The organism is Kitasatospora sp. NPDC090091 (assembly GCF_044747365.1).
GTDB lineage: Bacteria > Actinomycetota > Actinomycetes > Streptomycetales > Streptomycetaceae > Kitasatospora.
The window spans coordinates 54121-110774 of sequence record NZ_JBIVDY010000017.1 but is presented as its reverse complement, the minus strand read 5'-3'; the positions used below and the strand labels follow the sequence as shown (position 1 = coordinate 110774).

Genomic DNA, 56654 nt, shown 5'->3' with positions numbered 1-56654 from the left:
CAGGATCGGCCAGAGGAACGCGTCGTAGTGGCGGGCGATCGACCAGTGGTTCGGGTTGCTGGAGAGCACCCGCTCGGCCAGCAGCGGCACGGCGCAGAGCACCGTCGCCGAGCGGAGCGGGAGGGCGAACAGGGTGCCGAAGATCCAGAGCAGCAGCAGCGGCTTCAGCGGGGCGTCGACCAGGGTGGAGACGAGGACGGTCGGGTTCCGGAGGATGTGGGCGAGGGCGTCGCCGCCGTCCGAGCCGAGCGACTGGTAGTTCCAGTAGTAGCCCGGCGCACCGCCCATCGCCGGGATCAGCAGGCCGATCGCGAGGGCCGAGGCGAGCGGCCCGCCGAGCAGCAGGCCGAGGCCCCAGCGGACGGCCCGCCGGCGCCGGCCCGGGTCGCCGTCCCGGCGGCCCCGCAGGATCAGCACCAGCCCGTACGCGCCGACCGCCAGCCCCAGGTCCTCCTTGGTGCAGCAGAGCAGCAGCCCGGCCAGCGCCGCCGTGCCGTAGCGGCGGGCCATGCCGCGCTCCAGCATCAGCAGGGTGAGCGGGACGGCGAAGGCCACCTCGTGGAACCCGCCGCGCGAGGCCACCAGCAGCGGCCAGCCCAGCCCGTACGCGAGCCCCGCCAGGTCGGCGGCGCGGCGGGCGGTGCGCGGCTCGGCGCCGGCGAAGCAGCGGGCCGCGACCCGGCGGATCAGCGGCACGCCGGCCGCGAAGCAGAGCGCCTGCCCGACGAGCAGGGAGCGCGGGTCGTCCCAGAGCCAGTAGAGCGGAGCCATCAGCGCGATCACCGGGGAGAAGTGGTCGCCGAGGAGCGAGAAGTCGGCCGGGAACTCGTGGTGGAAGCTCTTCAGGGAGGAGACCGGCAGGCCGAAGTGCGCGTAGCCGCGCACGCCCTGGTCGAAGATGCCGAGGTCGAAGCCGCCGAGCTGGAGGGCGGTCCACTGCTGGAAGGCGATGCCGAGGCAGACCGCGAAGCAGAGCAGGGTGAGGGCGGCGGTGCGGGCGCGCGGGGAGAGCCGCAGGGGCGCGGCGGGCGCGGCCGGGGTGCCGGCGGTGTCCGTGGTGTCCGCGGGGGCGGGGGTGTCCTCCCCGGCGTCCGTGGTGTCCGGGGCGCCGGGGGAGCCCGTCGGGTCCTCGATGTCCGGGTACGGCGTCACGTCGTGCCGGGACATGCCTGCTCTCCTCAAGTGGTTCGGTCGATCGGGTCGCTCCGGTGCCCCGATCCCGTGCGGACCCGGACGGCACCGGCCGACCACACTAACCGACTGCCGCGACCGGCCCTCCGGTTCCCGCGGGCGACCGGCCCGGCTCGGGTCCGGCTCCGGCCGGGCGGCCGTCTCGGTACGCTCTACCAGGCACCATCGCGTCGTACGGAGGACAGGAACACAGTGACCGCGCCCGAGCCCACGCCCGTCAGCCTGGTGTCCGACTGCGGGAGCTGCTTCGGGCTCTGCTGCGTCGCGCTGCCGTTCGCCGCCGGAGCCGACTTCGCCGTCGACAAGTCGGCCGGAACCCCCTGCCGCAACCTGCAGACCGACTTCACCTGCGGCATCCACGCCCGGCTGCGCGACAGCGGCTTCCAGGGCTGCACGGTGTACGACTGCTTCGGCGCCGGCCAGCGGGTGTCCCAGGTCACCTACGGCGGCCGGAGCTGGCGCGAGGAGCCGCCGGGCACGTCCCGGATGTTCGAGGTGTTCCCGGTGGTCCGGCAGCTGCACGAACTGCTCCGGTACCTCACCGAGGCGCTCTCGCTCGCGCCCGCCCGCCCGGTCCACGCCGAGCTGCGCCGCGCGCTGGCCGAGACCGACCGGCTCGCCGCCGGTACCCCGGAGGAGATCCTCGCGGTGGACGTGCCCGCGCACCGGCAGGCCGTCGCCGAGCTGCTGCTGAAGGCGAGCGAGCTGGTCCGGGCCGGCGTCCCGCGCCGCCGCGAGCACCGGGGCGCCGACCTGTTCGGCGCCCGGCTGCGCGGCGCGGACCTGCGCGGGGCCAATCTGCGCGGCGCCCTGCTGGTCGCGGCCGACCTCGCCGGCGCGGACCTGCGGCTCGCCGACCTGATCGGCGCCGATCTCCGGGACGCGAACGTGGCCGGGGCCGACCTGACCGACGCGCTCTTCCTCACCCAGGCACAGCTCAACGCTGCCCGCGGCGATGCGACCACGCACCTGCCGGCGGGCCTGACCCGCCCCGCGCACTGGCCGGAGACGGCCCCGGCCGGCCCGGCGGCGGGCGGGGGCAAGGGTGCGGGCGGCGGTACGGGCACGGGCCGGTCCGGTGGCCGGCGTTCCGGCGGCGGCACCCAGGCCGGGCGCTCCGCCGGCCGTTCCGGCAGTGGTGCGTCCGGTGGCGGCGCTTCCGGCAGTGGTGCGTCCGGTGGCGGCCGCCAGGCCGGCCGTGGGTCGAGCGGTTCCGCGAGCGGCCGCGGGCAGGGCCGGGACGGACGCGGCGGGGGCCGGCCGGGCAGGCCCGGCCGGGGCTGACCCGGCTCCCGGCGGGAGCCTGCCGCGCAGGAAGTCGGCCCGGCCGACTTCCTGCGCAGACACGCCCTAGGCCGCGAGCAGGCGGGCGTGCAGTCGGCCGATCAGCTCCTCGTCGATCCCGAGGGCGTCGGTGACGTAGGCGCGGACCGATCCGTGGGCGGCCGCCAGGTCGGCGAGCGTGAGCCGGATCACCTGCTCGGGCGCCCGGCCGAACGACGGCCAGCGCAGCGCCCGCCCCGGGTTGGCGGCGTGCCAGTCGGCGACCAGGCGTGCGGTGACCAGTTCGGTGAGCGCGAAGTCGGCGGCGATGTCGTCGTCGGCGACCCCGAGCAGGGTGAGCACCAGGGCGGCGATCAGCCCGGTGCGGTCCTTGCCCGAGGCGCAGTGGAACACCACCGGCCGGTCGGCCGCGGCGATCAGCTCCAGGACCTGCCGGATCTCCGCGGTGCCGTCCGCGGCCACTTCGGCGAACCGGTCCGCGAGGTAGCGCCAGGGGTCGACGTCCGGGTCGATCTCCGCCTGGTCGTACGGCCGGTGCTCGATGGACAGATTGTGGTAGGCCACGCCCTCCAGCTCGGGGATCCGGCCACGGCGGGCGATCTCCCAGGGGTAGCGCAGGTCGATCACGGTCCCGATGCCGAGCGCCCGGAACCGCTCCAGGTCGGCGGGCGTGGCGAGCTTGCCGAGCGAGTCCGACCGGTACAGCAGGCCCCAGCGGACCGCCCGCTCGCCGGCGCCCGGGTAGCCGCCCAGGTCGCGGAAGTTGAACGGTCCGTCGAAGATCAGATGGCGTGTCATGTTCGCACCCTAGAGCCTGCGTTCGATTGCCGGGCCGGGAGCGGGAAGTCGGACCGGCCGACTTCCTGCTCCGGCCGACTTCCCGCTGCGGGGGCTCAGCGCTGCTCGGGTGCGCCCACGACGGCCCCCAGCAGGCCCGGGAAGGCCTCGTCGAACTCCTCCGCGCGCAGCGCGTTCATCCGGGAAGTGCCCACGTAGTACTGCCGGATCAGCCCGGCCTCGCGCAGCACGTGGAAGTGGTGGGTGGCGGTGGACTTGCTGACCGGCAGGTCGATCGCGCCGCAGGCGAGGTCCTGGTGCGCGGCGTGCAGTTCACGGACGATCAGCCGGCGGACCGGGTCCACCAGGGCCTCCATGGCCTGCTGGAGTCCGACCGTCCGGACGTCGGGGTGCGGCGGCACGCGGTCCCGGCCGCTCCGTCGCGGCGGTGCCGCCGTCGGGTTCGTCTTCGCCGCCACGGGTGTTGCCGTTCCTGATGTCGCCGCCATCGTCCCGTCGTCCTCCCTGAGTGCCGTCTTCCCGCGGCCATCGTACGGCGCGGGCCGAAGTATGGCGATGGTCAAAGTATGCCTGGCGTCGAAGTTTGACAGCATCCGTACTTTGAGGTTGAGTCGGATCTGTCGGCGCCGTCGCCCGCGCCGACCTCATCGGTGGGGAAAGGAAGTTGAGCGATGGTCAGGACGGTGCGGTTCCACGAGTCGGGCGGGCCCGAGGTGTTGCGGCTGGAGGAGGCCGAGATCGGCTCGCCCGGCCCGGGCGAGCTGCTGATCCGGGTCGACGCGATCGGCCTCAACCGGGCCGAGGTGCTCTTCCGCAGCGGCCGGTACATCGAACCGGTACGGGAGTTCCCGGCGCGGCTCGGCGCCGAGGCCGCGGGGGTGGTCGAGGCGATCGGCGAGGGTGTCACGGGGTTCGCCGTCGGTGACGCGGTCAGCGTGGTGCCGGCCTTCTCGATGAACGACTACGCCGTCTACGCCGAGCGCGCGATCGTCCCCGCGCGGGCCGTCCTGCGCCGGCCCGACGGGCTCGACGCCGTCGGCGGCGCCGCGGTCTGGATGCCGTACGTGACCGCGTACGGAGCGCTGGTGGACGCCGGCCGGCTGCGCGCCGGGGACGCCGTGGTGGTCACGGCCGCGTCCAGCAGCGTGGGCCTGGCGGCGATCCGGATCGCCAACCGGGTCGGCGCGGTGCCGATCGCGACGACTCGTACGGCGGCCAAGCGGGACGCGCTGTTGAAGGCCGGTGCGGCCGAGGTGGTGGTCACGGCGGAGGAGGACGTCGCCGGGCGGGTGGCGGCCCTGACCGGCGGGCGCGGCGCGGAGTTCGTCTTCGACGCGGTCTCCGGCCCGGGGGTTTCGGAGCTGCTGGGCGCGCTGGCCCCGGGCGGCACGCTCTTCGTCTACGGCGAGCTGAGCGGGCGGGAGGGGTTGCTGCCGCCGCTGGCCCTGCTGGCCGGGCGCAGCATCCGCGGCTACACGCTGCACGAGGTCACCCGCGACCGCGAGGGCCTGGCCCGGGCGGAGGCGTTCGTCGCCTCGGGCCTGCGGAGCGGGGCGTTCGCGCCCGTCGTGGACAGGGTGTTCGGGCTGGCGGAGATCGCCGAGGCCCACCGGTACATGGAGGCGGGCGAGCAGGTCGGCAAGATCGTGGTCACCGTGGACCACTGACGCCCGGCGACGCTCCCGGCGGGCTGCCCGTACGGCGGGCGGCCCGCCGGTGGCGGCGCTCAGACGCTCCGGTCGGCCAGCACCTCGCGGATCACGTGGCGCGCGTTGGCGGCGAGCGCCGGGTTGGTCGAGCGGTAGTAGGGGAGTTGGATGAGCGCGATGGACAGCGCCCAGGCGCGTCCGCGCTCCCAAGCGGCGTCGTCGGCGGCGAGGGCGGCCCGGAAGGCCGGGCGGGCCCCGGCCGGGAGCAGGTTCCACGCGGCGATCAGGTCCACGGTCGGGTCGCCGATCCCCATCGCGCCGAAGTCCAGGACGGCGCTGAGCCGTTGGCCGACGAGCAGCAGGTTGCCGGGGGAGAGCTCGCCGTGCATCCAGGAAGGTCCGCCGGGGTGCTCCGGGAGGCGGAGTGCCTTCTCCCACAGCGCCGTTGCCGCCGCGGTGTCGATCGTCCCGTGCAGCCGGCCGATCGCTGCCCGGGTGGGCGCGTCCCGCGCGGCCAGCGGCACCCCGCGCGCGGCCGGCGGGCCGTCGCCGGGGTCGACGGCGCGCAGGGCGTTGACGAACCCGGCCAGGTCGTGGGCGAGTTGGAGCGGCGCGGCGAGCGCGCCGGCGACCGGGTTGGCGCCGTCGAGCCAGCGCAGCACCGACCACTCCCACGGATAGCCGGCGGTCGGCCGCCCGGCCGCCAGCGGCACGGGTATGGGCCGCGGCAGGCGCGGCGCGAGCCGTGGCAGCCAGTGCCGTTCGCGTTCGACGCCCGCCGAGGCCCACGCCACCCGGGGCAGCCGGACGGCGAGTTCGGTGCCGAGCCGGAACATCGCGTGGTCCGCCCCGGGGGCGGCGACCGGGGAGAGCGGCAGGCTCCGCCACTGCGGGAACTGGGTGGCCACCAGCCGTCGCACCAGGGCCGCGTCGATGTCCGGTTCGTCGTCATGCATCCTGACGGCAGCGCACATGCCCGGCACTGTACCGCCGGAATCGCGCCGATCGGCTGGATTTCGAACACTGGGATGGGGGCCATGGCGGCCAAGTGGGACCGTTGGGTCATGTGGGGGGCGCTCGGTGGTGCGGGGGCGCTGATGGTCGCCGCCGTCACGGGCCGGGTGAACCGCCGGTCGGGCGGGCTCCTGGTCCTGCGGGAGTGGCTGGACCGGCCGTTGCTGTTCGGGACGCTCGTCCTGGCCCTGTTCTTCGTGGCGCTGGTCTCCTCGCGCGGGAAGGTCTGGGCGCGCAGCGCGCTCGGCGCCGTGGTGGTGGCGCTGGCGATGGGCACGGTGCCGCTCTGGTTCCTGTCCACGGTGGTCTTCTCCGACGACCACCGGACGACGCGCAACGAGGCGGCCCCCGGCCGGCCGGACCGCAGGCTGGTGGTGGAGCAGGACACGGCGGGCTTCGGCCCCGACCCGCTCTACTGGGTCTACCTCGACGAGGGCACCGGTCTCGGCACCCGTCGGTGGAAGGTCGCCTACGTCAACGGTGACGCCAACGGCATCAAGGAGCTCGGCTGGGCCGGCCCGGACCGGCTCCGCCTGGTGACGGAACAGGCGGACCTCGTGATCCGGATCGCCGGGAACGGCAGGCCGGACCGCACGGTCGAGGACGGGTACTGAACCGAGCGCCGCGCCACGCCCGGCCGCGACGGGGCGGGGGCGTCGTCGGCACCTGCCAGAATGCCGGGGTAGGGGAACAGCAACTCTGGAGAAGGTGACCGGCTTCGTGACCACGCCAGTCGAACAGGTGGCCCAGCAGGCGCAGCAGGCGATCGAGCGGAAGATCGCCGAGGAGCTGGACGTCCGCACGGGCCAGGTGAAGGCGGCCGTCGAGCTGCTGGACGGCGGCGCGACCGTGCCGTTCGTGGCCCGCTACCGCAAGGAGGTCACCGGCTCGCTCGACGACGCGCAGCTGCGCACCCTGGAGGAGCGGCTGCGCTACCTGCGCGAGTTGGAGGAGCGCCGCACCGCCGTCCTGGAGTCGATCGGGGCGCAGGGCAAGCTGGACGACGCGCTGCGGCAGCAGATCCTCGCGGCCGACTCCAAGGCCCGGCTGGAGGACATCTACCTCCCGTACAAGCCGAAGCGGCGCACCAAGGCGCAGATCGCCCGCGAGGCCGGCCTGGAGCCGCTGGCCGACACCCTGCTCGCCGACCCGGCGCAGGACCCGGCCGCGCTGGCCGCCGGCTACCTCAACGAGGCGGTGGCCGACCAGGCCGCCGCACTGGAGGGCGCGCGGGCCATCCTGGTCGAGCGCTTCGGCGAGGACGCGGACCTGGTCGGTTCGCTGCGCGAGCGGATGTGGACGCGTGGCCGGCTGGTCGCCACCGTCCGTGACGGCAAGGAGCAGGACGGCGCCAAGTTCGCCGACTACTTCGACTTCGCCGAGCCGTACACCAAGCTCCCCTCGCACCGGATCCTGGCGATGCTGCGCGGCGAGAAGGAGGAGGTGCTCGACCTCGACCTCTCCCCGTACGACGGTGAGGAGGCCGGCGACCTCCCCGGGGAGAACGACTACGAGCAGCGGATCGCCGCCCGGTTCGGCATCGCCGACCACGGCCGCCCGGCCGACAAGTGGCTCGGCGACACCGTCCGCTGGGCCTGGCGCACCCGCGTCCTGGTCCGGCTCGGCATCGACCTGCGCGGCCGGCTGCGCCAGGAGGCCGAGGAGGAGGCTGTGCGCGTCTTCGCCGCCAACCTGCGCGACCTGCTGCTCGCCGCGCCCGCCGGCACCCGCGCCACCATGGGCCTCGACCCGGGCTTCCGCACCGGCGTGAAGGTCGCCGTCGTCGACGCCACCGGCAAGGTGGTGGCACACGACACGATCTACCCGCACCAGCCCGCCAACAAGTGGGACGCCGCGCTGGCCACCCTGGCTGCGCTGGCGAAGCGGCACGCCGTCGACCTGGTCGCGATCGGCAACGGCACCGCCTCCCGCGAGACGGACAAGCTGGCCGAGGACCTCATCAAGCGCCACCCGGAGCTGAAGCTCACCAAGGCGATGGTCAGCGAGGCCGGCGCCTCCGTCTACTCGGCCTCCGCGTTCGCCTCGCAGGAGCTGCCCGACCTGGACGTGTCGATCCGCGGCGCGGTCTCGATCGCCCGCCGGCTGCAGGACCCGCTGGCCGAGCTGGTCAAGATCGACCCCAAGTCGATCGGCGTCGGCCAGTACCAGCACGACCTGAGCGAGGTGAAGCTCTCCCGCTCGCTCGACGCGGTGGTCGAGGACTGCGTGAACGCGGTCGGCGTGGACGTCAACACCGCCTCCGCGCCGCTGCTCACCCGGGTCTCCGGCATCACCGGGACGCTGGCCGACAACATCGTCGCGCACCGCGACGCCAACGGCCCGTTCCGCACCCGCAAGGAGCTCAAGGGCGTCGCCCGGCTCGGTCCGAAGGCCTTCGAGCAGTGCGCGGGCTTCCTGCGCATCCCGGACGGGGACGACCCGCTGGACGCCTCCAGCGTGCACCCGGAGGCGTACCCGGTGGTGCGCCGGATCCTCGCCGGCACCGGCGGGGAGCTGCGGCAGCTGATCGGCAACAGCAGCGCGCTGCGGGCCCTGAAGCCCGGGGACTTCGCCGACGACACCTTCGGCATCCCGACCGTCACCGACATCCTCGGCGAGCTGGACAAGCCGGGCCGTGACCCGCGCCCGGCGTTCCGCACCGCGACCTTCAAGGAGGGCGTCGACAAGATCGGCGACCTGGAGGTGGGCATGGTGCTGGAGGGTGTGGTCACCAACGTCGCGGCCTTCGGGGCCTTCGTCGACGTGGGCGTCCACCAGGACGGCCTGGTGCACGTCTCGGCGCTGTCGAAGAACTTCGTCAAGGACCCGCGCGAGGTGGTCAAGCCCGGCGACATCGTCACCGTGCGGGTGACGCAGGTGGACGTGCCGCGCAAGCGGATCGGGCTGACGCTGCGGCTGGACGACGAGGTCGGGCGCCCGGGCGGCGGCCGTGACCGCTCCGGCGAGCGCTCCGGTGAGCGCGGGGGCGACCGGGGCGGGCGGCAGGCGCGCCCGCCGCGGCAGGACCGGCGCGGCGCGGGCGGCGGCTCGGGCTCGGGCTCGGGCGGCCAGGCCGCGCCGGCCAACAGCGCCATGGCGGACGCCCTGCGCCGGGCCGGCCTGGCCGGCGGCGGTGCGGGCTCCGGCTCCGAGGGCGGCCGCCGCTCCGGTCGGCGCTGACCGCCGAAGCGGCGCGGCGAGTTTGCCGCCGACCGCCTGACGCGCCGGGCCGGTGGACGTGCTGTCCACCGGCCCGCCGCCGCCCCGGCCCGGGCGCGGGTCAGACCAGGAGCTTGTCCTTGGCCTTCTGGTACTCCTCCTCGCTGATGGCGCCGCTGGCCTTGAGGTCGGCCAGCTTGGCCAGGTCCTCGACGTGGCTGCCCCCACCGCGAGCGGCACCGCCGCCGCCTCCCGCAGCGGTGGCACCCCCGGCCTGCCCGGGTGTCTCGGCGGCCGCGTCGCGGATGTAGGCCTTGAAGGCGTCCTCGTTGCGCCGGGCCTGCGCGACGTCCCGCTCGCCCATCGATTTGCCGCGTGCGATGACGTAGACGAGCACACCGATCAGCGGGATCAGGATCACCAGGATCAGCCAGCCCGCCTTGCCCCAGCCGCTGAGGTCGTGGCTGCGGAAGATGTCCGTGATGATCTTGAACAGCAGGAAGAACCAGAGGATCCAGAGGAACAGCTCCAGCATCGTCCAGAAGATGTTCAGCAGCGGGTAGTTGTCCATGACGCTCCTGTCGGTGCGGACTCGAATTCAAACCGAGTTCAAACGAGTCTTATCACCGCAAATCGGACAATGCGCTCTGCTGTTCGGCCATCCCAGTGATCTTCGGCAGTGCCGGGAATACCGCGCCGGCCCGCCGGGAGGGTTGCGCGGCCGGCCCGCCGCCCGCCGGGCTCAGCCCGCCGCGGCCCGCTGCCGCAGCTCGACCGCCAGCCCGATCAGCTCGCCCCACCACGCGTCGCGGCCGCCCACCAGCAGGCGCTGCGCCTCGGCCGGCTCGACCGCCCGCACCTCGACCACCTGCTCGCCGTCGTCCGGGTTGGTCGGGGCGGACTCCACGGCCACCTCCGCCCAGCCCCAGAGCCAGGCCTTCTCGGGGTGCGGCTGCCACGGCCGGTAAGGCTCCGGCAGGTCGGTGACGCAGCGGTGTGCACCCAGCCAGGCCGGCTCGCCGAGCAGCCGGGCGCCGGCCTCCTCGCGCAGCTCCCGGACCAGGCAGGACTCGATCGACTCGCCGTGCTCCCGGGTGCCGCCCGGCAGGAACCAGTGGTCGCGCTCGTCCCGGCAGAGCACGACGCGCCCCTCGGAGAACCCCACCAGGTGGATGTTGGTGATCAGCTCGTCCGGTGGCAGTGCGAGCGAGAAACGCGCGTCGTAGCGGCCCCAGGACCAGTACTGCGGCGCGTGCAACGCGGGGAACCGCGCGGCCAGTTCGGCCGCTCTGGCGGGGGTGTCCGGTCGGTCGGTGGTGTCGGTCATTCCGTGATCGTAGTCCCGGCCGGGTGGCGCGCGGGGGCGGGCGGTCCGGCGAGGGTGAGGCCGCCGCCGTCGTGGCTGCGCAGGCGGTGCGGGATCGCGGCCGGCAGCGGGGCGCCGACCCAACTGCCCAGCGAGATCTCGGCGGTGATGCCAGGTCCGAAGCCGGCGATCAGGCCCCGGGCGCCGTCGGCGGCCGAGCCCTCCTCGAACAGCCGGGCCAGCGCGTCGAAGACCACCGCACTGGCGATGTTGCCGCGCTCGGTGAGGGTGGCCCGGCTGAACCGGAATGCGGCCGGCTCCAGCTCCAGGAAGCGGCAGAGGTCGTCCAGGATGCGCGGACCGCCCGCGTGGACGATGTAGAAGCCGAGCCCGGAGGCGCTCCAGCCGTGCTCGGCGGCCAGCCTGTGCAGGGCGGGGGCGAGCATCTCCATGGTGCCGGGCACGCGCTTGTCGAGCTGGAAGTGGAAACCGGTGTCCTTGACGCCGTAGGAGATCCAGTCCTCGGTGTCCGGCACCAGGTGCGAGCCGTTGCGTTCGATCCGCACGCCGGTACCGCCGCGGCCGCGCACCACGGCGGCGGCGACCGCGTCCCCGAACAGGCCGTTGGAGAGCAGCGAGCCGACGCCGAGGTCGGTCGGCTGGTAGCAGAGCGAGCAGAACTCGCAGGCCACGATCAGCACGTTGGCGCCGGGGTAGGCGCGGCAGAAGTCGTGTGCCCGGTTGACGGCGGCGCCGCCGGCCGCGCAGCCGAGCTGGGCGATCGGCACCTGGCGGGTGTCGGGGCGGAAGCCCATGGTGTTGATCAGCCACGCCGTCAGCGAGGGCATCATGAAGCCGGTGCAGGAGACGTAGACGATCAGGTCGATCTCCCGGGCGGACAGCTCCGCGTACCCGAGGGCGCGCTCGACCACCTCGGGGACGCGGCGCTTGGCCTCCCGCTCGTAGACCGTGTTGCGGGTGGTGAAGCCGGGATGCCGCAGCGTCTCGTCGATCGGCTGGACCAGGTGCCGGGTGCGCACCCCGGTGTTCTCGATCAGCCGCAGTGCCAGGGGGAGTTGCGGGTGGTCCGCGTGCAGGGTGCGGGCCAGGTCGAGGGTCTGGTCGAGGGTGATGACGTGTTCGGGTACGGCGACGGCGGGTCGGCAGAGTGTTGCCATGGGTGGAGGTCTCCCCTGGTGGCCCGCGCCGGTGGGTGGGCGGCGCGGGCGGTGGCCTACGGGTGCGTCGGGCGGGCGCCGGGACGGCGCGGCGGGGAGGCCGTCACCAGGCGACCGGCAGGGTCCGCGGGTAGCGCCAGATCGAGCCCGTCCGCCAGTCCAGCTCCGCCGGCGGCACGGCGAGCCGCAGCCCGGGGAAGCGGCGCAGCAGCGTGCCGATGGCGACCTGGAGCTCCATCCGGGCCAGATGGGCGCCGGCGCAGTGGTGGGTGCCGTAGCCGAAGGTCATGTGGGTGGCCGTGCCGCGGTCGAGGTCCAGCTCGTCGGGCCGCTCGAACACCGCCGGATCGCGGTTGGCGGCCAGGTAGGAGACGTGCACGGCCTCGCCGGCCCGGATCGACACCCCGCCCAGCTCGACGTCCTCGGTGGCGACCCGGGCGATGCCGACGCCCTGCCGGAAGGGGATGAAGCGGAGCAGCTCCTCGATCGCGCGCGGTAGTTCCTCGGGCCTGGCCCGGAGCTTCGCCAGCTGCTCGGGGTGGGTGAGCAGGGTGTAGGCGATGTTGCCGATCTGGTAGGTGCTGGTGTCGTGGCCGGTGACCAGCAGCACCATGGCCATGACGGCGAGCTCCTGGTCGTCCAGCAGCTCCTCCTCGTCCCGGGCGGTGGCGAGGGCGCTGATCAGGTCGTCCCCGGGGTCGCGGCGCCGGGCGGCGGTCAGCTCGGTGAAGTAGGCGCGCAGGGCGGCCTTGGCGCGCACCTGGCCGTCGCCGCTGCCGGGGCCCATCGCCATCATCGCGACGGCGTGGCCGCGGAGTTCGGCGCGGTCCTCCGCGGGGATGTCGAGCAGCTCGCAGATGGTGGTCATCGGGAGCCGGCCGGAGAGGTGGTGCACCAGGTCGGCCGGGGCGCCGTGCTCCTCCATGGCGTCCAGGTACGCGTCGACGGTGCGCTGCGTCCGCGGGCGCAGCTGCTCGACCTGCCGGTTGGTGAACCCCTTGGCCACGAGTCGGCGCAGCCGGTTGTGGGCGGGCGGGTCCATCAGGTTGATCGCCTCGGCCTGGGCGATCGGCGCGGGCGTCATCCGGGGCAGGTCGCGGCCGATGCCGGCGGCCCGGCTGAACCGCCGGTCGGTGGTGACGACGCGGACGTCCTCGTACCGGGTGGCCAGCCAGGCCTCGCCCTCGCCGTGCGGCAGCCGGATCCTGGCGATCCGCTCCTCGGTCAGCAGCCGCTTGAGGAGGGGGTCGAACTCCAGGCCTTCGGTGTGGTCGAAGGGGCAGTCCCACACGGGGGCGGAGGTAGTCACGGGCTGATCCAAGTGGCCGGAGTCGGGTGCCGCCCGGACTTGGTTCGTACGGGCGCGGACGAGGCGATGTTCCCCCGCCGGGCGGCGGAAATCCCGATCGTGGGGATACTTCGCTCGATCGAGCGAGATAGCTGATTGTCTGCCGATATGCCCTGTGCCGGTCGGGAGTTGGAGTCCGGTCGGGCGGTGGGTTCGGCGCCGGGGTCGGGACGTGGCCGGGGCCGGGCCGGTGCGGGCCGCCGGCCTCCGCGCGCCGGCCGCGGAGCGGTCAGAACCGGCGGGCGTTCGAGCGCGTCCGTCCTGGCGTGATCAAAGCTGTCCTCGGCACGATGCCGATGTTCTGGCCCGGGCTGCTCTGCTCGCTGGTGCCGGCCGCGCTGCTGAACCGGGTGGTCGGGCGGTGGCTGCGTGCGCACTGGGCGGTGGCGTTCGTCCTGCTGCTCGCCCTCGGCGGGCTGGTGACGCTGACCCTGCTGCCCGACGCGTGGGGACCGTTCTGGGCCTACTCCCGCCGGGCCGCGCGTCACTGCGAGCTGACCGGCTTCGGCCTCCGGCCGCTGCGCGAGTTCACCACGGTCAACCCCACCAGCCTGGACGTGGCGCTCTTCGTCCCGATCGGCCTCGCGGCGGCGCTCGCCGGCACTCGGGCCCGGGCCGCCGCCGTCCTGCTGGGCGCGACGGCGCTGCCGTTCGCGGTCGAGGCCGTCCAGTACGCGCTGCCCGGCATCGGCCACGCCTGCACCGCGCAGGACGTGCTGGACAGCCTGCTCGGCCTCGCCCTCGGTGCGGGGGCCGGCCTGCTGGCGGGCCCGGTCGCCCGGGCCGGGGTGCGCTCGCTGCGGGCGGGGGAATTCCCGCCGCACCCATAGGGCCGCTCTATGAGGTCATAGGGCCACCGCCCCTACTGCCTCCCACCGGGCCGGGATTTGCTTCAACCGTCCGCAGCCCCACGCCACCCCGGAGGAGCGCTCCACCATGTCCCGCCCGATCCGTGTGGCGATCGTCGGCGCCGGCCCCGCCGGCATCTACGCCGCAGACGCCCTGCTGAAGTCCGACGCCGCCGAGGCCCCCGGGGTCTCCATCGACCTCTTCGAGCGGATGCCCGCCCCCTTCGGGCTGATCCGCTACGGCGTGGCGCCCGACCACCCGCGGATCAAGGGCATCGTCACCGCGCTGCACCAGGTCCTGGACAAGCCGCAGGTCCGCCTCTTCGGCAACGTCGACCACCCGGGCGACCTCACCCTGGACGACCTGCACCGGTTCTACGACGCCGTCGTGTTCGCCACCGGTGCCACGGCCGACCGGGCGCTGGACCTGCCCGGCATCGGGCTGGACGGCTCCCACGGCGCCGCGGACTTCGTCTCCTGGTACGACGGGCACCCCGACGTCGCCCGGAGCTGGCCGCTGGAGGCGGAGAAGGTCGCGGTGCTGGGCGTGGGCAACGTCGCCCTGGACGTGGCCCGCATCCTGGCCAAGACCGCCGACGAGCTGCTGTCCACCGAGATCCCGCCCAACGTCCACGCCGGCCTGGCCCGCAACCGGGCCCGCGAGGTGCACGTCTTCGGCCGCCGCGGCCCCGCCCAGGCCAAGTTCAGCCCGATGGAGTTGCGCGAGCTCGACCACTCCCCGACCATCGAGGTCGTCGTCTCCCCCGAGGACATCGAGTACGACGCGGGCTCGATCGCCGAGCGCCGGGCCGCCAAGCACGTCGACATGGTCGCCGCCACCCTGGAGAACTGGGCGATCCGCGACGTGGGCGACCGCCCGCACCGGATCCACCTGCACTTCTTCGAGTCCCCGGTCGAGGTGCTCGGCGAGGACGGCCGGGTGGTCGGGCTGCGCACCGAGCGCACCGAGCTCGACGGCACCGGGAACGTCCGGGGGACGGGCCGCTTCACCGACTGGGACGTGCAGGCCGTCTACCGGGCCGTGGGCTACTACTCCGACGAACTGCCCAAGCTGCCCTTCGACCCGGTCTCCGGCACCGTCCCCAACGAGGCCGGCCGCGTGCTCGCCGCCGACGGCTCGCACCAGAGCGCCACCTACGTCACGGGCTGGATCAAGCGCGGCCCGGTCGGCCTCATCGGCCACACCAAGGGCGACGCCAACGAGACCGTGGCCTGCCTGCTCGCCGACCACGCCGGCGGCCGCCTGCCGGGCGCCGTCGACCCCGACCCCGGGACGGTCGTCGCCCACCTGCGCGAGCAGGGCGTCCGTTACACCACCTGGGAGGGCTGGCACCGGCTCGACGGGCACGAGCGGGCGCTCGGCGCGGCGGAGGGCCGCGAGCGGGTCAAGGTGGTGGAGCGCGAGGAGATGCTCCGGCGGAGCGGGGCCTGAGCGGGGCCTGAGCGGCGTCCGGGCGGGGCCCGAGGGGCGTCCGGGCGGCGCCCGAGCCCGCGCAGTGCGGCCTGACGCGGCGACAAGTGCCTGCCACGGCTCCGTTCGCGGCGGCCCGGTGATGGTCTGACGACGATTCCGTGACCTTGATCCCACCCGCGATCGGGTCGGGACCGATAGCGTCTGCTCCAGGGCGCGTGGGGCGCGGATGTCGCGTCGGGCGTCGAGGGGAGCGTGGACATGCAGCCGCTGGCAGCGGACGATCCGCGGCAGGTGGGCGAGTACCGGTTGCTGCGGCAGCTCGGCGCGGGCGGGATGGGCCGGGTCTATCTGGGGCGGACCCAGGGCGGGCGCACGGTGGCCGTCAAGGTGGTCCGCCCCGACCTGGCCGGGGACACCGAATTCCGGGCCCGGTTCCGGCAGGAGGTCGCGGCGGCCAGACGGGTCGGCGGGGCCTGGACGGCACCGGTCCTGGACGCCGACACCGAGAGCGGGCACCCCTGGGTGGCCACCGGCTACGTGGCCGGGCCCGCGCTCGCCGCCGCCGTGCAGGAGTTCGGGCCGCTGCCCGAGCCGGCCGTGCGGACCCTGGGGGTCGGCCTGGCCGAGGCGCTCGCCCATGTGCACGGGCTCGGACTGGTGCACCGGGACGTCAAGCCGTCGAACGTGCTGCTGACCCTGGACGGACCGCGGCTGATCGACTTCGGCATCGCCCGCGCCCTGGACGCCACCACCGCGCTCACCCAGTCCGGTTTCGTGGTCGGCTCGCCCGGCTTCATGTCCCCCGAGCAGGCCCACGGCCGGCCTGCGGGACCGCCCGGCGACGTGTTCTCGCTCGGCGCCGTGCTCGCGTACGCGGCGACGGGCACGATGCCGTTCGGCTCCCGGGTGAGCGCGGCGGTCCTGCTCTACCGGGTGCTGCACGAGGAGCCGGACCTCTCCGGGCTGGAGGGCCCGCTGCTCTCCGTCGTCCGGGACTGCCTGGCCAAGGACCCGGCCGCCCGGCCCACGCCGGACCGGCTGCGGGAGCTGCTGGACGGTGACGGCTCGGCCTCGGCCCGGCTGGGGCGCGGGGACTGGCTGCCGCGCGCGCTGGCGGCGGCGGTCGGGCGCAGCGCCGTGCAGTTGCTGGACCTGGAGGGGGAGGCGGCGGAGGGCGAGGGTGCCGCTGCGGCGGCTCCGACGGCGGCGACCAGGCCGGTTGCGCCGCCCCCGGCGATGCCGCCGGGCTTCGGCCCGTCGCCGGGAGGAGGGCCGTACGAGCAGACGTCGACGCCGACCCCGCACCCGACGACTCCGTTCCCGACCACCCCGTTCGCGACCCCACCGCCGTTCCCGACCCCGACCTCGACCCCGACGCCGTTCCCGACCGCACCGCCGTCGGCTCCGGCCACGGCGCCGGCCCACGCGGTGCACCCGCCGCCGCGGCGCGGCCGGGGGTTCGGCGTGGTGGCGGCCGTGCTGGCCGGTGTGCTGCTGTCCGGCGGTGGATTCCTGCTGTTCCAGGAGCTGCAGGACAAGGACCGGCAGACCGGCGGTTCCGCCGCCGCGTCGGACCCGGCGCGCCCCGTCCCGGGGGCGGGTGCCTCCGGCCCGGCGTCCGCCCCGGCGCCGGGCAGGTCGGCAACCGAAGGCCCGGCCTCGGACAGCCCCGAGCCGACCGACGACGAGTCCGAGCCCGGCGGGTCCGCGGTCTATCCGGGGTCGGGCAGCGTCCCCGCGAAGTTCCTCGGGACGTGGGTCGGCGAGCGCAAGACGGCCAACGGGGACGTCACCACGGTCACCCTCACCATCGACCAGTCGGCGCCGAGCGAACCGAAGAGCAGGATGCGCACGGAGACGGCCAACGCCGGCACCTGGTGCGAGGCCCTCTGGACGCTCAGCACCGCCGAGGAGAGCAAGGCCACCTACACGTCCATGGTGACCAAGGCCTCGGGCGGCGACAAGTGCAAGCTCGGCGACATCAACTACAGCGTGGTCATGATGCTGCCGGACGGCACCCTCCGCTACAGCATGGACCTGCTCAAGCAGGACCAGTTCATGGTGCTGCGGAAGAAGGCCTGAGTCCGGTGTCCAGCCGCTGAGCGGGCGGGCCCCGGACGCGGTCCGGGGCCCGCCCGCTCCTCTGTCCGCCCGCCCGGTCAGCCGCCGAAGTTGAGCGCGTAGAGCGAGCGCACCAGGTCCGCGGTGACGAAGTCCATCGGGACGGTGCCCAGCACCGGCCGGGCGGACCGGTCCAGGCGGTCGAGGTAGCCGCGCAGCTTGGGGGTGATCGCGTCGGCGGCCTGGCGCGGCCAGAGCCCCCAGCCGGAGCTGGAGGTGAAGGTGAGGAAGAGCCGCTGCGGATCGGTGGCGGCGCGGGCGGCGTCCAGGTGTGCGGAAACCTCCGGCCACTTGCGGGAGTTGAGCTCGAATACGGTGCCGATGTCGTAGTCGTCCTCGATGTCGGTGTGGGAACCGCCCCATCTCAGGCCGGGCAGGCCGGAGTTGTCGGCGAGCAGGACCACCCGGCCGCGGACCTCGCCGAGCCGGGGGACTTCGCCGCCGGTCCAGAACAGGCCGGGCCAGCGCTGCTGGTAGCCGGCGAAGAGTGCGCCGAACTCCGCGTCGGAGACGGTCGAGTACTCCTGTCTGACCCGCATCGCCAGGGTTTCGCCGGGGTGGCCGGCGAGGAAGGCCAGGCACTGGTTGAGCACGTCGCCGAAGAAGATCTTCTGGAAGACCGGCCCGTGGTGGATCGCCAGCACCCCGTCGATCGCCCGGCAGCGGATGTCGAGGAAGCGCACTCCCGCGGCCAACTGGTCGGGGAGTGCGAGGTTCTGGGTCTGCGTCAGGGGTCCGCCGTAGAGCGAGCAGGTGTCGTGGGTGCCCGGGAGGGTGAGCCGGGCGAGGGAGGCCTGCGGGTCGACCGCGGCCAGCCAGTCGCTCCCGGCCGGGACGGTGGCGGCCGCGGCGGGGCGGGCGGTCAGGCCTGCACCGGCGGCGGCGAGGGCGCCCAGCAGGGCGGCGCGGGTGAAGGTGCGGCGGCTCATCGTTGCTGCGGGCGTGGTCAAAGGCACGGCGTGGTACCCCCGTTGGGCGTGGGCGGACGGGAGGGGCGAGTGGCATGCTCATTGTCGGCACGCCGTGCGGGTTTGCCCAGGGGTGCGGCGGGGTGCGGATGGCGGCGGTTGCCCGGCTCTGCGGTTCGGCATTTCCGCGGGGCCGTGGATTCGGGCGCTTCAGAGTGGCGTCGGCCGGTAGGCGATCCAGAGCGTGATGGGGGTCTTGAGGCCGACCGACCGCCCCTTCACCGGGTCGGTGCGGGTGGCCAGGCCGGCGGCCGTGCTGGTGGACGGCTCGGTGGAGACCGTGATGTTGGTGAAGTGGTGGTCCCTGAGGGCCTGTTCGGCCTGGGCCTGGGTCTTGCCGGCGACATCGGGGACCGTCGCCCTGCCGTCCGAGATGTGGAGGAACACCTTGCTGCCGGGAGCCACCTTGGCGCCCGCCTTGGGCTCCGTGCTGATGATCTGGAGCTCCGGGACGCCGTTGCTCTCCACGTAGTCCCCGTCGACGGCGAGCCCGAGCGCCAGCAGCTTCTGCGCGGCGGCCTCCTGGTCGAGGCCGACCAGATTGGGCACGGCGACCGTCGTCGCCGCCGGGCTGGTGGCCGGCGACGTGGTCGGGCGCGTGCGCGTCGGGGACGGCGCGGGCTTGGTGGAGCCGGTCGTGGGCCGGACCGTGCTGGGCTCCGCGGTCGGGGACGGTGCTGCGGACGCGGTGGGGGCGGGCCTGCCGCTGCTGTCGCCGTCGCTGCGGCGGCCGAGGCCGAGCAGGACGGCGGCCAGGACGGCCAGGACCAGGAGGACGATCAGCACGACGGCCAGCGGCCCGCAGCCGCCGGACCGGCGGGCCGGCCGGGTCGGCTGGTGGGCGGGGGACCAGCCGGGGGGCTGGTGCGGGCCGGGCCGGGGCCGGCCGCCGCCGGCACCCGGGCGGGCGGACGAACCGGGCCCGTCCGACCCGCCGGAGCCGTCCGGGCGGTCCTGCCGGTTGCCGCGGTCGCCGTCGGGCGCGCCGTCGAGGTCGAGATCGAGGTCGATGCGGCCCGGGACGTCCACCGCGAAGGCGGCGCAGGCGGCGCCCAGCCCGCCCGAGGTGGCGACCACCCGCAGCGCGACCCCGAAGCGCTCGCTCCGGGCCCCCTGCACCTGGCCGGCCAGGTCGGCGCCGGGCACGCCGAAGAGCGAGGCGATGTCGAGCCCTGCGCCGATCCGGTCGAACGGGAGGGTGTGGCGCAGCTCGACCTGCCGGGTCTGCCCGGGCGCCAGCGGCGCCGCGACCGCGGACCGGTCGTAGTCCAGCCGTCCCTCGACCGGCTCGACCGGTTCGACGTGGTAGCCGGTGCTCACGGTGCCGGCGTTGCGGACGACCAGGTGCACCGCGACCGTCCGGCCCGCCTCGCCGAGCCGCCGGGCAGGCTCGCACCAGGCCTGCACGGCCGCGCCCAGGCCTGCCCGCAGGTCGGTCCCGCACCGCTCGCCGGGGCAGTAGACGCCGAGCCGCTCGACGCCGTCGGTACGGGTGCCGCACAGGCGGCAGAAGAGCGGCATGACCTTCCCCCTTCGACCCCGGCCCACCCCCTGGGCCCGGTTCCCTCCCCCGGGTACCCGGCCGCCGCCGCACGGAACCGCAGGGGCCGGAACCGCGACCGGCCCGTGACCGATCGACTGCACTCTCGTCATCATCGCGGCCAACTGGGGTGTGTGTTAAGCCAGTTGTGCGGCGATTCGACCGGACGTCCGGCCCGCGGCACCTGCTCCGGGTGGCACGGATCCGGGCTGATCCACGGGGCGGGCCCCGGCCCGGGCGACCCGCGGGGGACACGGCATCTCTCCAGAAGCCTCACCGCGAGGTGTGGAATCCCCACAGGTGTGCTGCCTAGGCTCCGCATGCGCACGACGGCGTGCGCGGCGCCGGCGGCGAAGGACGACGACCGGCGAGGGCCGGCGAGGGCCCGGCACTCCGGCAGTACGGGAAGATCACATGGACTACTGCGCACCCTGCCGCCGCCACCTCAACGGCGCGCTGGCCTGCCCCGGCTGCGGGGCTCTCGCGACCGGACCGGACCAGGCGGTGCCCCCGGCCCCGGAGGGCCGCGTGGCGGGCGCGCGCCGGGCGCCCGCCGAGCCGCGGCCGGTGCCCCCGGCCTCCGAGCGGTCCGGCGGGCGGCCCGTCGCCCGGCGCGGCGGACGGCGGGCCGCCCGCCGTCCGGGGCGGCTGGTGGTCTCCGTGGTGGGCCTGGCCGTGGTGGGACTCGGGGCGGCGGCCCTGGCCGCCAACGGCTCGGAGGCGGTGCCGTCCGAGCCGGGTGCCGGCCACCCGGCCACCGTGCAGCCGCAGCGCGGCCCGGCCCTGGGGTCGACCACGCCCACCGGCGTGCCGAGCCCGAGCGCGACCTCGGCCGCCCCGGCCACCCAGCGGCCCAGCGCCCGCCCGACCACCGCGTCCCGATCGGCCTCGGCCTCGGCCTCGGCGTCCGCCGCCGCCACGTCCAAGGGCGGCGCTGCACCGGCCGGGCCGGAGACCACCCAGGCGCCGGAGCCGGGCGCCCAGGGCTCGGCGCCGCCCTCCCGGCCCGTGCCGAGCACGACCCCGGCCACCACCCCGCCTTCCCCGACCACCCCGGCCCCCAAGCCCACGCCCACCTGCACGCAGTTCCTGTTCTGGTGCTCCTAGGGCGGGGAGGCGGCCGTCACCAGGCTGCCTCCCGGTAGTCCTTGAGGAAGACCCCGGAGACCGGCGCGCCGGCCTCGCCGCGGACGATCGGGTCGTAGACGCGGGCCGCGCCGTCGACGATGTCGAGCGGGGTGCGGAAACCGGCGGCCGCCAGACGGGCCTTCTTGGGGGCCGGGTTCTCGTCGGTGATCCAGCCGGTGTCGACCGCGCACATGTGCACGCCCCGGGCAGCGAGTTCCGCGGCGCTGGTGCGGGTGAGCATGTTGAGCGCGGCCTTGGCCATGTTGGTGTGCGGGTGGCCGCCGGTCTTGTTGCGGACGGCGAACCGGCCCTCCACCGCGGTGACGTTGACGATGTACCGGCGCGGGTGCGGCGAGGCGAGCAGCAGCGGGAGCAGCCGGTCGCAGAGCAGCGCGGGCGCGACGGCGTTGACCAGCTGGGTCTCCAGCACCTCGCTGGGGTCGAGCTCTCCCAGCCGGGCGGACCAGGAGTTCTCGGGCGCGAGGTCGGGCAGCAGCCCGGCCTCGTCGACGGGCCCGGTCCCGGTCGTCAACGGGGCCGGTGGCGCGGCGAGTTCGGTGACCGGCCAGGCCGGGGCGAGCGCGGGCATCGGCCGGAACCCGGGTGCGTGCACCACGGCGGCGGCGTCGCCGGCGGGCAGTGCGGCCTGCTCGCCCGCGGCCAGCCGGGCGTAGGACTCGGGCGGGCGGCGCAGGGTCTGCGCCGCGTTGTTGACCAGGATGTCCAGCGTCCGTCCGTCGGCGCGGAGCCGCTCGGTGAGGCCGAGCACCTGGCGCGGGTCGCGCAGGTCGATGCCGACCACGGTGAGGCGGTCCCACCAGCCGGCGGAGCCCGGCGCGGCGCGGAACCGGCGGACGGTGTCGTGCGGGAACCGGCTGGTGACGATCAGCTCGGCGCCGTCGCGCAGCATCATCAGGGCGAGCTGGAAGCCGATCTTCACCCGGCCGCCGGTGAGCAGCGCGCGGCGGCCGCGGAGGTCGGTGGCCAGGGCGCGGCGGGCGGTGTTGTCGGCCGCGCAGGCGGGGCAGAGCATGTGGTAGAACGCGTCCACCCGGTGGTAGGGCCGCTTGCAGACGTAGCAGCGGCGGCCCAGTCGGAGCTCGCCGAGGGGCGCGGGGCCGCGCTCGTGGAGCGGGGCGTCCTCGCGCCGGTTGTGGGCACCGGTGGCGGTGGCGGCGAGCAGTTCGGCGTCGGCCTGCCGGGCCTCGTCGACGGCGCCCTGGCGGCGGCGCTTGCGGCTCTCGCGGACGTAGGAGTGCAGCTGTCGTTCGGCGTGCTGCCGGACCGCGCTGTCGGCGGGCAGGGCGCGCAGGCGGCCGAGGGTGCGGCCGAACGCGGCCAGCTCCTCGGTGGTGACCTCGTCCTCCCCGGCGGTGCCCTCGTGCGTCGTGTCCGAGTCCGTGCTCGGGTCCGTCCGGACCGTCATGTCCGCCCCCTCGTGCGCTGCTGCGGTGGTCCCGACCGGAGGCGGACCGCTGCGCGAGCGCCCGGGCCCTGTCCGGGGCGGCGCGCGGTCGCTCCGCCACGGGACCGTGGCCTGCCGGGGGCCGCTGTCTGCGCGCGCCCGGGGCAGTGGGCAGGACTGTACCGGCCGCGCCGGAGCAGTGAGATCACATTATTGACGGGGTGGACCCCGGACGGAGAGGGCGGCGACCGGCCGCCGGGCGTCCGCCTGGTCGTAGACCTTGTGGTCGTCGTTCTCGCCGATCATCGGGGTGACGCCGACCATGGTTCCGGGCCCGACGCCCTCGCCGGACCGGTGGCGGGCGACGGCCGGCGGCAGTGGCCCGAAGGGGTTCCGGCGGAGCGGACTTGACCTTGAGTGCACTCGAAGGTGGAGGGTGGATCTTGTTGATCGACTGCGCGGACCAAGGCGCCGGTCGCACCTTCCCTGCGCCTTCCGCGCGTTCCGCCACACGAACGGAGAACCGCCATGCGTACCACCACTTTCGGCAGCCACGGCCCCGAGGTCGGCGCCATCGGTCTCGGCTGCATGGGGATGACCTGGGCCTACGACCCCGGCAACCGTGACGACGAGGCCTCGGTGCGGGTGATCCGGCAGGCGCTGGACCTCGGCGTCACCCTGATCGACACCGCCGACATCTACGGCCCGTACGACAACGAGGAGGTCGTCGGCGCGGCGCTGGCCGGTCCGTACCGGGAGCGGGCGTTCCTGGCCACCAAGGTCGGCCTGGTGCCGGGCACCGAGGGCAAGCGGGCGGACAACGACGGCCGGCCGGAGCACGTCCGGCGCGCGATCGACGAGAGCCTGCGCCGCCTCGGCACCGACCACGTGGACCTCTACCAGCTGCACCGGGTGGACCCGGAGGTGCCGATCGAGGAGACCTGGGGCGCGCTCGCCGAGGCCGTCCGGGCCGGCAAGGCGCGCCGGATCGGGCTCTCCGAGGTGACGGTCGAGCAGATCGAGCGGGCGCAGGCGGTGCACCCGGTGGCCTCGGTCCAGAACGAACTGTCGCTCTGGACCCGGGACTCGCTGGCCGAGGTGCTGCCGTACACCGAGGCGCAGGGGATCGCCTTCCTGCCGTTCTCGCCGCTCGGCCGGGGCTTCCTGACCGGTGGCATCTCCTCGTTCGACGAGCTGCCCGAGGACGACTTCCGGCGGTCGCTGCCGCGCTTCCAGCAGGACGCGCTCAGGGCCAACCTGGCGCTGGTGGCGAAGGTGAAGGGGGTCGCCGCCCGGGTCGGGGCGACGCCCGCGCAGGTGGCGCTGGCCTGGGTGCTGGCCCAGGGCCGGTACGTCCTGCCGATCCCGGGCACCAGGACGCCGCGCTACCTGGTCGACAACGCGGCCGCGGTGGACGTGGTGCTGTCGGCGGCCGACCTGGCCGAGCTGGACGCGCTGCCGGCCCCGACCGGCGACCGGTACTGACTGGCGACCGGTACTGAGCGGCGGACGTCCGGTGCGGGGCGGGCACCACGCGGCGCGGGGGGCGGTGCGGGTCGGCACCGGCGGGCTGCCGCTGCCGACCCGCACCCCGCTCAGCGCTCCTTGACCCAGATCTGCTGGCGCCCGGTCTCGCCCGGCGCCCGCACGGCCGCGTCGGCGGTCCGGTCGAGCCGGAAGCCGAGCTTGCGCGGCACCGCGGCGCTGGCGCCGTTGGCCTGGTCGCAGTGGATCTCCACCCGTTCGATGCCGGGCAGGGCGAGGGCGGCCGCGGTCAGCGCCTCGGCGGCGGTGGTCGCGATGCCCCGGCCGACGTGCTCGGCGCTCACCCAGTAGCCGATCTCCAGCGCGCCGGGCCCGATCCGGCCGTGCAGGCCGAAGGAGCCGATCACGCTGCCGGGCCGGGAGTCCAGGCCGACCAGGTAGATGAAGTCGGTGCCGGCGTCCCAGGCGGCCGAGCCGGCCCGCGCCAGCTCCGCGGTCTGGGCCGGGCTGGGCGCCGCGGCGGCCCACTCCAGCCAGGGGCGCAGGTGCTCCAGGTTGGCCCGGACGGCGGCGTTGAGCGCGGCCGCGTGCGTGACCGAGCGCCGGTGCAGGGAGATGCCCCCGGCCAGCTGCAGCAGCTCCGGCGGACGGCCGGGGGAGGCCTCGCCCGGTCTGCGCGTCCGCGCCGGGGGACCGCCGGCGCCGGTCCGGGCGGCGCGGCCGGGGACGTTCTCGCAGGACCGTGGCGTGGGTTGGCTCATGGCGGCGATTATCGTCGTGGTCCGGTCAAGCGACCACCGGCGAACCGCCGGAGCGCGGGCGCCGCCCCGGGGCGCGTCAGAGGCGAACCAGCACGTCGTCGAGCGCCTTGCGCCGTAGATCGGGGACGCGCGCGCCGTCCGCCGGGTAGCCGACCGGGATGACGTAGGCGGCCCGTTCCTCGGCCGGCCGGTCGCACACCTCGTTGAGGAACTTCATCGGGCTCGGCGTGTGGGTCAGCGTCGCCAGCCCGGCCTGGTGCAGCGAGGCGAGCAGCAGGCCGACCGCGATGCCGACCGACTCCTTGGTGTAGTACGGGCGCGGCGACTCCGGGCCCTTGTGCACCTCGAAGACGACGATCACCGCGGGCGCGTCCTCCAGGAAGGGCTTCTGCCAGTCGGTGCCGATCGGCGCCAGCGCCGCCAGCCACTCCTCGGACGCCCGGTGCGCGTAGAACTCGCGCTCCTCCGCCTCGGCGGCCTCGCGCAGCCGCCGCTTGCGCGCCGGGTCGGTGATCACCACGAACCGCCAGGGCTGGACGTGCGCGCCGCTGGGCGCGGTGCCGGCGGTGCGCACCGCCCACTCCAGCACGCCGTCCGGGATCGGCGCGGTCGAGTAGTCGCGGACGGTCCGGCGCTGCGCCATCACGTCGTGGAAGGACCTGCTGCGGGCCTCCGCCTCGTGGGCGGGCACCGTCATCGGGCGGTGCGGGACGCTCGGGTACGAGGTGCCGGCCGCCGCTGTGCTGTCAACCATGGCCGACAGCACAGCACATGACGGGCGGTCCGGGAAGAGGTCGAGACCAATTCCGGACCGCCCGGCGGCCGGGCAGCGCCCGCCGCGGTGGTTCAGCTCTCGTGGACGCGCCCGTCCCGGACCTCGATCCGCCGGTTCACCGCCACCGTGTCCAGCATCCGCCGGTCGTGCGTGACCAGCAGCAGCGTGCCGGTGTACGAGGAGAGCGCGGACTCCAACTGCTCGATGGCGGGCAGGTCCAGGTGGTTGGTGGGCTCGTCCAGCACCAGCAGGTTCACCCCGCGGGCCTGGAGCAGCGCCAGCGCCGCCCGGGTGCGCTCGCCGGGCGAGAGGGTGGCGGCCGGGCGCAGCACGTGCGCCGCCTTCAGCCCGAACTTGGCCAGCAGGGTGCGCACCTCCTCCGGCGTGAACTCCGGGACCGCGGCGGCGAAGGCGTCCGCCAGCGGCTCGCCGCCGAGGAAGAGGCCCCGTGCCTGGTCGACCTCGCCGACCACCACGCCGGAGCCCAGCACGGCGCTGCCGGCGTCCAGTTCGAGCCGCCCGAGCAGCGCGGCCAGCAGGGTGGACTTGCCCGCGCCGTTGCCGCCGGTGATGGCGACCCGGTCGGCCCAGTCGATCTGCAGGTCCACCGGGCCGAAGGCGAAGTCCCCGCGCCGGGCGGCAGCCCCGCGCAGGGTCGCGACCACGGCGCCGGAGCGCGGTGCGGTGGCGATCTCCATCCGCAGCTCCCACTCCTTGCGGGGCTCCTCGACCACGTCCAGCCGCTCGATCATCCGCTGGGTCTGCCGGGCCTTGGAGGCCTGCTTCTCGGTGGACTCGGCGCGCATCGCGCGCCCGATCTTGTCGTTGTCGCTCGACTTGCGGCGGGCGTTGCGCACGCCGTGCTCCATCCAGCCGCGCTGCATCCGGGCCCGGGCCTCCAGCGAGGCCTTGGTGTCGGCGTACTCCTCGTAGTCCTCGCGGGCGTGCCGGCGGGCCACCGCGCGCTCCTCCAGGTACGCCTCGTAACCGCCGCCGTACAGGTTGACCTGCTGCTGGGCGAGGTCCAGCTCCAGCACCCGGGTGACGGTGCGGGCCAGGAACTCGCGGTCGTGGCTGATCAGCACGGTGCCGGCGCGCAGGCCCTTGACGAAGGCCTCCAGCCGCTCCAGGCCGTCCAGGTCGAGGTCGTTGGTCGGCTCGTCGAGCAGGAAGACGTCGTAGCGGGAGAGCAGCAGCGAGGCGAGGCCGGCCCGGGCGGCCTGGCCGCCGGAGAGCGCGGTCATCGGCAGGTCCAGCGAGACCTTCAGCCCGAGCGAGTCGGCGACCTCCTCGGCGCGCTCCTCCAGGTCGGCGCCGCCCAGGTCCAGCCAGCGGTCCAGGCTCGCCGCGTAGGCGTCGTCGGCGCCGGGGCGGCCCTCGACCAGGCCCTCGGTGGCCTCGTCCAGCGCCGCCTGCGCGGCGGCCACACCGGTCCGGCGGGCCAGGAACTGCCGGACCGACTCGCCCTCGCGGCGCTCCGGCTCCTGCGGCAGGTGGCCGATGTTGGCGCTCGCCGGGCTGAGCCGCAGCGAGCCGCCCTCGGGGGTGTCCAGTCCGGCGAGCAGCCGCAGCAGGGTCGACTTGCCGGCGCCGTTCACCCCGACCAGCCCGATCACGTCGCCGGGGGCGACGACCAGGTCCAGGCCGGAGAAGAGGGTGCGGTCGCCGTGGCCGGCGCTGAGGTCCTTGACTACGAGTGTGGCGCTCATGATGCCCCCGATTCTAGGAGAGCGGGGGACGAGGCCGGGAGCGCGGGGACCGGGCGGGGAACGGCGCGGGGGCCGCAGCCGGTCGGCTGCGGCCCCCGCGTCCTCAGGACGTGCCCGGGATCACTTGGTCTTCTTGGAGATGTACTCCAGCGCGTGCTGGGCGACGTCGTCCAGGTACGGGCCGGCCTCCCAGGTGTTGTCGTTGCCCCCGATGGAGGTGTCCGAGACCAGCACCTGCTTGCCGTCCTTCACCGCGAACCAGCCGCCGCCGCTGTCGCCGCCGGTGCCGTTGCAGCCGATGGTGAGCATCGCCGGGCGGCTCGGGTCGATGGTGTGGCGGACCGGCTTGCCGGCCTCGCAGCGGTCCAGCTCCATGCCGTCGAAGGGCTTGCCGGCCGGGTAGCCGTAGCTGCTCACGGCGGTGATCTGGTCACGCGGGGCGTTGAACCAGACCGGCACCGAGCCGCCGACGACCTCCTCCAGCGACTTGTTGCTGCCGTCCGGGTTGGCCACCTTGATGATGCCGAAGTCGTACTGGCTCCACGCGCCGCCGTACTCGGCGTCGGCCTCGCCCGCCCAGGTCGGGGAGATGATGCCGGCGACCGCGCCCCACTCGCCGTACGGCTCGGCCTGCGCCAGCGAGGCCTGCTTGCCGCCACTCAGCGCGCCGGTGCTGTTGAACGCCGGGGCGAAGACGATGTTGGTGTGGGACTTGCCGCCCTTGCCGCCGTGCAGGCAGTGGCTGGCGGTCCAGACCAGGTTGCTCTTGCCGGGGTTGGCCGGGTCGGAGACCACGGTGCCGGAGCAGACGTACTCCTGGTTGCCGTCCTGGAAGAACAGCTTGCCGTTCACGTGGAGGTTCTTGGCGAACGGGTGCGGCAGCGGCTTCATCTCGACCAGCTTCGGCAGCGGGTCGTTGCCGTTGTCCGCCGGCGGCTGGGCGGTGGGCTGCGCGGGCGCCGAACCGGTCGGCTGGGCGGTGGGCTGCGCCGAGGGCTGGTTGCCCGGACCGGGCTTGGACGGCTTGGCCTTCAGGATCTTCTGGAGGTCCCAGTAGCCCTTCACGGCCGGAGTGATCACGTTCTGCTGGGCGAACTTCTCCCAGTCCTCGAACTTCCACTTCTTCAGCTCGTCCAGGCTGGGCAGCTTGATCGGGGCGGCGCCCGGCTTGTCGGTGCTGGTGACGGCGGCGGTGGGAGCCGCGGTCTGGGCCCCGGCCGGGTCGTTGTCCGGCCCGCACGCCGTCGCGACCACCATCGTCAGCGCGACGACCGAGGCGCCCAGCGCGGCACGCGTCGTCCGGGATATCGGTGACATGAGTTCAATTCCCCCTGTGGATGAGCGCCGTACGGCCCGGGACCGCCCGGGCCCGCAGGTACGGCAGGAGGAGTCTGCCATGCGGATAAAGGCGTCCTTACACCCGGACCGGACCGGAACGCGGCTGTCACCGGATCGGCACGTGATCGGCACGCGAAGCGCGCCGAAAAACCCGTTGCGGACGCCGGCCGGCCTTCGTAGCGTGATCCCTGCCACCCCCGCCGGAACAGGAGAAGGCCGTTGCTCTACTGAGGTCCCGAGACACCGCCCCCGCCGCGATGCAGCCCTGCTGACGCAGGCCTGCCGAGGCACCGGTGCTGCGACAGCGCTGCCCGTGCAGCCCTGCTGTCCCGATGCAGCCCGCTGTCCTGACGCAGCCCCGCTGCGCGTGGTGTGCGAGTGTGCGAGTGCGCGACCTCAGTGGTGAGCCGGCCCCGGCACCCGTCCCCGTGACGGCCCCGGCCGTCCCCCAAGGCTCCCCGCACTCCCGCGGTGTCTCCCGTGTTGCTCCCCAGACCGCAGGCAACCACCCGGGAGGCCACTCATGGCACAACCCAGCACCTCCGTCCTCTGCACCGACCTCTCCTTCGACTGGCCCGACGGCAGGACCGTCCTGGACGGCTTCCACCTCGCCGTCGGCCTCGGCCGCACCGGCCTGATCGGGCTCAACGGCGCCGGCAAGTCCACCCTGCTGCGCCTGATCGCGGGCGAGCTCACCCCCACCGCCGGCACCGTCAAGGTCGGCGGCGAGCTCGGCCACCTGCCGCAGGGCCTCACCCTCGACACCGGACTGCGGGTCGACGAGGCGCTCGGCATCCGGGCCGCCCGCGAGGCCCTGCACGCCATCGAGTCCGGCGACACCCGCCAGGAGCACTTCGACGCCGTCGGCGACGACTGGGACGTCGAGGAGCGCGCCCGCGCCACCCTCGACCGGCTCGGGCTCCAGCGGCTCGGCCTCGACCGCACCACCGCCGAGCTCTCCGGCGGCGAGGCCGTCCTGCTGCGCCTGGCCGCCCTGCTGATGCGCCGCCCCGACGTGCTGCTGCTCGACGAGCCCACCAACAACCTCGACCGGGCCGCCCGCGAGCGGCTCTACGAGACGGTGGCGGGCTGGCACGGCGTGATGCTGATCGTCAGCCACGACCGCGAGCTGCTCAAGCACGTCGACCAGATCGCCGACCTGAGGGACGGCCAGGTCACCTGGTACGGGGGGAACTACGCCGAGTACGAGCGCACCCTCGCCGCGCAGCAGGAGACGGCCGAGCGGCTGCTGCGCAACGCCGAGGCCGACGTCCAGCGCCAGAAGCGGGACTTGGCCGAGGCCCGGATCCGGCTGGAGCGCAGCGCCAGCTACGGCAAGAAGCGCTCGGTCACCCGCAACGACCCGCACATCTTCGCCGGCAAGCTCAAACGCCAGGGCCAGGAGACGGCCGGCCGGCTCCAGGGCATGCACACCGAGCGGCTGGACGAGGCCAGGCAGCGGCTCACCGAGGCCGAGGAGGCCGTCCGCGACGACGCCGAGATCCGGATCGACCTGCCCCGCACGGCCGTTCCGGACGGCCGTACGGTGCTCACCCTGCAGAAGGTCCGGCTGCCGTACGGCACCACCGCCGACCTCGACCTGCGCGGGCCCGAGCGGATCGCCCTGGTCGGCCGCAACGGGGCCGGCAAAACCACTCTGCTGCGTACCGTCGCCGGCGAACTCGCCCCGCTGGAGGGCGAGGTGACCACTCCGGTGCCGCTGCGCCACCTGCCGCAGCGGCTCGACCTGCTGGACGACCGGCTCACCGTGGCGGGGAACGTCAAGCTGTTCGCGCCGAACGCCGGGGACAACGCGATCCGGGCCCGGCTGGCCCGCTTCCTGTTCCGCGGCGGCCGGGCGGACCAGCCCGCCGCCACGCTCTCCGGCGGCGAGCGGTTCCGCGCCACCCTGGCCGCCCTGCTGCTGGCCGACCCGCCGCCGCAGCTGCTGCTGCTCGACGAGCCGACCAACAACCTCGATCTGGCCAGCGTCCGCCAGCTCACCCAGGCGCTCGCCGCCTACCGGGGCGCGCTGATCGTCGCCAGCCACGACCTGCCGTTCCTGCGCGGCCTGGGGATCACCCGCTGGCTGGAGCTGGACGGCGAACTGCGGGCGGTGGATCCGATGTAGGGCGGACGGTCGCCGGAGCGTCGCCGCGGCCGGGGGCGCACAACACGCCCGGAGCGCCGGTCGGTTGGCGTCGTTCCGGTTCCCCGGGCGGTACCGCTCCAGTACCATCGGCGCCATGCCTGCACTCAACATCGAGTACACGGAGCACGAACTCGCCGCGATCCGGGCGGCGGCCGCCGCCGACGGGAAGAGTGTCAAGGCGTACGTCCACGACCTGAGCGTGCGGGAGCAGCAGCGGCGGGACTTCGTCGAGCACGCGGTGGCGTTCTGGACGGCGCACCGGGCGGAGTTCGACGCGGCCTTCCCGGAGGACGCGCCGGCGGCGTGAGCCGGGCGGGCACCGGGGATGCGCGGCGGCGGAGGGGTACCGGAGTGACGCTGCTCCACGTCGACCTGCGCTGGCTGCTCGACGTGCAGGAGCAGGCCTCGCCGGAGGACCTGAGCGTCCGGGACTACTCGGCGCTGCAGGCGGCGGTGGCGCGGCACCGGGTCAACACCGCGCAGCTCGGCCACGACGCCGATCCGGCCTGGTGCGCGGCGACCCTGATGCACACGATCGTGCTGCTGCGGCCGCTGCCGGTGCGCAACAACCTCTACGCCTGCATGGCCACCGCGGCGTACATGCACGCCGCGAAGGAGGGCATCGACCCGCCGTACGGCGCCCTGGTCGAGCTGGCCCGGGACATCGCCGAGGGGCGGGCGGACGTGTACGCGGCGGCCGACCGGATCCGTTGCTGGCGGATCTGAGCCGGCCGCCGCGGGCAGCAGGTCGGACGACGGCTGTGGCGGGTCGTCAGGAAGCGGACTCGGTACCGGGCTGCGCGGCGGCCGGTCGGAGCCGGCCGGAGACCAGGGTGCCCAGCCGGTCCAGGCCCACCACGGCGGCGGCGAGCACGACGAACTCGACGGTCAGCAGCGCGATCTGACCCCAGACGTAGCCGTAGCCCTTGGTGGTCGGGTCGAAGAAGAAGTACGGGTAGGGCAGCGGGTAGTTCGAGAAGAGCGCGTTGCGGGTCAGCACGATCGCCGCGTACCCGAGCGGGAAGGCCAGCCAGAGCGGGATGTCCCGCCAGGCCGAGGCGTTGCGCGGCTTCAGCACCAGCCAGTCGGAGATGACCATCACCGGTGTGACGTAGTGCAGGAAGAACGACGACCAGTGCTGCAGCCTGTCCGGCCCGTCGAACAGCCCCGGCAGCGGGTTGGCGCCGTGCTCCAGCAGGATGTGCGAGACCAGGCCGGTTATCAGGATGTAGAGCGTGGCGGCCCCGCGCAGCCGGGGCGCGGGCGCGTCCACCGTGCCGCGCCGGATCATCCAGTACACCGCGCCGATGAAGTAGCCGAGCACGATCACGTTGCTCTGGACGGTGAAGTAGACCAGGCTCGACGTCCCGAGGGTCAGGCCGAGGCCCGCCGAGAGCACGATGCCCATGCGCCACCAGAGCGCGGGGCTGGTCCGGACTGACATGCGGCCACCAGTTCGTTTCGGGCCGATACGGGAGGTATCGGGCGGTAGACGGGGGAAGGCCGCACTCTACTCGCTGGTATGTCCGGGAAGGAAGAAACGTTCCGGCAGTCCGGGCCAGGGCCCGGAGCCGCTACCCTCTGCCGCTCTGCGTCCCCGGCGCCCTGCCACCGCGGTTCCGTTGCCGCGCCGCCCCGCTAACCCGGCAGCACGAAGCCCGACTCGTACGCGGCGATCACCGCCTGGGTGCGGTCCCGGGCGCCCAGCTTGGCCAGCACGCTCGCGACGTGGGTCTTCACCGTCTCCTGGCTGACCACCAGCCGCCCGGCGATCTCGCCGTTGTTCAGCCCGGCGGCCATCAGCCGCAGCACCTGGCCCTCCCGCTCGGTGAGCCGGCCGATCGGCCCCTTCTGCGGGACGGCGCCGCGCCGCCCGGCCGGGACCTGGCGCAGCGCGAGCTCGCGCACCGCGGCCGGGAAGAGCAGCGAGTCCCCGCGCGCGACCAGCCGCACCGCCTGGACCATCTCCTCCACGCTGGAACGCTTGAGCAGGAACCCCGTGGCGCCCGCCCGCAGCGCGTCGTACACGTGGTCGTCGTGCTCGAAGGTGGTCACCACCAGGATCTTCGGCGGCGACTCCATCCCGCCGACCAGCTGCTCGGTGGCGCGGATGCCGTCGATGCCGGGCATCCGGACGTCCATCAGCACCACGTCCGGCCGCAGCGAGCGCACCAGCGGCACGACCTCGGCGCCGTCCGCGGCCTCGCCGACCACGGTCAGGTCGGGTTCGGCGTCGATCACCACCCGCAGGCCCATCCGCACGAGCCGCTCGTCGTCCGCGATCACCACCCGGACGGACCCGGCCGCCCCCGCGCCGCCCACCACGGCCCCGTCCGTCGCCGCCACTCCCGCCTGCCCCGCTCCCGCGTCCACCGTTCCCGCCTCCACCGCTCTCACCTGTACTGCTCCTGCTTCCGCTCTCGCCTCCACCGGCGCTGCCTGCGCCGGTCCGCCGCCCGCCGGCGGATGCCCGCTCATCCGGCTCCTCCCACCGGCAGCCGGACTGCCAGCCGCCACCGCGCCCCGTCCTCGGTCGGCCCGGCCGTGCACTCGCCGCGCAGGACGGCCGCGCGCTCGCCGATCCCGCGCAGCCCGCGCCCGCCGCCGGGCCGGCTGGGCCGGGCGGTTCCGAGCGGGTTGGTCAGCTCGATCTCCAGCAGCCCCGCGGCCAGCCCCACCCGGAGCCCGGCGGGCGTCGTCGGCCCGGCGTGCCGCAGCACATTGGTCAGGCCCTCCTGCACGATCCGGTACGCCTCGCGGGAGAAGGCGGCGGGCAGCCGGTCGAGGCCGGGCGCGAGCTCGGCGTCGATCCGCAGGCCGGTGCCGGCGAGCTGGCGCAGCAGGTCGTCGAGCCCGGCCAGGGTGGGGCCGGCGGTCCCGGCGTCGGTCCGGTCCTCCTCGCGCAGCAGGCCGAGTACCGCGTCCAGTTCGGCGACGGCGGCCCGCGCGGTCTCGCCGATCGCCCGCAGCGCCTCCTCGGCGAAGCCCGGGTCGGTACGCAGCACCCGGGCGGCCGCCGAGGCCTGGATGCCGACGGCGCTGAGCGCGTGGCCGACCGAGTCGTGCAGCTCGCGCGCCAGCCGGTTGCGCTGGGCGAGCACCGCGGCCCGCCGCTCGGCGGCGGCCAGCCGCTCCTCCGGCGTCGGACCGAGCAGCACCGGCGCCCAGCGGGCCAGCAGCGACCCGAGCCCCGCGCTGGTCGCGGTGACCAGCAGCAGCAGGGCCAGCCCGAGCGCCGGGCCGGGCAGGAAGGAGGGGACGCCACGGTCCTGCCAGTACTGCAGCACCTCGCCGATCGGCGGTCCGCCCAGCGGGGAGCAGATCAGCACCACGGCGAACGGCACCCCGGCCAGCGTCATCCCGCTGACCACGCCACCGAACAGCACGTGCAGCACGTACCAGGCGGAGGTGCGGCGCCGGGCCGCCCAGGACCGGGCCGGGCCGGTGGAGACCTCCTCGGCCCGCTCCGGGGCGCCGAGCGCCCGGGCGGCCGCGCCCTCCAGCCCCCGGACGGTGGGCACCAGCGCGGTGACGGCGGCCATCGGCAGGGAGAGGGCGAGCGAACCGAGCTGGAGGAGGACCTGGTGCAGCGGGCCGTTCTCCGGATCGAGCGCCCCGAACAGGACCACGGAGAGCATCCAGTACGGCATCAGCAGCGCCCCGCCGAGCACCAGGTGCACCCAGCGCAGCCGGGCCCGCCGACCGAGCAGCGCGCTCCCCGCCTGCCGCAGCCGACGGCGGAGCCCGTGCCGCCGCGGGCCCGGGTCGACTGCCGCGTCGAGTGCCGGGCCGAGCCCCGTGCCGGGGCCGGTTCCCGCGTCCGGGCCGGGGCCCGTCCCCGCCGCGGTGCCCGCCGCCGCTTCCGTTCCCGCTGCGCCCGCCCCCGTGCTCACCCGGCCGACTCTACGTCAGCGACGACCGCGGGGGCGGCCGTCGGCCCGGCCGGCGCCACCGCCGCGTCGGCCGCCACCGCCACCGCCACCGCTGTGCCCGCCGTGCCCGACCCGACCGGCCCGGCCACCGTCGCCCGCGCGGCGGCCCGCTCGACGAGGGCGATCGCGCCCGCCGCCAGCACCAGCAGCCCGGCGATCACCTGCGCCGCCTCCACCAGGGGGAGCAGCCCGGGCACCGCCTTCTTGGGGTCGGACACGTCGGTGACGGTCCCGAACACCACCAACTGCCAGGCGCCCCAGCTGAACAGCGACCCGGCCGCGGTCCACACCACGACCAGCGGCACCCGCAGCCGCCGCTCCGGCCGGATCCGGAACACCAGCACCAGCAGCGCCGCGACGGCGGCCGGCGCCATGAGGGCGGTCACCAGGTCCATCACCGCCACGCTCCGGCTGCGCTCCTGCACCCAGGCCACGGGCAGCCCGGCCGTTCCGCCGGCGCACCAGTAGAGCCGGGCCGCGGCCACCCCGAGGGCGAGCAGCCCGGCCACGCCGGCGAAGGCCCGCTGGACGGTGAGCGTGGGCGAGTCGGGCAGGTCGCCGATCCGCTCGCGCAGCAGGCCGCCCCAGCGCTCCCGGGCGTAGAGCAGGAAGCCGACGATCAGCGCGACGCCCTGGACGGCGAACCCGCCGTACACCACGGTGAACACCCAGTCGCCGAGGCCGCCCGGGCCGTCGTCGGCGGCGGACGCGTCGGGGCCGAGCACCAGCGTGGTCAGCAGGATCAGGGGCAGCGCCACCAGGATGGTCCCGAGCAGGCCGGTCGCCACCCACATCGGGAAGGCCAGCAGCCCGGCCGGGGCCCGCCGGCCCCAGGGCCGGACGAAGGCGAGGGCGAGCAGCACGGCGACGGCGTCCATGCCGAAGGTCAGCAGGTTGACCAGCCAGAGGTCGTCCATCGCGGCGGTGTCGCCGGCCCCCACCGGGTGGCCGGTCAGCCAGAGCAGCTTGAGCGTCAGGTACGGCACCGTCGCGGCGACGGCCGTACCCGCCGCCACCGTGCGCACCCGGGAGAGGGGACTCTTCGTGGTCATGGGCCCACCCTCCCGTGCGGGGCCCGCCGCGGCCTCCCCCTGGCTCCCGATCCGCGTCCCCCTGCCGGGGGATCCGCCGGCCCGGGTCTCCTTCCCGGGACCCGGGCCGGCGCCGCCCGACGGCCGCCCGCCACCGGACGACCGGCTCGCCACCGGACGACCGACCGCCACCGGACGACCGGCTCACCGCCGGACGACGGCTCGACGATCCGGCTACGGGACGATCGGTTCGCAGCCGACGGCCTTGCCGCCGGCGTCGAGGAACCGGCGCCAGAGCTCGTTCCCGTCCGTGAAGACCCCGCGGTCACCCACGCCGATGCCGCCCCGCCAGTCCAGGTGGAAGTACGTCGGCCTGCCCCGGCAGTCGGCGACCACGTTGTGGCCGGAGGCCCCGATCCACTGCGCGCGTCCGTAGGCCGCGGTGCGCGCGTCCTTCGGGTCGAGGCCGGTGACCCGTGGGTCGGTGGTGATCGCGAAGGAGACGAGCGGGCTGCCGGCGGTCGCGTAGCCGAGCTCGCAGGACCACACCGGCGCGAGCGCCGTGGTGGCCTGCTGCCGGTACCCGCCGCCGCCGGTGCCGGGGCCCCGGGTCGGCGCCAGCCCCGGCAGGCCGCAGACCTTGCCGAAGTCGACCGGCTGCGGCGCGGCCGCCGCGGAGAGTCCGGCCGGCGCCGGCAGCTTCCCGGCGCCGCACCCCTTCGTCCTGGCGGCGGTGTCGGCGTAGGCCACCGCCAGCTCGGCCAGGCCCTGGCCGTGGTCGCCGTCCGCGGTGTCCCCGCCGAGGCCGACCTCGGCGCGCATCCCCCGGGGGCAGCCCTCCGGGAGCAGGGCCCACGCCCGGGACGGCAGCACGGCCCCGGCCGCACCCCCGGCGAACAGCCGGGCCTCCGGTGCCGTCGGCGGTGCGATGTCGTCCGGGTTGACCGCCAGGGCGAACGACGCGGTCCGCTCCGACGCCCCGAACAGCCCGGACGAGACCTTCGCCACGCATGTGCTCGCCCGGTCGTAGGCGCCCGGGGACCAGCCCTCGCTCTTCTCCTCGCTGATCCGCCCCGGCCCCAGCGCCGCGTGCAGCCGGTCCGCGGTCGCGGCGCCGCCGCAGACCGTGTCCGGCCCGAATGCGTTGGTCAGGTTGTGCAGCAGCACCCCCGAGACGCCGGCCGCGATCGCCACGATCACGGCCGCCGCCCGAAGCCGCAGCCGCCGGGTGGTGTACCCGCGCCGGGTGAGGGCCCGGTCGACCTTCTCCCTCGTCATCCGCCCGGCGCCCGTCACGGGTTGCCGAGCGCGTTGTGGTAGGCCCGGTCGATGGACGACCGGTAGTGCACCCCGGCGCTGTCGGCCAGTTGCTTGGTCACACTGCCGGGGGCGGCGATGTCCTCCTCCGAAACGAGCGACAGCCGTGCCTTCTCTTGGAGCATGGACATCATCTGCAGCTCGCCGGCCGTGTAGTTCGTGCTCACCTCGCCCTGGGCCTTGGCGTCGAGCTCGGCGTTGGCCCTGTTGGCCCAGTCGGAGGTGCCGACGTCGACCAGGCGCTGGGCGATGTCGCCGAGCGGGAACCAGTCGGCGGTCTCCGGGATCCTGAACAGGCTCATCTTCAGCACGTTCGCGGCGGTGCCGTAGATGTGGTAGTCCATCTTGGCTTGCCAGTTGTTCTTGAACTGTGCGTCGGCCTTGTGGTCGAGGATGGTGTCCGCGCGCACGGCGTCGAGTGCGCCGAGCGCCTTGCTGGACTCGTCGACGAAGCCGGCGAACTTCGGGTTGGGGCGGCCGGTCACGTCGGGGGTGAAGTTCCCCGGCCCGAACTCGTCCATCCGGCGGGCGATCTCCCGGGTCTCGGCGAGGTGGATGACGGCGAAGGCCTCCGGATCCTCCGCGGTGCCGCGGATGACGCGCAGCAGCTGCTCGCGGCCGGCCGTGAGCCCTTCCGGACGGGAGGGCCCGGGGAGGTCCTTGCTGAGGAGGTCGTGCGTGTCCGCCGCGTAGTCGCCGATCATGTTCGCCAACGGGCGCCGCAGCGAGGCGGGGAGGCCGTTCTCGGAGCCGGCCTTGTCCCCGCCGAGGGTCGTGATCGCGGTGTCCATGATCTGCACCATCGCCCGGTCGTGCGGGCGGACGGGCGGCTGGTTGCCGTGCGGGTCGCGGCCGGTGGCGGCGGCCTCCAGGGCGTCGCCGAAGGCGGCGTGCGAGCCCCCGGCGAGGACGGAGCCGGGCATCGCGCTCTCCAGGCCCCTGGGCCAACTCCGTTCCTTGAGCAGGTAGTCGAGGTTCTTGTTGGCGGCGGGGTCGAGGAACTCCTTGGAGGCCTCCGGGTTGCGGCTCATCGCGCGCAGCAGGCCGCCCATCGGGTCGCCCGGTCCTCCCGCCGCCTGGTCGTAGAGCGGCCCCCAGAGGTCCGGACCCTTGTGCTTGCTGGTGCGCTCGAAGTCGACCAGGTCGTTGCCGACCTTCTCCAGGAACGCCTTGTCGTAGTCGCCCCTGGCGCCCATCAGCTCGGTGAGCACGGCGTACTTCCCGCTGTAGCCGGCAGCCGAGGCGTCGGGCCTGCGGGCGGCCTTGAGCAGGGCGTCCTGCCACTCCCGGCCCATCCCGCCGTCCTTGGTGGCGGTGGCGAGTACCTGGGAGAGGTTGCCGTAGATGTCCTGGTAGTCCTTGGCGTCCTGCTTGCCGTGGGAGAGCTCGCCGTAGCGCTGTGCGTAGAGCAGCAGCGCGTCCGGGCCGGTCACGTCGCCCGCCCGGAGGCCGTTCAGCAGCGTGGTGGCGAACTCCTTGGAGCCGGCGTTGGCGGCCATCAGGTTCTCCAGCCGCCGGCGCTCCTCGTCGGAGAGGGTGCCGGTGCGACTCAGCAGGTCGGTGGCGCGTTTGGCGTCGGCCGCGTCCCCGCCGCCGTACGGGTGGGGGTTGAAGGAGGTGGTGCTGGTGCCCACGTCGCCCTGCAGGGCGACGGTGGCGCGCTGGTCGGCGGCGGTGGCCCGGTCGACCGCCCTGGTCAGCCGGGCGGAGAGCACATCCGCCCTGCCCCCCATGTCGGCCTGGTACTTGCGCAGGATGTCCTGGTAGTCGGGGTCGTTGTGCCCCTCGGAGGACATCGGCGGCCAACTGACGTGTCCGTCGGCGGCGACGGTGAGCTTCTGGTCGATCGCGTCGTGGAGCGCCGCGTCGAGGTCCCGGCGGGCGGCGGTGAAGTCCTCGGCGGCGTCCTTGATGATCGCTGCGAGGGCCCGGGCGACATCGGCGGCCTGGGTGAAGTCGGAGTCGACGGTCTGCAGGGTCCGGCCCGCCTCGTCCGCGGCCCCGCCCTGCCACCCGGCCCGCTGCGGGGTGTTGGTGAGGTCGCGGCCCACGCGCTCGTCGAGCCCTTCGAGGGCCTTGGCCATGGCGGCCCAGGCCTCGGCGGTCTCGGTGACGCCGGAGAAGTCGGCCTCGTGCAGTTCCTGGTAGGACACCATGTCCCTGGATTCCTCTCGCGGTTGGCTGGTCCTCGGTGCTGCGGCGCTCGCGGTTGCTCGCGGCACTCCTGCGGTGCCCGCCGTGCCTGCGGTGCCCGCCGTGCCTGCGGTGCCCACCGCCCGCGCGCGGGCGGCGGGCACCTGCGCGCTCAGTGGCCGAACTGGCCCGCCGTGGAGTGCTCGTTGGCCTGGTAGGTGCACTGGGTGACGTCCAGCTTCTCGGCCGTGCCGGAGAGCTTGTCGTGCAGTGACCGGCACTGCTGCAGCCAGCGCTCGGTGCAGCTGACGAGGGCGCCGCCGAAGGCGAAGCCGCGGATCTTCGCGGCCGCGCCGCTCGCGTGCTCGGCGAGGTTGTTGCCGCCCTTGCCGTTGGCGTTGTCCAGCTCGGTGGCGACCTGCCGGGCTATCCCGGCCGAGGCGCAGAGCTCGTACGGACGGTCCAGCCGGGTGGTGCCGTTGGGCGGTGTCGGGGGCGGGCCGGGGGAGGGGCTCGGGGTCGGGCCGGCCGCGAACGGGGAGGCGCCGGGGGCGGAGATCGGAACGACGGTGTCCGGCGCCGGGTTGTGCGGGGCGCCGGGAGGTGAGGCCGGCGAGACCGGCCCGGTGGAGAAACCTGGGGAGACCATCTGCGTCCGTTCTCCTCATCCTCGACGAGGGGTCAGCACCCCTCTGACCGCAGGACGGCCGAAATGGCTCGCCCGTGCGAATACTGACGCATCATCAGCTGTAACGGTTGCGGTTTCACGTCACGTACCCGTCAAGTTTCCGTCGGCGGTCGGGCGGCCTGCCGGCTCCTGCGGGCCCCGGCCCCGGAGTCCGCCCCGGAGCCTGCCCCGGACCTCGCCGGCGACCCGCGGGTGACCCGCAGCCACCCCTCCGGCGCCCGGTCCCGGCGGCCGGCGTGGAGGTCTTGTTACCGGCGGGTCGCTTCCCTATCATCGCGAGTGTTACAGCTTTACTGTCAAACCCCGAGGGGCAGTGGCCAGTGCGCGACACGAGCAGTCCCGGCCCGCTGGCCGGCGTCCGGGTGGTCGAGCTCGCGGGGATCGGGCCCGGCCCGTTCGCCGCGATGCTGCTGGCCGACCTCGGCGCCGACGTGGTCCGGGTGGACCGGCCCGTCCCCTCGCCGCTCGGCATCGATCCCGCCCACGACGTGGCCAACCGCAACAAGCGCTCCGTCCTGGTCGACCTCAAGGCCCCCGAGGGGCCCGGTCTGGTCCTGGGCCTCGCCGAGCGGGCCCACCTGCTGATCGAGGGCTACCGCCCCGGCGTCGCCGAGCGCCTCGGCGTCGGGCCGGAGGCCTGCCTGGCCCGCAACCCCGCCCTGGTCTACGGCCGGATGACCGGCTGGGGCCAGCACGGGCCGCGCGCCGACCGGGCCGGCCACGACATCGGGTACGCGGCCGCGGCCGGCGTGCTCGGCATGATCGGCGACCCGGACCGCCCGCCCGCGATCCCGGCCAACCTGCTCGGCGACTACGCCGGCGGCTCGCTCTACCTGGTCGTCGGGCTGCTCGCGGCCCTCCACCACGCCCGCGCCACCGGCACCGGCCAGGTGGTCGACGCCGCGATCGTGGACGGCGCCGCCCACCTCACCGGCGTGCTCTGGGGCCTGCTGGCGGCCGGCCAGTGGCAGGACCGGCGGGGCGCCAACCTGCTCGACGGCGGCGCCCCCTGCTACGCGGTCTACCCGGCCAAGGACGGCGGGCACCTCGCCGTCGGCGCACTGGAGCCGCAGTTCTACGCCGAGTTCGCCCGGCTGCTGGAGCTCGGCCCGGACGCCCCCGGCCAGTGGGACACCGCCCGCTGGCCCGAGCTGCGCGCGCTGATCGCCGCCCGCTTCGCCACCCGCACCCGGGCCGAGTGGGAGGAGGTCTTCGCCGGCTCCGACGCCTGCGTCGAGCCGGTGCTGAGCATGCGCGAGGCCGCCGCGTCCGAGCACCTGGCGGCCCGCGGCACGTACGTCGAGGCGGACGGCTACACCCAGCCCGCCCCGGCCCCCCGGTTCTCCGCCACCCCCGGCACGCTGCGCCGCCCGCCGTCCCGGCCGGGCGCCGACACCGCCGAGGTCGCCCGTGACTGGGGTCTGCCGGCCCTGGCCCACCCGCCGGGCCGGCCCGCCGCCGCACCGGCCCCGGGCGCACCGCCCGCCGCAGGGCCCGCCGCACCCGGCGCCACCCTGCGCGTCCGGAACACCCCGCCCGTCCGGAACACCCCGCCCGCCCCGCCGTCCCCGGACGCCGCGGCCCGATAAGGAGAGCGCCGTGCAACGCGACATCTACACCGAGGAGCACGAGGACTTCCGGGCGACCGTCCGGGCCTTCCTCGCCAAGGAGGTGCTGCCGCACTACGACCGCTGGGAGCGGGCCGGCATCGTGGACCGCTCGGCCTGGCTCGCGGCCGGCCGGCAGGGCCTGCTCGGGATCGCCGTCCCGGAGGAGCACGGCGGCGGTGGCAGCGCCGACTTCCGCTACGCGGCCGTGCTGGCCGAGGAGTTCGCCCGGGCCGGCGCCTCCGGCCTGGCGCTCGGCCTGCACAACGACATCATCGGCCCGTACCTCACCTCGCTCGCCACCGAGGAGCAGAAGCGCCGCTGGCTGCCCGGCTTCTGCAGCGGGGAGCTGGTCACCGCCATCGCGATGACCGAGCCCGGCACCGGCTCCGACCTCCAGGGCATCCGCACCCACGCGGTCGACCGGGGCGACCACTACCTGCTCAACGGCGCCAAGACCTTCATCTCCAACGGCATCCTCTCCGACCTGGTGATCGTGGTCGCCCGCACCACCCCCGAGGGCGGCGCGCGCGGGCTCAGCCTGCTGGTGGTCGAGCGCGGCATGCCCGGCTTCGAACGCGGCCGCAACCTCGACAAGATCGGCCAGAAGGCCCAGGACACCGCCGAGCTCTTCTTCGAGGACGTCCGCGTCCCCAAGGAGAACCTGCTCGGGGAGGAGCACCAGGGCTTCGTGTACCTGATGCAGAACCTCGCCCAGGAGCGGCTCACCATCGCCGCCTCCGCGATCGCCGGCGCCGAGTACCTGGTGGAGATCACCACCGAGTACGTCAAGCAGCGCGAGGCCTTCGGGCGGCCGCTCGCCAAGCTCCAGCACGTCCGCTTCGAGATCGCCGAGCTCGCCACCGAGTGCGCCGTCACCCGCGCCTTCGTGGACCGGTGCATCACCGAGCACAACCGCTACGCGCTCACCCCGGCGGACGCCTCGATGGCCAAGTGGTGGGCCACCGAACTGCAGAAGCGCACCGCCGACCGCTGCCTCCAGCTCCACGGCGGCTACGGGTACATGGCCGAGTACCCGGTCGCCCGGGCGTTCACCGACGGCCGCATCCAGACCATCTACGGCGGGACCACCGAGATCATGAAGGAGATCGTCGGCCGGTCCCTCCTCGACTGACCGCTCCCCGACCGGCCCCGCCGGCGATTCCCGACCCGGCCCCGCCGGCGCTCCCCACCAGGCCAGGCCCCGAACCACCGGGCCAGACCCCGAAAGGCTCTCCACCGTGACCACCGAAGCGTACGTCTACGACGCGATCCGCACCCCGCGCGGCCGGGGCAAGGCCACCGGCTCGCTGCACGGCACCAAGCCGATCGACCTGGTCGTCGGCCTGATCCACGAACTGCGCCGCCGCTTCCCGGACCTCGACCCGGCCGCGGTGGACGACATCGTGCTCGGTGTGGTCAGCCCGATCGGCGACCAGGGCTCCGACATCGCCCGGGTCGCCGCCATCGCAGCCGGCCTGCCCGACACGGTGGCCGGCGTCCAGGAGAACCGGTTCTGCGCCTCCGGCCTGGAGGCCGTCAACCTGGCCGCCGCCAAGGTCCGTTCGGGCTGGGAGGACCTCGTCCTGGCCGGCGGCGTCGAGTCGATGTCCCGGGTGAAGATGGGTTCCGACGGCGGTGCCTGGTTCGCCGACCCGATGACCGCCTACGAGACCCACTTCGTCCCGCAGGGCGTCGGCGCCGACCTGATCGCCACCGTCGAGGGCTTCAGCCGCACCGACGTGGACGCCTTCGCCGCCGAGTCCCAGGCCCGTGCCGCCAAGGCCCAGGCCGACGGCCTCTTCGACCGCTCGGTCGTGCCGGTCCTCGACCGCAACGGCCTGGTCGTGCTGGACCGCGACGAGTTCATCCGCCCCGGCACCACCGTGGAGAGCCTGGCCGGCCTCAAGCCGTCCTTCGCCGCCATCGGCGACGCCGGCGGCTTCGACGCCGTCGCCCTGCAGAAGTACCACTGGGTCGAGGAGATCGACCACGTCCACCACGCCGGCAACTCCTCCGGCATCGTGGACGGCGCCGCCCTGGTCGCCATCGGCAACCGCGAGATCGGCGAGCGCTACGGCCTGCGCCCGCGCGCCCGGATCGTCTCCGCGGCGGTGTCCGGCTCGGAGCCCACCATCATGCTGACCGGCCCGGCCCCGGCCACCCGCAAGGCGCTCGCCAAGGCCGGGCTGACCGCCGCCGACATCGACCTGGTCGAGATCAACGAGGCCTTCGCCGCCGTCGTCCTCCGCTTCGTCCGCGAGATGGGCTTCCGGCCGGACCAGGTCAACGTCAACGGCGGTGCGATCGCCCTCGGCCACCCGCTCGGCGCGACCGGCGCGATGATCCTCGGCACCCTGATCGACGAGCTGGAGCGGCGCGACCTGCGGTACGGCCTGGCCACCCTCTGCGTCGGCGGCGGCATGGGCATCGCCACCATCGTCGAACGCATCTGATCCCGCCCCGGCACCTCCCTCCCCGGCCCCTTCTGGAGACCCGAACCTCATGAGCGACACCACCACCATCCGCTGGGAGCAGGACCAGGACGGCGTGGTCACCCTCGTCCTCGACGACCCCACCCAGTCCGTCAACACCATGAACGAGGCCTTCACGGCCGACTTCGAGGCCGCCGTGGAGCGGCTGGCCGGCCTCGGCGACGAGCTGCGCGGCGTGGTCGTCACCTCGGCGAAGAAGACCTTCTTCGCCGGCGGAGACCTGCGGATGCTCTCGGCCGCCCGGCCCGAGGACGCCGCCGCCGTCTTCGAGAAGTCGATGCGGATCAAGCGCGCCCTGCGCACGCTGGAGACGCTCGGCAAGCCCGTGGTCGCCGCTCTCAACGGCAGCGCCCTCGGCGGCGGTCTGGAGATCGCGCTCGCCTGCCACCACCGGATCGCCCTGGACACCCCGGCCGGCCGGATCGGCCTGCCCGAGGTCACCCTCGGCCTGCTGCCGGGCGGCGGTGGCGTGGTCCGCACCGTCCGGCTCTTCGGCATCACCGACGCGCTGCTGAAGGTGCTCCTCCAGGGCCGCCAGTACCGGCCGGCCCAGGCGTTCGAGCACGGCCTGGTGCACGAGCTGGTCGACACCCCCGAGGAGCTGACCAGCCGGGCCCGGGCCTGGATCGGGGCCAACCCGACCGCCGTCCAGCCCTGGGACGTCAAGGGCTACCGGATCCCGGGCGGCACCCCGGCCACCCCGGCGTTCGCCGCCAACCTGCCCGCGTTCCCGGCCAACCTGCGCAAGCAGCTGGCCGGCGCCCCCTACCCGGCGCCGCGCAACGTGCTGGCGGCCGCGGTGGAGAGCGCCCAGGTCGACGTCGACACCGCGATGGTGATCGAAGCCCGCTACTTCACCGAGCTGGCCTGCGGGCAGACCAGCAAGAACATGATCCAGGCGCTCTTCTTCGACATGCAGGCCGTCAACTCCGGTGCCGGGCGCCCGAAGGACGTCGAGAAGCGGACGGTCCGCCGGGTCGCCGTGCTCGGCGCCGGCATGATGGGTGCGGGCATCGCGTACACCTGCGCCAAGGCGGGCATCGAGGTGATGCTCAAGGACGTCACCGTCGAGGCCGCCGAGCGCGGCAAGGCCTACTCCGCCGGGCTGCTGGAGAAGGCGGTGGCACGCGGCCGTTCCACCGAGGCGCAGCGCGACGAGCTGCTGGCCCGGATCACCCCCACCGCCGAGGCCGCCGAGCTGGCCGGCTGCGACGCCGTGATCGAGGCCGTCTTCGAGAACCCCGAGCTCAAGCAGAAGGTGTTCCAGGAGGTCCAGGGCGTGGTGGCGCCGGACGCGCTGCTCTGCTCCAACACCTCCACCCTGCCGATCGGGCTGCTCGCCGAGGGCGTCGAGCGCACCGCCGACTTCATCGGCCTGCACTTCTTCTCGCCGGTGGACAAGATGCGGCTGGTGGAGATCATCCGTGGCCCGCAGAGCGGCGACGAGGCACTGGCCCGCGCCTTCGACCTGGTCCGCCAGATCGACCGCACCCCGATCGTGGTGAACGACTCCCGGGGCTTCTTCACCTCCCGGGTGATCGGCCAGTTCATCAACGAGGGCGTGGCGATGGTCGGCGAGGGCGTCGACCCGGCCAGCGTCGAGCAGGCCGCCGCCCAGGCCGGCTACCCGGCCAAGGTGCTCTCGCTGCTCGACGAGCTGACCCTCACCCTGCCGCGCAAGATCCGCAACGAGTACCGGCGCGCGGCCGAGGCGGCCGGCGAGACCTGGACCGCCCACCCGGCCGACGCGGTGGTGGACCGGATGGTCGACGAGTTCGGCCGCACCGGCCGCAGCGGCGGCGCCGGCTTCTACGAGTACGGCGAGGACGGCCGGCGCGGTCGCCTCTGGCCGGGCCTGCGCGAGCACTTCACGCGGTCCGACGTCGCGGTCCCGTTCGAGGACCTCAAGGAGCGGATGCTGTTCAGCGAGGCGCTGGACTCGGTCCGCTGCCTGGAGGAGGGGGTGCTGACCTCGGTCGCCGACGGCAACGTCGGCTCCATCCTCGGCATCGGCTTCCCGGCCTGGACCGGCGGCGTCTTCCAGTACATCAACGGCTACCCGGGCGGCCCGGCCGGCTTCGCGGCCCGCGCCCGCGAGCTCGCCGCCGCGTACGGCGAGCGGTTCGCGCCGCCCGCGATGCTGGAGCGGATCGCCGCCGAGGGGCGGACCTTCAAGGGCTGACTGACCGTCAGTCCTCCGGGGTGCTGGGCGAGTCCGTGCCGCGCGCGGCCTCGCCCAGCTCCTCCCGGAGCGAGCGCTGGAACGCCGTCACCAGCGCCTGCGCCACCATCGGCTGGATGTGGCCGGCCAGGTCCTTCATCCGGGCCAGCTCGGCCGGCTCCGGCTCGCTCTCCCGGTAGGGCTTCCACACCGTCTCGCGGAACAGCCGGTGCAGCTCGTGCGCCGTCGCCCGGCTGTGCTCCAGCAGCACGGCCCGCGCCGCCAGCAGCGTCTCCAGCGGGATCGGCACGTCCAGGATCCGCGCCCCGAGCGGCAGCAGCCCCGGATCCACCCGGAACGCCTCCGGGTCCGCGGTCCGTTCCATCGCGCCCATCGCGGCCAGCCGGTCCAGCTGTTCCTCGGACAGCGCCCGGCCGACCCGCCGCTCCAGCTGCGCGCGGCTCACCGCCTCCGGTGCCTCCGGCGTCCACGACGCCACCAGCGCCCGGTGGATCGCCAGGTCCATCGGGGTGCTGTCCTGCGGGAGGCGGGCCAGGTAGCGCTCGATGGCCGCCAGGGTGAGCCCCTGACGCTGCAGCTCCTCGATCAGTCCGAGCCGGTCCAGGTGGGCGGCCCCGTAGAGGCCGACCCGGCGCGGGCCCAGCTCCGGCGGCGGCAGCAGCCCCTTCGTCCCGTAGAAGCGCACCGTCCGGACGGTCACCCCGGCCCGGGCGGCCAGCTCGTCCACGGTGAGCCGGACCTCCGCCGCCACTTCCGACATCCGTGCCGCCCTCCGCCTCTGTCGCACCCGTGCTGTGACAGCAGCAGTGTGACAGTGCCCGGGGATGCCGGTCCACCCGGTGCGGGCGGCCTGTCCGGGGTTGCGGCCGGGGCGGCCGGGGCGTCGACGGCCGACTCCTGTGACTTGCTCACGACAATTCACCCCGCACCGGGGGTCCGCGCCGGTGCGACCGTCATTTAGGCTGGTGACGTGCTCATCCTTGTTCGCCGCCGCCACGTGGACCTGCTCCGCGTGACGAGCATGTCCTGTCGACGCTCTGGCTGAACCTCGCGCCCTCACCCTCATGCGCGGCCCCACCAGGCCGCGTTCCCCCTCCCGACCCCGGGCACCCGCCGCACCAGGCACGGCCCCGGAGCCACCGGTCGACCACCGGAACCGGTCGGGACGAGACCCAGCGGATGTCACCCATGACGCAGCAGCAGTCCACCTCCAGCACCCCCTCCGCCGCGCCGACCGCCTCCCCGGGCACCCTGCCGGTGATCGACCTCTCGCTCGCCGACGGCAGCCCCGGCGACCGGCGCCGCCTGCACGACGACCTGCGGGCCGCGGCCACCGGCGTCGGCTTCTTCCAGCTCGTCGGCCACGGCGTCACCCCGGCCGAGACGGCCGCGCTCACCGACGCGATGCGGGCCTTCTTCGACCTCCCGGAGGCCGACCGGCTCGCCGTGAGCAACCTCAACTCCCCGCACTACCGCGGCTACACCCGCACCGGCGACGAGCGCACCGGCGGCAGCCGGGACTGGCGCGACCAGCTCGACATCGGCGCCGAGCTGCCCCCGCACGTCCCGGCCGGGGGCGAGCCGCCGTACTGGTGGCTGGAGGGCCCGAACCAGTGGCCCGCGGCGCTCCCGGAGCTGCGGACCGCCGCGCTCGGCTGGATCGACCGCCTCGGCGGCGTCGCCGCGCGGCTGCTGCACGAGCTCCTGACGGCGATCGGCGCCCGTCCGGACTTCTACGACTACGCCTTCGCCGGCCACCCGCACCTGCGGCTGAAGCTGGTCCGCTACCCGGGCACCGCCCCGGACGGCGCCGGCCAGGGCGTCGGCGCGCACAAGGACTACGGCTTCATCACCCTCCTGCTCCAGGACACCGTCGGCGGCCTCCAGGTGGAGCGCCCGGACGGCGGCTTCCTGGAGGTGCCGCCGATGGAGGGGGCCTTCGTCGTCAACCTCGGCGAGCTGCTGGAGGTCGCCACCGACGGCTACCTCAAGGCCACCAGCCACCGTGTGGTCAGCCCGCCCGGCGCCCGTGAGCGCTTCTCCGTCCCGTTCTTCTACAACCCGCGGCTCGACGCCCACATCGAGCCGCTGGACTTCCCCTCCGCCCACCATGCCCCCGGCGCCACCGAGGACCCGGCCAACCCGCTCTTCGCGGAGTTCGGTCTGAACGAGTGGAAGGGCTACACCCGGGCCCACCCCGAGGTCACCCGCCGCCACCACCCCGAGCTGGTCGACTCCGGCTCCCGCTGACGCCCGACCGCCCCCCGGCGTCCCGCCGTCCACCGACACCGGCCCGGTGGACGGCGGGGCACCGTTCGGGCGGCGCGTAGCGGCGCGGCCTCCGAAGGCCGCCCGGCCGGAAGGGGCCCCGCGGCGGGTTGTCAGTCCTCGGCGGGTGTCTCGGAGCGGGCCTCCGGGCGGGCTGCGGCGTGCGGGAAGGGGCAGCCGGACGGCTTCGGCGCACCGTCCTTCTCGAAGGTGCCGAGCTCACCGATCCGGTAGCCGTACGGGTAGCCGGGGTAGCTGCGGACCTGCCGGCCGTCCCGGGCCAGGTGCGGCCGGCGGCGCGGCGGCAGCAGGCGGACGAGGCGTCCGCGCAGCCGCATGCCGGCGCGGACGGCGCGCCGCAGCGCGGCCGGGGGCGCCGGGTAGCCGAAGGCCTCGCGCAGCGGGTCGTCGAGCAGGCAGAGGGAGGAGGTGCGCATCGCGGGGCGCACCGGGGTGGGGTACCAGGAGGCCATCAGGCCGAGGGTGGCGTCCGAGACCTCGCGGCCGCCCTCGTCGAAGCCGAAGTGGGCGCGCTCGTGGTCGTCGAGCAGCCGCTCGAACTCCTCGAAGGTCTCCGGGACGCCGCTCAGGCCCATGTGGCGGCCGAGCTCCCGGTAGTAGTTGGTGGTGGCCCGGACCTCGTGCGGCGAGTAGGGGCGCCAGCCGTAGTCGTCCAGCCACCGCTTGGGGACCACGACGAAGGTGGCCAGCACGTACAGGAAGTCGTCGTTGGAGATGTCGTACCGGCGGTGCATCTGGTTCATCCGCCGGATCGCCTCCCGGCCCTGCTCGGAGGCGAAGCCGTGCTCGATCACGGCCTCCAGGATCAGCACCGTGTCGTCGTACCGCTTCTGCGCGCGCAGCGTGAACTCGCCGGTCCGCGCGAGCAGCCGGCCGATGCCGGGCACCGCGTAGGTGCGGTAGAGCGCGAAGCTGAGCGACTGGGTGGTGTCCCAGGGGAACTCGTACCAGCTGCTGATCCGGTAGATCTCGGTGAACTCGGTCTCCGGGTCCAGGCGCTGAATCCGCTTCAGCCAGTCGTATCGCTGCACAGGCCGACCTTAGGGGCAGGTCAGGGGCCGGTCAACGTGGTCCGGAGGGCGCGGCCGGGGGCGGCCCGGGGCGGCCGGGGCCGGGCGGGGGCGGTCGGGCCGGGGCGTCGGTGCGCGGGCGCCGCCGGGGTCCCGCTGCCTTCTCGAAGATTCCCCGCCGAGGACGTCGAAATGGCTTCTGCCTACCCGTGAGAGGCCCCATCGGGCGCCCCCGACGAGACGAGAGGAGCGGGAGGCCGCCGTCGCCGACTACCGGGCCCGCCGCCCGCCCGGCGGCGGATGGGGTGGGCGCGGCCTCCCGCCGGAGGGCGGTCAGGCCCTACCCTGACGGGTGGACGACTGAAGTCGGCCATCCGGGGGGACGGCATGCTCGACTGGGTACTCGCGATCCTCGTTCCGGCGGGCATCGTCGCCGCCGCCGCGGGCGCCTACTGGTGCTGGGCCCGCTTCGGCACCGACCGGCCGGTGGATCACCACAGCTCGATGCCGAACGAACCCGACTTCCCCGACGGCTGACCGGTCCGGTCCGGTGCCGTCCCGCCCGTCCCCGGCGCAACCACCGAGGACGGGCGGGCCCAGGGGGCTACCGGCCCCGGTGCCGCGCCCGGGCCTGACGCCGGGACAGACCCCGCTGCTCGCGCGCGGTTTCGGCCGCACGCCGCTTGGCCGCCGCGCGGTTCAGGTGCCCGGCCTCTTCGTGTGCCCGCGCCAGCGCCTCCTCGGCCGCGCTGCTCAGCGGCCGGGCCGCCTGCTCCTTCGCGGCCTGCCGGGCGAGCCGCTTGGGGTTCACCGCCCGCCGCCGGGTCCGCCGTTCGACGGCCACCTCGGGTGCGGCGAGCGCGGCGTCCAGCAGTCGGCCGAAGTCCCGGCGGACGAACTCCAGCAACTCCGCGTTGCCGGGTTCGGCGCCGAAGACATGGCGTGCCGCGCGTACTCCGCCGGGTGCTGAGACCTCCAGCACCCCGACCCAGAACGGGTCGTCGAAGAACACGCTGAACGTGCTCGGCATGGTGCGTCCTCCCATGGTCGTGCCACGCCCCGCGCGCGGTCGCGCGCCGGGAGGAACACGCCGGACACCCTGGGAGGGAGGTTACTGACCGCCGGCTCGGGGCCGGCGGCGCCCGGACTACCGACCGGACCGTGTTTTCGCGCGTTCGCGCCCGATCGTACGGCCCCCGCCGCCCGCCTCCATGCATTTCCTCGCCCGTTCCCGGCCCTACCGAGAGGCCTCGCCTCGTGACGACCGCCCGACGCGGCACACGGAGCGTGACGGGTGGGGTGGAGGTGTCGGACTTGAATCTTTGCGAACGGATGTTCGATCCTGGGGGTGTGCCCCTTTTCGAATCTGTTTTCGAATCCACCGCCGAGCGGCAGCCGCTCCGCCCGGTGGTGTCGGCGGCTGCGCTCGGAGGCGGGGAGGGGGCCGGGGGCCGTGGGCTGCTGCCGGTGCTGCCGGCGCTGCGGGAGGTGCTGCCGGAGGGCGGGCTGCGGCGGGGGGCGGCGGTGTCCGTCGGGGGCGGGGACCTCGGGCTGCTGCTGGCGCTGGCCGCCGGGGTGCGGGAGTCGGACGGCGGGTGGGCGGCGGCCGTCGGGCTGCCGGAGCTGGGGCTGGCCGCGGCCGCCGGGTACGGGCTGGACCTGCGGCGGCTGCTGGTGGCGGACGACCCCGGGCCGCACTGGGCCGAGGTGGTGTCGGTGCTGGCCGGAGCGGTCGAGCTGATCATGCTGCGCCCGGACGGGCCGGTGGCGCCGAAGCCGGCCGCCCGGCTGGCGGCCGTGCTGCGGCGCAGCGGTTGTGTGCTGCTGGTGGCCGGGCCGTGGCCGGGGGCGGGGCTGCGGCTGGGCGTGCGGTCCGCGCGGTGGTTCGGGCTGGGGGACGGGCACGGCCGGCTCACCGGGCGGCAGGTGGAGGTGGTGGCCGAGGGGCGCGGGTCCGCGGTGCGCGGGCACACCGCCCGGCTCTGGCTGCCGGACGAGCGCGGCGCGGTGCGGGCGGTGGCCGAACCGGCCGCGGCGACCGGGACGGTTTCCGGGATCGGGACGGCCGGCGTGGGGGAGACGGAGGGGGACGTGGCGTCGGAGGCCGCCGGGACGGGCCTCGAACGTATGGCGGTGGTGTGAGATGACCGAGGGCGGAACGGCGCCCGGGGCCGGCGGCGCGGCCGTGACCCCGCGGGTGCTGGTGGTCTGGTGCCCGGACTGGCCGGTGGCGGCGGTCGGCGGGGAGGCCGGTGCCGACGGTGCCCCGGTGGCGGTGGTCGCCGGCGGCCGGATCCTGGCCTGCTCGGACGCGGCCCGGGCGGCCGGGGTGCGGCAGGGGCAGCGGCTGAAGCTGGCCCAGCGGCTCTGCCCGGCGCTGGAGCTGCGCGACCGGGACCCGGAGGCGGAGACCCGCCGGTTCGAGCCGGTGGTCGCCGCGGTGGAGGCGTTCACCCCCCGGGTGGAGGTGCTGCGCCCGGGGCTGTGCGCGATCCCGGTGAAGGGGCCGAGCCGGTACTTCGGCGGCGAGGAGGCGTTGGCGGCCAAGGTGCAGGCGGCGGTGGCGGCCGCGCTGGCCCGCCCGCCGGCCGAGCGGTCCGGGAGCGGCCCGGCCGGGCCGGACGCGGGCCCGCAGACCCACCCCGCCGACGCCGGGGCGGGCGCCGGGCCGACCCCTGAGCCGACCCCCGGGCCGGCCGGCGCCGACCACGGCACCGACCCCGTCGCCACCACCGACACCCCCCGGCGCGGGCGCGGCGTGGCGGCGGTCACCCCGCTGCACCCGGCGGACGCCGAGCGGGCCGGGGCACGCCGCCGGGCGGCGGCCGTGGACGAGCTGCTCGCCGCCGCGCCGGCCGCCCGGGACGGCGCGCGCGGCGGGTTCGCCCGCCCCGCCGGGTACCCGCCGCAGGAGCGCCCCGCCGAGTACCCGCCCCCGGCCGCCGGTCCGGCGGCCCCCGGAGCGGAACCCCCGGCCACCCCGCCCCCCGCCCCGCACGGCCGGATCGGCGTCGCCGACGGCCTGTTCGCCGCCGTGCTGGCCGCCCGCGCCGGGGTGCTGGTGCCGGCCGGGCGGACGGCGGAGTTCCTCGCGCCCTACCCGGTGGCCGCGCTCGGCGACGAGGCGCTGGCGGAACTGCTGGACCGGCTCGGCCTGTCCACCGTCGGGGCGTTCGCCGCGCTGCCCGCCGAGGCGGTCGCGGACCGCTTCGGCCCGACCGGCACGGTCGCCCACCGGCTGGCCCGCGGGCTCCAGCCGCGCCCGCTGGTCCCGCGCGCCGAGGGGCCGGACCTCTCCGTCGAGCAGCGCTTCGACCCGCCCGAGCCGCTCGCCGAGCCACTGGTGTTCGTCGCCCGCGCCCTGGCCGAGCAGCTGCACCGGCGGCTCGCCGGCGCGGGTCTGACCTGCCAGCGGGTCGCCGTCGAGGTGTCCTGCGCCGACGGGCGGACCGTCTCACGGCTCTGGCGGCACGAGGGTCGGCTGTCGGCGACGGCGCTCGCCGAACGCGTCCGCTGGCAGCTCCAGGCCTGGCAGGGCGCGGGCACCTTCGACACCCCGGCCGGGGCGGAGGACGAGCACGGCGCGGGCGCCACCCCCCACGGCGTGGGCTTCACCGCCCTGCGCCTCGTCCCCGACGACCTCTCCCCGGACCAGGGGCGGCAGCTGGCGCTCTGGGGGCAGGCGGTCGCGGACGACCGGGTGGAGCGCGCGGTGGCCCGGGTCCAGGCGGTGCTCGGCCACGCCGGGCTGCGCCGGATCGAGCCGGCCGGCGGGCGGGGCCCGGCCGAGCAGGCGGTCCGGGTGCCGTGGGGCGAACCGTACGACCCGGCGGCCCCGGCCGACGCGCCCTGGCCGGGCCGGCTGCCGGACGTCTGGCCGGCCGTGGTGCACCGCACCCCGGTGCCGGCCGCCGTGCTGGACGCGGAGGGGCGGCCGGTGGTGGTGGACGGCCGGGCGGGGGTGTCGGCCCGGCCCGACCGGGTCGCGCTGCGCGGGCGGGAGCTGGTGGTGGAGGGCTGGACCGGGCCCTGGCCGGCGGTCGAGTACTGGTGGGACCAGGCGCTCGCCCGCCGCCGGGCGCGCTTCCAGGTCACGGTGGCGGACGGCCGGGCGCTGCTGCTCACGGTGGAGGGCGGTGAGTGGTTCGTGGAGGCGGGCTACGACTGACCCGGCCGGGGGGCAGCGGCCGGGGGCAACAGCGGTGGGGGACGCAACAGCGGTGGGGGAGTCAACAGCAGAGCACGACCGAAGGTACGACCCCCGATGGGCTTCACCAGCCACCCCACACTCCCCTGGAGCGAACTGCACCGGCGTCTGGCCGGCGGCCGGCCCGACCCGGCCGGAGGCGAGGTCGTCCCGCTCCGCCGCCGTGCGGCGGAACGCACCCCCCGCCCCGCCGGGCCGAGCGGCGCCCCGGCCTGGGCCGAGCTGCACGTCCACTCCGCCTTCAGCTTCCTCGACGGCGCCAGCGACCCCGAGGAGCTGGTCGCGGAGGCCGCCCGGCTGGGCGTCGAGACGCTCGCGCTCACCGACCACGACGGCCTCTACGGCGCGGTGCGCTTCGCCGAGGCGGCCCACGAGGTCGGCATCGGCACGGTGTTCGGCGCCGAACTGACCCTCCGCCACGGGCCGGACCCCGCCCGGCGCCCCGGCGGGGAGACCGAGCACCTGCTCGTCCTGGCCCGCGACCCGGCCGGCTACCGCAGCCTCTCCGCGGCAATCAGCGCCGCCCAACTGGCGGGCGGGGCCAAGGGCCGCCCGGCGTACGACTTCGCGGCGCTGGCGGCTGCGCACGGCGGCCACTGGGCGGTGCTCACCGGCTGCCGCCTCGGCCGGGTGCCGGCCGCCCTCGCCGGGGGCGGCCCCGACGGCCGGCGGGCGGCCGAGGACCGGCTGCAGAGCCTCGTCGAGGCGTTCGGCCGGGACAACGTGTACGTCGAGCTGATCGACCAGTGGCTGCCCGGCGACGACCTGCGCAACGACGCCCTCGCCGCCTCCGCCGCCCGGCTCGGCCTGCCCGTCGTCGCCTCCACCAACGCCCACCACGCCGGCCCGGCCCAGGGCCGGCTCGCGCAGAGCCTCGCCGCGCTGCACGAGCGCCGCACGCTCCAGGAGGCGGCGGGCTGGACGCACGCGGCCGGCACCGCGCACCTGCGCTCGGGGCGCGAGATGGCCGGCCGGCTGGCGCGCTTCCCCGGCGTGCGGGAGGCGACCGTCGACCTGGCCCGCGCCTGCGCCTTCGACTTCACCCGGCTGGACCCGGAGCTGCCGGGCCACCCCGTCCCGCCCGGGCACACCGAAATCAGCCACCTGCGCGCCCTGGTCGCCGAGCGCGGCCCGGCCCGCTTCGGGTCCGGCAACGGCCCCGCCCGCCGGCAGCTCGCCCGGGAGCTGGACGTCATCGAGGAGCTCGATCTGGCCGGCTACTTCCTGATCGTCCACGACATCGTCGACTTCTGCCGGCAGGAGGACATCTGGTGCCAGGGCCGCGGCTCGGCGGCCAACTCGGCGGTCTGCTTCGCGCTCGGGATCACCGCCGTCGACCCGATCCACTACAAGCTGCTGTTCGAGCGCTTCCTCTCCACCGCCCGCGACGGACCGCCCGACATCGACCTGGACATCGAGAACCGCCGCCGCGAGGAGGTCATCCAGTACGTCTACCGCCGCTACGGGCGCGAGCACGCCGCCCAGGTCGCCAACGTGATCACCTACCGGCCCCGGCTGGCGCTGCGCGACGCGGCCCGGGTGCTCGGCTACCCGCAGGGGCAGGTGGACGCGTTCAGCCGGCAGGCCGACTTCCGCTCCACACCGGGTGCGGACGCCGTCATCCCCGCCGACGTCCTCGCCCTGGCCGGACAACTCCACGGCCTGCCGAGGCACTTGGGCATCCACTCGGGCGGCATGGTGCTCACCCGGGAGCCGATCGGCGAGATGTGCCCGACCGAGTGGGCCCGGATGCCGGGCCGGTCCGTGCTGCAGTGGGACAAGGACTCGGTGGCCGGCGCCGGGCTGGTCAAGATCGACCTGCTCGGCCTCGGCATGCTCGCCGCACTCCACGACACCTGCGACCTGATCGCCGAACACCACGGCGTGCGGCACACCCTGGCCACCGTCCCGGACGACGACCCGGGCGTCTACGCGATGCTGCGGCGGGCCGACACGGTGGGCGTGTTCCAGGTCGAGTCGCGCGCCCAGATGGCCACCCTGCCGCGGCTCAAGCCGGACCACTTCTACGACCTGGTGGTGGAGGTCGCACTGATCCGCCCGGGCCCGATCCAGGGCGGCTCGGTCCACCCGTACCTGCGGCGCCGGGCCGGGGCGGAGCCGGCCGGCTGCCCGCACCCGCTGATGGAGAACGCGCTCGGCAAGACCCTCGGGGTGCCGCTGTTCCAGGAGCAGATGATGCAACTGGCCATCGACTGTGCCGGGTTCACACCCGCCGAGGCAGACCGGCTGCGCCAGGCGATGGGCTCCAAGCGCTCGCACGAGCGGGTCGCCCGGCTGCGCGACCGGCTGCTGGGCGGCATGGCCGAACGCGGCATCCCGGAGGAGGTGGCCGAGGACATCTACACCAAGATCGAGGCCTTCTCCAACTACGGCTTCCCGGAGAGCCACGCGATCAGCTTCGCCTACCTGGTGTACGCCAGCGCCTGGCTCAAGTACCACTACCCGGCGGCCTTCACCTGCGCCCTGCTGGCCAACCAGCCGATGGGCTTCTACTCGCCGCTGAGCCTGATCGCGGACGCCCGCCGGCACGGCGTCCGGGTGCGCGGGGTGGACGTCAACGCGAGCGGGCCGCGGCCGACCCTGGAGCCGTACCGGGGGCCGACCCCGAAGCCGCCGCTCACCGCGGGGAAGCCGCAGCCGGCCGTCCGGCTCGGCCTGGACACCGTCCGGGGGGTCGGCGCCCTGCAGGCCGAGGCGATCGCGGCCGGGCAGCCGTACGCCGACCTGGAGGACTTCGCCCGCCGGACCGGTCTGCCCGCGCCGGTGCTGGAAGCCCTCGCCACGGCGGGCGCGTTCGGCTGCTTCGGGCTGGGCCGGCGGCAGGCGCTCTGGGCCGCGGGGGCGTACGCGGGCGTCTCGGCGGCGCTGCTGCCCGGCACCACGCCGGGCACCGAGGCCCCGGAGCTGCCCGAGATGACCCCGGTGGAGGAGACCATCGCCGACCTCTGGGCCACCGGCAGCTCCGCCACAAGCCACCCCGTCCAGCACCTGCGCCCGCACCTGGAGCGCGGCGGCGCGCTGACCGCCGCCCAGCTGCCGGACGTGGCGCCCGGCACCGCCGTGGTGATCGGCGGACTGGTGACGCACCGCCAGCGGCCGCCGACGGCGGGCGGGGTGCTCTTCCTCAGCCTGGAGGACGAGACCGGCCTG

The 56654-nt window shown here is 75.0% G+C and carries 45 protein-coding genes and 1 pseudogene (2 of these 46 only partly in view); 21 read left to right on the top strand and 25 right to left on the bottom strand.

Annotated elements, in window-relative coordinates:
• Positions 1–1167, bottom strand: the 5' portion of a protein-coding gene (locus ACIPSC_RS27575; RefSeq protein WP_400828869.1) for a DUF2079 domain-containing protein. The gene continues 525 nt to the left of window position 1, outside the view; 1167 of the gene's 1692 nt are visible here — the first part of the coding sequence; its start codon is at positions 1165–1167; its stop codon lies beyond the left edge, outside the window.
• Between the two features lie 216 nt (positions 1168–1383).
• Here ACIPSC_RS27575 and ACIPSC_RS27570 point away from each other — a divergent pair.
• Positions 1384–2193 (top strand): annotated as a pseudogene (locus tag ACIPSC_RS27570) (pentapeptide repeat-containing protein); the annotation flags it as partial.
• 348 nt (positions 2194–2541) lie between these two features.
• Here ACIPSC_RS27570 and ACIPSC_RS27565 read toward each other — a convergent pair.
• Together ACIPSC_RS27565 and ACIPSC_RS27560 are read right to left on the bottom strand one after the other, a co-directional pair.
• Complete coding sequence (locus ACIPSC_RS27565) at positions 2542–3273, bottom strand: tyrosine-protein phosphatase (protein ID WP_400828867.1); 732 nt, start codon at positions 3271–3273, stop codon at positions 2542–2544.
• Between the two features lie 95 nt (positions 3274–3368).
• Positions 3369–3731: an ArsR/SmtB family transcription factor gene (locus ACIPSC_RS27560; protein WP_400828865.1), complete on the bottom strand. Its 363-nt coding sequence runs from the start codon at positions 3729–3731 to the stop codon at positions 3369–3371.
• A gap of 213 nt (positions 3732–3944) precedes the next feature.
• Between ACIPSC_RS27560 and ACIPSC_RS27555 the strand changes: the two genes are divergently transcribed.
• Complete coding sequence (locus ACIPSC_RS27555) at positions 3945–4940, top strand: zinc-dependent alcohol dehydrogenase family protein (RefSeq protein ID WP_400828863.1); 996 nt, start codon at positions 3945–3947, stop codon at positions 4938–4940.
• A 59-nt stretch (positions 4941–4999) separates the two neighbouring features.
• On the opposite strand, the gene ACIPSC_RS27550 is transcribed toward ACIPSC_RS27555, so the two are convergent.
• Positions 5000–5896 (bottom strand): aminoglycoside phosphotransferase family protein, encoded by an 897-nt coding sequence (locus ACIPSC_RS27550; protein ID WP_400828861.1) that lies wholly within the window; start codon positions 5894–5896, stop codon positions 5000–5002.
• Between the two features lie 63 nt (positions 5897–5959).
• Here ACIPSC_RS27550 and ACIPSC_RS27545 point away from each other — a divergent pair, with 63 nt between their 5' ends.
• The gene (locus tag ACIPSC_RS27545; protein WP_400828859.1) at positions 5960–6550 is read left to right on the top strand and encodes a hypothetical protein; all 591 of its coding nucleotides are present in this window, start codon (positions 5960–5962) and stop codon (positions 6548–6550) included.
• Positions 6551–6656: 106 nt separating this feature from the next.
• Positions 6657–9116 (top strand): Tex family protein, encoded by a 2460-nt coding sequence (locus ACIPSC_RS27540; RefSeq protein WP_400828857.1) that lies wholly within the window; start codon positions 6657–6659, stop codon positions 9114–9116.
• A 100-nt stretch (positions 9117–9216) separates the two neighbouring features.
• Here the strand turns inward: ACIPSC_RS27540 and ACIPSC_RS27535 are convergent, their stop codons facing one another.
• The 4 genes from ACIPSC_RS27535 to ACIPSC_RS27520 form a co-directional block, all read right to left on the bottom strand.
• Positions 9217–9666, bottom strand: coding sequence for an SHOCT domain-containing protein (locus ACIPSC_RS27535; protein ID WP_400828855.1), 450 nt, complete (start codon positions 9664–9666; stop codon positions 9217–9219).
• Positions 9667–9837: 171 nt separating this feature from the next.
• Positions 9838–10422 carry an NUDIX hydrolase gene (locus tag ACIPSC_RS27530; RefSeq protein ID WP_400828853.1) on the bottom strand — a complete coding sequence of 195 codons (585 nt, stop codon included), beginning with the start codon at positions 10420–10422 and terminating at the stop codon, positions 9838–9840.
• Positions 10419–11579, bottom strand: a complete 1161-nt coding sequence (locus ACIPSC_RS27525; RefSeq protein WP_400828851.1) for a type III polyketide synthase — start codon at positions 11577–11579, stop codon at positions 10419–10421. The genes ACIPSC_RS27530 and ACIPSC_RS27525 overlap by 4 nt, the downstream gene beginning before the upstream one ends.
• Positions 11580–11682: 103 nt before the next feature.
• A complete protein-coding gene (locus ACIPSC_RS27520; RefSeq protein WP_400828849.1) occupies positions 11683–12888 on the bottom strand; it encodes a cytochrome P450 in 1206 nt (401 codons plus the stop codon).
• 305 nt (positions 12889–13193) lie between these two features.
• On the opposite strand from ACIPSC_RS27520, the gene ACIPSC_RS27515 reads away from it, so the two are divergent.
• From ACIPSC_RS27515 to ACIPSC_RS27505, 3 genes are all read left to right on the top strand, one after another.
• The gene (locus ACIPSC_RS27515; RefSeq protein ID WP_400828847.1) at positions 13194–13757 is read left to right on the top strand and encodes a VanZ family protein; all 564 of its coding nucleotides are present in this window, start codon (positions 13194–13196) and stop codon (positions 13755–13757) included.
• A gap of 106 nt (positions 13758–13863) precedes the next feature.
• Positions 13864–15228: an FAD-dependent oxidoreductase gene (locus ACIPSC_RS27510; RefSeq protein ID WP_400828845.1), complete on the top strand. Its 1365-nt coding sequence runs from the start codon at positions 13864–13866 to the stop codon at positions 15226–15228.
• A gap of 240 nt (positions 15229–15468) precedes the next feature.
• Positions 15469–17292, top strand: coding sequence for a protein kinase (locus ACIPSC_RS27505; RefSeq protein ID WP_400828843.1), 1824 nt, complete (start codon positions 15469–15471; stop codon positions 17290–17292).
• A 77-nt stretch (positions 17293–17369) separates the two neighbouring features.
• Here the strand turns inward: ACIPSC_RS27505 and ACIPSC_RS27500 are convergent, their stop codons facing one another.
• Together ACIPSC_RS27500 and ACIPSC_RS27495 are read right to left on the bottom strand one after the other, a co-directional pair.
• Positions 17370–18260 carry a phosphatidylinositol-specific phospholipase C gene (locus tag ACIPSC_RS27500; protein ID WP_400828841.1) on the bottom strand — a complete coding sequence of 297 codons (891 nt, stop codon included), beginning with the start codon at positions 18258–18260 and terminating at the stop codon, positions 17370–17372.
• Positions 18261–18449: 189 nt separating this feature from the next.
• Positions 18450–19820 carry a PASTA domain-containing protein gene (locus ACIPSC_RS27495; protein ID WP_400828839.1) on the bottom strand — a complete coding sequence of 457 codons (1371 nt, stop codon included), beginning with the start codon at positions 19818–19820 and terminating at the stop codon, positions 18450–18452.
• 433 nt (positions 19821–20253) lie between these two features.
• On the opposite strand from ACIPSC_RS27495, the gene ACIPSC_RS27490 reads away from it, so the two are divergent.
• The gene (locus tag ACIPSC_RS27490; RefSeq protein WP_400828837.1) at positions 20254–20946 is read left to right on the top strand and encodes a hypothetical protein; all 693 of its coding nucleotides are present in this window, start codon (positions 20254–20256) and stop codon (positions 20944–20946) included.
• A gap of 16 nt (positions 20947–20962) precedes the next feature.
• Here ACIPSC_RS27490 and ACIPSC_RS27485 read toward each other — a convergent pair whose 3' ends face one another.
• Positions 20963–22393, bottom strand: coding sequence for an SDR family oxidoreductase (locus tag ACIPSC_RS27485; protein ID WP_400828835.1), 1431 nt, complete (start codon positions 22391–22393; stop codon positions 20963–20965).
• A gap of 507 nt (positions 22394–22900) precedes the next feature.
• Here ACIPSC_RS27485 and ACIPSC_RS27480 point away from each other — a divergent pair.
• On the top strand, positions 22901–23857 hold the full coding sequence (locus ACIPSC_RS27480) for an aldo/keto reductase (RefSeq protein ID WP_400828833.1): 957 nt from the start codon (positions 22901–22903) through the stop codon (positions 23855–23857).
• A 110-nt stretch (positions 23858–23967) separates the two neighbouring features.
• Here ACIPSC_RS27480 and ACIPSC_RS27475 read toward each other — a convergent pair whose 3' ends face one another.
• The 4 genes from ACIPSC_RS27475 to ACIPSC_RS27460 all read right to left on the bottom strand — a co-directional run bounded on the left by ACIPSC_RS27475 (position 23968) and on the right by ACIPSC_RS27460 (position 28419).
• Positions 23968–24618 (bottom strand): GNAT family N-acetyltransferase, encoded by a 651-nt coding sequence (locus ACIPSC_RS27475; protein WP_400828831.1) that lies wholly within the window; start codon positions 24616–24618, stop codon positions 23968–23970.
• 76 nt (positions 24619–24694) lie between these two features.
• Positions 24695–25372 carry a nitroreductase family protein gene (locus ACIPSC_RS27470; protein WP_400828829.1) on the bottom strand — a complete coding sequence of 226 codons (678 nt, stop codon included), beginning with the start codon at positions 25370–25372 and terminating at the stop codon, positions 24695–24697.
• A 92-nt stretch (positions 25373–25464) separates the two neighbouring features.
• Positions 25465–27102 carry an ABC-F family ATP-binding cassette domain-containing protein gene (locus tag ACIPSC_RS27465; protein WP_400828827.1) on the bottom strand — a complete coding sequence of 546 codons (1638 nt, stop codon included), beginning with the start codon at positions 27100–27102 and terminating at the stop codon, positions 25465–25467.
• Positions 27103–27222: 120 nt separating this feature from the next.
• Positions 27223–28419, bottom strand: a complete 1197-nt coding sequence (locus tag ACIPSC_RS27460; protein ID WP_400828825.1) for a hypothetical protein — start codon at positions 28417–28419, stop codon at positions 27223–27225.
• A 544-nt stretch (positions 28420–28963) separates the two neighbouring features.
• On the opposite strand from ACIPSC_RS27460, the gene ACIPSC_RS27455 reads away from it, so the two are divergent.
• The 3 genes from ACIPSC_RS27455 (at position 28964) to ACIPSC_RS27445 (ending at position 31318) form a co-directional block, all read left to right on the top strand.
• Positions 28964–30571 carry an ABC-F family ATP-binding cassette domain-containing protein gene (locus tag ACIPSC_RS27455; RefSeq protein ID WP_400828823.1) on the top strand — a complete coding sequence of 536 codons (1608 nt, stop codon included), beginning with the start codon at positions 28964–28966 and terminating at the stop codon, positions 30569–30571.
• 115 nt (positions 30572–30686) lie between these two features.
• Positions 30687–30899 carry a hypothetical protein gene (locus ACIPSC_RS27450; RefSeq protein ID WP_238741434.1) on the top strand — a complete coding sequence of 71 codons (213 nt, stop codon included), beginning with the start codon at positions 30687–30689 and terminating at the stop codon, positions 30897–30899.
• A 44-nt stretch (positions 30900–30943) separates the two neighbouring features.
• Entirely contained in the window at positions 30944–31318 is a 375-nt protein-coding gene (locus ACIPSC_RS27445) for a toxin Doc (RefSeq protein ID WP_400828820.1), read from the top strand.
• A 46-nt stretch (positions 31319–31364) separates the two neighbouring features.
• Here the strand turns inward: ACIPSC_RS27445 and ACIPSC_RS27440 are convergent, their stop codons facing one another.
• The 7 genes from ACIPSC_RS27440 to ACIPSC_RS27410 all read right to left on the bottom strand — a co-directional run bounded on the left by ACIPSC_RS27440 (position 31365) and on the right by ACIPSC_RS27410 (position 39654).
• On the bottom strand, positions 31365–32036 hold the full coding sequence (locus tag ACIPSC_RS27440) for a Pr6Pr family membrane protein (RefSeq protein ID WP_400828818.1): 672 nt from the start codon (positions 32034–32036) through the stop codon (positions 31365–31367).
• 194 nt (positions 32037–32230) lie between these two features.
• Positions 32231–32917: a response regulator gene (locus ACIPSC_RS27435; RefSeq protein WP_400829052.1), complete on the bottom strand. Its 687-nt coding sequence runs from the start codon at positions 32915–32917 to the stop codon at positions 32231–32233.
• A gap of 149 nt (positions 32918–33066) precedes the next feature.
• The gene (locus tag ACIPSC_RS27430; protein WP_400828816.1) at positions 33067–34485 is read right to left on the bottom strand and encodes a sensor histidine kinase; all 1419 of its coding nucleotides are present in this window, start codon (positions 34483–34485) and stop codon (positions 33067–33069) included.
• Positions 34482–35576: a hypothetical protein gene (locus ACIPSC_RS27425; RefSeq protein WP_400828814.1), complete on the bottom strand. Its 1095-nt coding sequence runs from the start codon at positions 35574–35576 to the stop codon at positions 34482–34484. Before ACIPSC_RS27425 ends, ACIPSC_RS27430 begins: the two co-directional genes overlap by 4 nt.
• 213 nt (positions 35577–35789) lie before the next feature.
• On the bottom strand, positions 35790–36833 hold the full coding sequence (locus ACIPSC_RS27420; protein WP_400828812.1) for a hypothetical protein: 1044 nt from the start codon (positions 36831–36833) through the stop codon (positions 35790–35792).
• Positions 36834–36847: 14 nt separating this feature from the next.
• Positions 36848–39028, bottom strand: coding sequence for a hypothetical protein (locus ACIPSC_RS27415; protein ID WP_400828810.1), 2181 nt, complete (start codon positions 39026–39028; stop codon positions 36848–36850).
• Positions 39029–39177: 149 nt separating this feature from the next.
• Positions 39178–39654, bottom strand: coding sequence for a hypothetical protein (locus tag ACIPSC_RS27410; RefSeq protein WP_400828808.1), 477 nt, complete (start codon positions 39652–39654; stop codon positions 39178–39180).
• A 359-nt stretch (positions 39655–40013) separates the two neighbouring features.
• On the opposite strand from ACIPSC_RS27410, the gene ACIPSC_RS27405 reads away from it, so the two are divergent.
• The 4 genes from ACIPSC_RS27405 to ACIPSC_RS27390 all read left to right on the top strand — a co-directional run bounded on the left by ACIPSC_RS27405 (position 40014) and on the right by ACIPSC_RS27390 (position 45977).
• Positions 40014–41282 (top strand): CaiB/BaiF CoA transferase family protein, encoded by a 1269-nt coding sequence (locus tag ACIPSC_RS27405; RefSeq protein ID WP_400828806.1) that lies wholly within the window; start codon positions 40014–40016, stop codon positions 41280–41282.
• Positions 41283–41292: 10 nt separating this feature from the next.
• The gene (locus tag ACIPSC_RS27400) at positions 41293–42435 is read left to right on the top strand and encodes an acyl-CoA dehydrogenase family protein (RefSeq protein ID WP_313763131.1); all 1143 of its coding nucleotides are present in this window, start codon (positions 41293–41295) and stop codon (positions 42433–42435) included.
• A 106-nt stretch (positions 42436–42541) separates the two neighbouring features.
• Positions 42542–43756 carry an acetyl-CoA C-acetyltransferase gene (locus ACIPSC_RS27395; RefSeq protein ID WP_400828803.1) on the top strand — a complete coding sequence of 405 codons (1215 nt, stop codon included), beginning with the start codon at positions 42542–42544 and terminating at the stop codon, positions 43754–43756.
• A 49-nt stretch (positions 43757–43805) separates the two neighbouring features.
• Positions 43806–45977, top strand: a complete 2172-nt coding sequence (locus tag ACIPSC_RS27390; protein WP_400828801.1) for a 3-hydroxyacyl-CoA dehydrogenase NAD-binding domain-containing protein — start codon at positions 43806–43808, stop codon at positions 45975–45977.
• A 7-nt stretch (positions 45978–45984) separates the two neighbouring features.
• Here ACIPSC_RS27390 and ACIPSC_RS27385 read toward each other — a convergent pair whose 3' ends face one another.
• Entirely contained in the window at positions 45985–46737 is a 753-nt protein-coding gene (locus tag ACIPSC_RS27385; RefSeq protein ID WP_400828799.1) for a MerR family transcriptional regulator, read from the bottom strand.
• A gap of 428 nt (positions 46738–47165) precedes the next feature.
• Here ACIPSC_RS27385 and ACIPSC_RS27380 point away from each other — a divergent pair, with 428 nt between their 5' ends.
• A complete protein-coding gene (locus tag ACIPSC_RS27380) occupies positions 47166–48227 on the top strand; it encodes an isopenicillin N synthase family dioxygenase (RefSeq protein ID WP_400828797.1) in 1062 nt (353 codons plus the stop codon).
• 131 nt (positions 48228–48358) lie between these two features.
• Here ACIPSC_RS27380 and ACIPSC_RS27375 read toward each other — a convergent pair whose 3' ends face one another.
• Positions 48359–49297 carry an oxygenase MpaB family protein gene (locus ACIPSC_RS27375; protein WP_400828795.1) on the bottom strand — a complete coding sequence of 313 codons (939 nt, stop codon included), beginning with the start codon at positions 49295–49297 and terminating at the stop codon, positions 48359–48361.
• Between the two features lie 366 nt (positions 49298–49663).
• Here ACIPSC_RS27375 and ACIPSC_RS27370 point away from each other — a divergent pair, with 366 nt between their 5' ends.
• Positions 49664–49813 carry a hypothetical protein gene (locus ACIPSC_RS27370; protein ID WP_400828793.1) on the top strand — a complete coding sequence of 50 codons (150 nt, stop codon included), beginning with the start codon at positions 49664–49666 and terminating at the stop codon, positions 49811–49813.
• Positions 49814–49880: 67 nt separating this feature from the next.
• Here the strand turns inward: ACIPSC_RS27370 and ACIPSC_RS27365 are convergent, their stop codons facing one another.
• Entirely contained in the window at positions 49881–50306 is a 426-nt protein-coding gene (locus ACIPSC_RS27365) for a YjdF family protein (RefSeq protein ID WP_400828791.1), read from the bottom strand.
• A 320-nt stretch (positions 50307–50626) separates the two neighbouring features.
• On the opposite strand from ACIPSC_RS27365, the gene ACIPSC_RS27360 reads away from it, so the two are divergent.
• The 3 genes from ACIPSC_RS27360 to ACIPSC_RS27350 all read left to right on the top strand — a co-directional run.
• The gene (locus ACIPSC_RS27360) at positions 50627–51418 is read left to right on the top strand and encodes a hypothetical protein (RefSeq protein WP_400828789.1); all 792 of its coding nucleotides are present in this window, start codon (positions 50627–50629) and stop codon (positions 51416–51418) included.
• A 1-nt stretch (position 51419) separates the two neighbouring features.
• Positions 51420–53444: a hypothetical protein gene (locus tag ACIPSC_RS27355; protein WP_400828787.1), complete on the top strand. Its 2025-nt coding sequence runs from the start codon at positions 51420–51422 to the stop codon at positions 53442–53444.
• Positions 53445–53540: 96 nt separating this feature from the next.
• Positions 53541–56654 carry the 5' portion of an error-prone DNA polymerase gene (locus tag ACIPSC_RS27350; RefSeq protein WP_400828784.1) on the top strand. The gene runs 153 nt beyond the window's last position, so the window shows 3114 of its 3267 coding nt (coding positions 1–3114); the start codon lies at positions 53541–53543; the stop codon falls past the right edge of the window.

Bases quoted from the DNA above. Each gene is read 5' to 3' on its own strand.
- ACIPSC_RS27440 (WP_400828818.1), bottom strand. From the start codon at position 32,036: ATGTCAGTCCGGACCAGCCCCGCGCTCTGGTGGCGCATGGGCATCGTG.
- ACIPSC_RS27475 (WP_400828831.1), bottom strand. From the start codon at position 24,618: ATGAGCCAACCCACGCCACGGTCCTGCGAGAACGTCCCCGGCCGCGCC.
- ACIPSC_RS27555 (WP_400828863.1), top strand. From the start codon at position 3,945: ATGGTCAGGACGGTGCGGTTCCACGAGTCGGGCGGGCCCGAGGTGTTG.
- ACIPSC_RS27385 (WP_400828799.1), bottom strand. From the start codon at position 46,737: ATGTCGGAAGTGGCGGCGGAGGTCCGGCTCACCGTGGACGAGCTGGCC.
- ACIPSC_RS27470 (WP_400828829.1), bottom strand. From the start codon at position 25,372: ATGGTTGACAGCACAGCGGCGGCCGGCACCTCGTACCCGAGCGTCCCG.
- ACIPSC_RS27500 (WP_400828841.1), bottom strand. From the start codon at position 18,260: ATGAGCCGCCGCACCTTCACCCGCGCCGCCCTGCTGGGCGCCCTCGCC.
- ACIPSC_RS27485 (WP_400828835.1), bottom strand. From the start codon at position 22,393: ATGACGGTCCGGACGGACCCGAGCACGGACTCGGACACGACGCACGAG.
- ACIPSC_RS27390 (WP_400828801.1), top strand. From the start codon at position 43,806: ATGAGCGACACCACCACCATCCGCTGGGAGCAGGACCAGGACGGCGTG.
- ACIPSC_RS27415 (WP_400828810.1), bottom strand. From the start codon at position 39,028: ATGGTGTCCTACCAGGAACTGCACGAGGCCGACTTCTCCGGCGTCACC.
- ACIPSC_RS27355 (WP_400828787.1), top strand. From the start codon at position 51,420: ATGACCGAGGGCGGAACGGCGCCCGGGGCCGGCGGCGCGGCCGTGACC.
- ACIPSC_RS27550 (WP_400828861.1), bottom strand. From the start codon at position 5,896: ATGTGCGCTGCCGTCAGGATGCATGACGACGAACCGGACATCGACGCG.
- ACIPSC_RS27465 (WP_400828827.1), bottom strand. From the start codon at position 27,102: ATGAGCGCCACACTCGTAGTCAAGGACCTCAGCGCCGGCCACGGCGAC.
- ACIPSC_RS27505 (WP_400828843.1), top strand. From the start codon at position 15,469: ATGCAGCCGCTGGCAGCGGACGATCCGCGGCAGGTGGGCGAGTACCGG.
- ACIPSC_RS27545 (WP_400828859.1), top strand. From the start codon at position 5,960: ATGGCGGCCAAGTGGGACCGTTGGGTCATGTGGGGGGCGCTCGGTGGT.
- ACIPSC_RS27495 (WP_400828839.1), bottom strand. From the start codon at position 19,820: ATGCCGCTCTTCTGCCGCCTGTGCGGCACCCGTACCGACGGCGTCGAG.
- ACIPSC_RS27380 (WP_400828797.1), top strand. From the start codon at position 47,166: ATGACGCAGCAGCAGTCCACCTCCAGCACCCCCTCCGCCGCGCCGACC.
- ACIPSC_RS27535 (WP_400828855.1), bottom strand. From the start codon at position 9,666: ATGGACAACTACCCGCTGCTGAACATCTTCTGGACGATGCTGGAGCTG.
- ACIPSC_RS27365 (WP_400828791.1), bottom strand. From the start codon at position 50,306: ATGCCGAGCACGTTCAGCGTGTTCTTCGACGACCCGTTCTGGGTCGGG.
- ACIPSC_RS27480 (WP_400828833.1), top strand. From the start codon at position 22,901: ATGCGTACCACCACTTTCGGCAGCCACGGCCCCGAGGTCGGCGCCATC.
- ACIPSC_RS27510 (WP_400828845.1), top strand. From the start codon at position 13,864: ATGTCCCGCCCGATCCGTGTGGCGATCGTCGGCGCCGGCCCCGCCGGC.
- ACIPSC_RS27455 (WP_400828823.1), top strand. From the start codon at position 28,964: ATGGCACAACCCAGCACCTCCGTCCTCTGCACCGACCTCTCCTTCGAC.
- ACIPSC_RS27490 (WP_400828837.1), top strand. From the start codon at position 20,254: ATGGACTACTGCGCACCCTGCCGCCGCCACCTCAACGGCGCGCTGGCC.
- ACIPSC_RS27370 (WP_400828793.1), top strand. From the start codon at position 49,664: ATGCTCGACTGGGTACTCGCGATCCTCGTTCCGGCGGGCATCGTCGCC.
- ACIPSC_RS27450 (WP_238741434.1), top strand. From the start codon at position 30,687: ATGCCTGCACTCAACATCGAGTACACGGAGCACGAACTCGCCGCGATC.
- ACIPSC_RS27460 (WP_400828825.1), bottom strand. From the start codon at position 28,419: ATGTCACCGATATCCCGGACGACGCGTGCCGCGCTGGGCGCCTCGGTC.
- ACIPSC_RS27565 (WP_400828867.1), bottom strand. From the start codon at position 3,273: ATGACACGCCATCTGATCTTCGACGGACCGTTCAACTTCCGCGACCTG.
- ACIPSC_RS27530 (WP_400828853.1), bottom strand. From the start codon at position 10,422: ATGACCGACACCACCGACCGACCGGACACCCCCGCCAGAGCGGCCGAA.
- ACIPSC_RS27525 (WP_400828851.1), bottom strand. From the start codon at position 11,579: ATGGCAACACTCTGCCGACCCGCCGTCGCCGTACCCGAACACGTCATC.
- ACIPSC_RS27410 (WP_400828808.1), bottom strand. From the start codon at position 39,654: ATGGTCTCCCCAGGTTTCTCCACCGGGCCGGTCTCGCCGGCCTCACCT.
- ACIPSC_RS27420 (WP_400828812.1), bottom strand. From the start codon at position 36,833: ATGACGAGGGAGAAGGTCGACCGGGCCCTCACCCGGCGCGGGTACACC.
- ACIPSC_RS27425 (WP_400828814.1), bottom strand. From the start codon at position 35,576: ATGACCACGAAGAGTCCCCTCTCCCGGGTGCGCACGGTGGCGGCGGGT.